Here is a 53,012-nt window from a genome sequence, read left to right as displayed (position 1 = left end):
GGCTGCGCCGTCGGCGGTGACGTAGAAGTGGTCCTCCAGGCGCACGCCGAAGGTCTCCGGCAGCACGATCATCGGCTCGTTGGAAAAGCACATGCCGGGCGCCAGCGGGGTCTTGTCGCCGCGCACCAGATAGGGCGCTTCGTGGATGGCCAGGCCAATGCCGTGGCCGGTGCGGTGCGGCAGGCCGGGGAGTTTGTAGCCGGGGCCGAAACCCGCCGCCTCCAGCACGCGCCGCGCCACCGCGTCGATCTCCTCACAGGGGACGCCGGGCTTCACGGCGGCGAAGGCGGCGGCCTGGGCCTGCTTCTCGATCTCCCAGACGCGGCGCTGTTCGGCCGACGGCTCGCCGAACACATAGGTGCGGGTGATGTCGGAGTTGTAGCCGGCGACCTTGCAGCCGGTGTCGATGAGGACGATGTCGCCCAGGCTAAGCTCCTGCTCGCCGGGCAGGCCGTGCGGATAGGCTGAGCCGACCCCGAACTGCACCGCGCAGAAGGAGCTGCCGTCGTCGGCGCCGAGCGCGCGGTGCGCCTGGTCGATGAAGCGGCGCACCGCAGTCGTGGTGATCCCCTGGCTAAGGATGCGCGCGGCGCGGCGGTGGACCTCCAGGGTCATGGCCTTGGCCTGGCTCATCAGGGCCAGCTCGGCCGGCGACTTGATCATCCGGCAGCCGTCGATGACCGGGGCGCCGTTGACGGTGGCCACGCCTGAGGCCGCCAGGCGCAGGCCGTCGAAGGCGAAGAAGGGCAGGGCAGGATCGATGGCCAGTGTCTTGACGCCGAGATCGGCCAGCGCGCCGGCGGCGAGCGCGTAGGGGCTCTCATGTTCTTCCCAGAGCCGGATGGGCGCCTCGATCCCGAGCGAGGCTTCCAGCGAGCCCAGTTCGAAGCGCGGGCAGATCATGATGGGCCCGCCGGCGCGCGGCAGGATCATCGCCACCAGCCGCTCGGTGGCGTTCCAGCCGACGCCGGTGAAGTAGCGCAGCGAGGGGCCGGCCCCGACGACGATGGCGTCCGCGCCGATCTCGCCCATCAGAGCCTGGGCGCGCGCCATCCGCTCCGAGCGCTCGGCGGCGGTGATCGCGGGCGCGGGGTTGGCCCAGGGCCTGAGGGCGGCGAGTTCCGCCTCCGCGGTGGATCCGCCGATCTGTTGGGTCATGCCCGCGCGCCCTTCAAAGTGGCGCGGAACGGAATGCGCCTTAAATCCATGGCGGCCAGTTTTGCTTGAGCGTCTGGGCAACTCAAGGACTGGCCGCAGGCCAGCCGCGCGGCGGCGCGCCTAGGGCGCGTCCTTGACTTGCCCAGACGCTCAAGCTCGCAATCAACCATGGAGTTCAGGGCTATCCAGCATCCTGAAGGATGCCGGGCTTTCGCCCTTTCACCGCGAGGGGCCCAGCGGCTAGGTTGCCCCCATGCCCGGAAGCCAGGATTTCGCCGCCGACCCGCGCAACGCGGACCTTCTCATCTACCTCAACGGCGCGCTGGTCCCGCGCGCGGAGGCGAAGGTGTCGATCTTCGACGCCGGCTTCGTGCTGGGCGACGGGGTCTGGGAGGGGCTGCGCCTGCACAAGGGCGGGCTGTTGTTCCTCAAGGCGCATCTCGACCGGCTCTACTGGGGCCTTGAGAAGATCCAGCTCGACCTGGGGCTGACGCCGGACCAGCTCACCGCCGAGATCTGGAAGCTGCTGGCGGCCAACGGGATGCGGGACGGGGCGCACCTGCGGCTGATGGTGACGCGCGGCGAGAAGAAGGCGGTCAACCAGGACCCGCGCAACTGGCTGGGCAAGCCGACGCTGGCAATCACGGCGGAGTACAAGGCGCCGTCGCCGGAGATCGTGACCCGCGGGCTCTCGCTGGCGACGTCGGCGATCCGCTGCACGCCTGCGGAGATGTTCGACATGCGGCTGAACTCGCATTCGCGCCTGGCGCTGATCACCGCGCTCCTGGACGCCATCAAGGTGGGCGCGGACGAGGCGGTGATGCTGGACCCGGGCGGCCACGTGTCGAGCTGCAACGCCACCAACCTGTTCTGGGCCAGGGACGGCCGGGTGCGAACCTCGTCGGGCCAGTTCTGCTTCAATGGGGTGACGCGGGCCAACGTCATCCAGCTCTGCCACGACAATGGCATCCCGATCGAGCTCGGCCATTTCCCGCTCAGCGACCTGCACGGCGCCGACGAGGCCTTCGTGACCGGGACCTTCGGCGGGCTGACGCCGGTGCGCGAGGTGGACGGCCACCTGTTGCCGCAGGCGCTGCCCGGGCCGGTGACCACGCGGCTGCGGGCGCTTTACGAGGCGCTCAAGGATGCCGACGCCGGGCCCCAGGCGCCGGCATGAGCCAGACCGTCCGCATCGCCATGTGGTCGGGGCCGCGCAACATCTCCACGGCGATGATGCGGTCGTTCGAGAACCGGCCCGACTGCGCGGTGGTCGATGAGCCGTTCTACGCGGCCTATCTGGCGGAAACCGGCCTGGTCCATCCGATGCTTGAGGAGGTGCTCGCCTCGCAGCCGGGCGACTGGCGGACTGTGGCGAAGGGTCTGGTCGAGGACGAGCCCGCGCCGGTCTTCTACCAGAAGCACATGACCCACCACATGCTGGCGGACTTCGGAGTGGACTGGATGGCAGCGTGCCGCAACGCCTTCCTGATCCGCGATCCGGCCGCCGTGCTCGCCTCCTATGTGCAGAAGCGCGCGGAGGTCTCGCTGGAGGACATCGGCGTGGTGCGGCAGCACGAGCTCTTCGACCGCGAAGCCGACCGGCTGGGGCGCAGCCCCCCGGTTGTGGAAGGCGCCGACGTGCTGGCCGATCCGCGCGGGGTCCTCGGCGCACTGTGCGCGGCGCTCGACGTCCCGTTCCGCGAAGAGATGCTGGCCTGGCCCGCCGGCCCGCGCGCCAGCGACGGCGTCTGGGCCCCGGCGTGGTACGAGGCGGTGGAGCGCTCGACGGGGTTCTCGGCGCCGGAACGCAAAACGGCCGCAGCCCTGACCGGCGACCTCGAGAGGATCGCCGACCAGGCGCGGCCGCATTACGAAGCCCTGGCCCGCTGGAAGCTGGCCGCGGCGTCCTAAACCAGGTTGCGCTTGTAGAGCGCCGTCAGTTCCGCCCAGGCCTTTTCGGCGCCGGCTTCGTTGTAGACGGCGCTGCCCTTGACGCACCAGCCGTGCTGGCAGCCGTCGTAGACGAGCACGGTCGCCTTCTTGCCGGCGTCGGCGAAGGCCTTCTTCAGCACGTCCTTGTCGGTGGGCGCCCGCTGGTCGTCGTTGGCGGCGACGGCGGAATAGACCTCGGCCTTCATCTTGGGGATCAGGAGGTGCGGGCTGGCCGCGGTCTGGGTGACGAGGCCGCCGCCGTGGCAGGTGACCGCGCCTTTGATCCGTTCCGGCAGCACCGCAGCGGTGCGATAGACCAGCGGGCCGCCCATGCAATAGCCCTGGGTGCCGGCGCCCTTCTTCTTGTCGGTCTGCGGCTGGGCGTCGAGGAAGGCGAAGAAGGCGGGCGCGTCGCTCTCGACTGTGTTGGGGCCGGTGATCGAGGCGGCGATGGGCATGAGCTTGGCGCGCTCCTCCGGCTTGGAGAAGTCGAACTTGTCGGCGCCGACCGCCGCGGCGCGGCCCTGGCGGTAGAAGGGATTGGGCACCAGCACGACATAGCCCTGGGCGGCCAGCCGGCGGCCCATGTCGCGGAACACCGGACGCAGGCCGAAGATGTCGGTCCAGATCAGCACCGCCGGCCACTTGCCCTTGCCCTTGGGATAGAAGAGCACCGCGTCGGCGGTTCCGTCGGGCGTCTTCACGTCGACGTCCTTCTCTTCGACGTTCTCCTGGGCGTGGGCCATGGTGGCCGAGAGCGTGGCGGCCAAGGTCGCGGCGGCCGCCGCCGACAGGCCGAAGGCTCGGCGCGAGACGCTCGGGTCTACTAGGCCTTGATGGATTTCGTCGTCGCACATGGCAGGTTCCTCCCTGGAATTCCGACCTGAAAGGTCGGCGCCAATGTTACGGCGTTATTTCCGTGGGGGAAGCAGCTCTCGGCGAGATCGAGTCCCTAGGCGGACGCCTTGCGGGCGCCGGCCTTGCCGAGCTGAGTCAGGGCCGCGAGGCGCTCCTGGCGGGAGCGGCCGTCGCGCGCGGCGGCCTCAGGCCACCTGTGCGGCGTCGGTGTCTTCGTCGCTGGCGTCATCGGTCCCTCCCTTGATCACGTCCTCCAGGCCCTGTTCGCGGACCTTGCGGTAGAGGGTCGAGCGGCCGATGCCGAGGCGGCGGGCGACTTCGCTCATGTGACCGGCGTAGATCTCGATGGCGAGCTGGATGAGGTCGCGCTCGATCTCTTCCAGGGTCCGCAGGTGGCCGCGCTCGTCGAGAATGCGGACGGGAATGGCCTGCGGCATGTCGGGCATCAGCCCGACGCTCGACGCGCCGGCGGCCGGCAGCATGGCCGCGACGATCGCGGAGGCCGGTTCGGCAGCCTGGGCCGGCGGCGCCACGCCGCTGATCGAGGGGAAGTCGTGCGGCTGCAGGTAGGGCGCGTCGGCCAGCACGATCGCGCGGTAGACCGCGTTCTCCAGCTGACGGACGTTGCCCGGCCAGTCGAAGGCCGACAGATAGGCCATGGTCTCCGGCGTCGCGCCGACCACCGCCTTGCCTTCCTCCACGTTGAAGCGCTTGACGAAGGCGTCGACCAGGGCCGGCACGTCCTCCTTGCGCTCGCGCAGCGCCGGGGCCTCGATCGGGAAGACGTTCAGGCGATAGAACAGGTCCTCGCGGAACCGGCCTTCCTTCACCGCCAGGCTGAGGTCGCGGTTGGTGGCCGAGACGATGCGCACGTCGACCTTGATCGGCCGCTTGCCGCCGACCGCGTCGATCTCGCTCTCCTGCAAGGCGCGAAGGAGCTTCACCTGAATGTCTAGGGGCAACTCACCCACTTCATCCAGGAACAACGTGCCGCCGTTAGCCTCCAGGAACTTGCCCAGGTGCTTGTCGGTGGCGCCGGTGAAGCTGCCCTTCTCGTGGCCGAACAGGATCGACTCCACGAGGTTCTCGGGGATGGCGCCGCAGTTGACGGCGACGAAGGGCTTGCCAGCGCGTTCCGACGAGCCGTGGACGGCGCGGGCGATGACTTCCTTGCCGACGCCGCTTTCGCCGGTGATCAGGATCGGGATCGAGGATTTGGCCGCCCGCTCGCCCAGCCGCTTGACCATGGTCATGGCGGGCGATGAGCCGATCAGGTCGGAAAAGCCGGTGCGGCCGGACGCGTGCTTCTTCAGCCGGTCGACCTCACCCCTCAAGGCGCCCATGGAGAGCGCATTGCGGATCGAGACCATGATCCGTTCCGGCGCGGCGGGCTTGACGAAGAAGTCGATGGCCCCGGCCTGCATGGCCTGGACGATGGTGTCGACGCCGCCGGTGGCGGTGACCACGATGACCGGCTGGTTGAAGCCGCGGGCGCGCATCTCGACCAGGGTCTCCTGGCCGGAAATGCCGGGCATGACCATGTCGAGCAGGATCACGTCGGCCACGCCGCCGGCCGCCAGATGCATCACCGCCTGGTCGCCGTTCTCGGCGTGCGAGACCACGAAGCCCTCGCGCTCGAGGACCGCCTGGATCAGCCGACGCTGCGTCGGGTCGTCATCGACGACAAGGACCGTTTTGGCCATTTGAAGACACCCACCGAAACCGGCCTGCGTCTCATGGACGAAGGCTCCTGTTGTCACGAATTGATACAGGGGAGGCGTGAAGAACCGGTTTCGGAGACCTGAGTCAGGCGTTAACGGCCGGCCGGCGGATCGGGGTCCGGCACGATGGGCCGGCCCGAGACCGCGTCGACCCATCGATAGACCACATGGCTCGAGACGGGCGGGCTCTCGGCGAGGGCCGGGGTGGGCGCGACCGCCGGGGCGGCGGGGCTCGAAACCGGGGTCAGCATCTGCCGCGCAAGCTCGTCGCCCGCGGTGGCCCCGGGCGCGGGCAAGGGCGCGGGCGCGGGTGCGGCCACGGCGATCTTGAGATCGGCGACCTTGAGATCGACCGGCTTGATCTCGGGCGCCTTGGCGCTGGCGTCGGCCACCTGGGTGTCGGCGGCCTGGATGTTGGAGGCAGGGGCGCAGCGCAGGTGGGCCTCCAGACCGCGCAGGAAGCCGCGCCGTGCAACCCCGGCGGTGGCCGCATCGCGCAGGGCCTTGTCCTTGGCGTCGGCGCGCGTGAGGAAGCGGACATAGCCATGATAGGGGATCATGCCGCGCGCGTAGTTGAGCGCCATGTGGACCTTGCTGGACTTGGCCTTTTCGCCGTCGACGTCGGGGCCCAGAACCTGGTCGAGCGCCAGGATCTCCTGCGGGATGCTCTCGCACGCGGGCTCTGCCGGATAGCGGTAGGGATCGGCCTCGACCGCCTTGAGGATCGGCGGAATGTCGGCGCCGGTGAGGCCAAGTCCCTGCTGCGACCCAGGCGTCACCTGCGCCGCGGCGCCGCCCGCCAGCGAGACCGCGACGCCGACGGTCGCCAGCATCCCGATCGTCCGAACCGTCTGCGCCCGAGTTGACGGGGCCATGGCGCCGCTCTCCTGCAGCCCCTCCGCGGGGAGCTAAATCCCCGAAGGCGCTGGAGGTTCAACGCCGGCGTCGGCTTGCGGTCAGTGCGCCTTCGCCTTGCCCTTGGACCGGGCCGGCGGGGCGGGCGGCGCGGGCGTGGGCGGCGGCGGATCGGGGTGGCACTTCATGTTGACCTCGACGCCGCGCAGGAACCCGCGCCGCGCGTAGCCCGCCAGCACAGCTTCACGCAGCTCCTTGTCCTTCTTGTTGGCGCCGGTGACGAAGCGCACGACGCCGCCGTAGGGCACCAGGCCGCGCGCCACGTCGCCGCTCTTGGCGATCAGGCTCTTCTTGTTGTCCTCGGGCTCCGGCGGCGTGTCGAGATCGGCGCCGATCAGGTCGTTGATCGCCAGGATCTCGGCCGGGACGGTGTCGCAGGCGGGCGCCGTGGGCGCCTTGTAAGGGTCGGCCTTGATCGTCGCCAGCAGTGGCGGGACATCGGCGCCGGTGAGGCCCAGACCGGTCTCCGAGCCCGCCTTGACCTGCGCGCGCGCCGCGCCGCCCACGCTTGCCGCCAGCAAGGCGGCGCAGACCGCCCAGGACATCGCCTTCCGCATGACCTCGCTCCCCGACCGAGGTCCAAATCCTAGCACAGGCTTGCACGGCGGGGAGCGTCGGCGCGCCGTGCAACCGTACTGTCACGAAGCGCCGCCATGGTGCGCCGATGCAGTCTTCAAAACTCGCCGCCGCGGGCGCGCTCCTCGCGGCGTTGCTGTTTGGCCACCCCGCCGCCGCCCAACCCCGCAATGTGATCATCTTCGTCGCCGACGGCCTGCGCTCGCACAGCGTGACGCCGGAGACCGCGCCGGCGCTGGCCGCCGTCCGCCGCGAGGGCGTCGATTTCGAAAACAGCCATTCGCTCTATCCGACGGTGACGACGCCCAATTCCTCGGCCATCGCCACCGGCCACCTGCTCGCCGACACCGGCGACTTCGGCAACACGATGTTCATCGGCCCGCCGCTGCCGGCGCCCTACGGCTCCTCGCTGGCCGCCATCGAGGACGACGACCTGCAGGCGCTGTTGAACCAGCGGTTCGGGGGCAACTATCTGGGCGAGACCACCCTGCTCGCCGCCGCGCGCGCCAAGGGCTACCTGGTGGCCGCGCTTGGCAAGCACGGGCCGACCGCCCTGCAGGACGTCACCTCCCGCGACGGCAAGGGCGTCATCGAGTTCGACGACGACACCGGCGGCCGCGACGGCGGCCACGGCATTCCGACCGACGCGCAGGTCGCCGCGGCGATCAAGGCCGCGGGCCTGGACCTCTATCCGCCGGACCGGGGCCTGAACGGCGGCAGCGGCGCCTTCAACATGGCCGGCACCCTGGTGGCCAATGTCGAGCAGCAGAACTGGTTCGCAGGCGTCGCCACCAAGGTGCTGCTGCCCAGATTCAAGGCGTCGGGAAAGCCCTTCATCCTCGTCTTCTGGTCGCGCGATCCGGACGGCACCCAGCATGGCCAGGGCGACAGCCTGAACAGCCTGGAGCCCGGGATCAACGGCCCGACCTCCAAGGCCGCCATCCGCAACGCGTCCAACGACCTGCAGGCGCTGCGCGACGAGGTGGCGGCGCTGGGTCTGGCCGACAACACCGACATCGTGGTCACCGCCGACCACGGCTTTTCGACCATGTCGCGCGAGAGCCCGAACAGCCCCTCGGCGAAGTTCGGCTACCGCGACGTGAAGCCCGGCCTCCTGCCGCAGGGCTTCCTGGACATCGACATGTCGCTCGGCCTGAAGCTGAAGCTGAGCGATTCCACCGGGTCCGAAGTGCTCCCCGCCAAGGGCTTCTATCCGAAGCGCGGGTCGCTGCTTGGCCCCGACCCGGCGCACCCGCAGGTGATCATCGCGCCCAACGGCGGCACGGACCTGATCTACCTGCCGGGGCCGGATGCGGCGGCGCTGGCGCCCAAGGTGGTGGAGTTCCTGACGCGGCAGGACTATGTGGGCGCGATCTTCGTCAACGATGCGCTCGGCCCGGTTCCCGGCGCCCTGCCGATGAGCCGGATCGGCCTGATCGGTTCGGCCCGAACGCCTCGGCCCTCGATCGTCATCTCCTTCAAGAGCTGGTCTACCGGCTGCGCCGATCCGGAGATGTGCGGCGTCGAGATCGCCGACTCCAGCCAGCAGCACGGCCAGGGGATCCACGGCTCATTCGGCCGCCAGGACACGCACAACTTCATGGCCGCGATCGGCCCGGACTTCAAATCAGGCTTCGTCGACCCGGCGCCGGTGAGCAACGCCGACTGGGCTCAGACGCTGGCGCATGTCCTGGGCCTTGACCTGCAGCCCCGCGGCCGCGCGCTGGGCCGGGTGATGAGCGAGGCCCTGACCGACGGCGGGGCGGCGCCGGAGTCCCACGCGCTCACGGTGCGGTCGGAGCCGGCGGCGAATGGTTTCATCACGGTGCTCAACGCCCAGGAGGCGGCCGGCGAGACCTATTTCGACGCTGCCGGCATGCCGGGCCGCACCCTGGGCCTGAAGCCCTAGCCTTTTCGGCGGACCGGCCGCTCGCCAGGCTTGGCCTGGTCGCCGATCCGCCAACCGGCGGGACAGGCGCCGAGACGGCGGAAGCGGCGGACCTGATGCGCCGTGCCGAGCTCCGGGAAGACCGGCGTCATCGCGACGTCGAGCCGGAAGTCGTGGGCCGCGTCGCCGGTGGCCGACGAGCTGATGGTGAACCAGCGGCCCTGCGCCTGGCAGCGCAGCGCCCAGCCGCGCGACTTCTGCGCCGGCGTGGTGATGTCGATGCAGCCGCCGCCGTTGACCTTGACCCGGGTCGCCACGAACTGCTTGCGAAGCTCGTCGTCGACGCAGGCTAAGGTGGTGGCCTCCGGCTTGCCGTTCGCGCCGATCAGGTCGACCTGCCAGAGCTGCGAGAGCCCGGGCTGCGGCTCGGGCGGCGCCGCCTGCGCCTGCGCATTCTGGGCGGCGTCGCAGGCCGTAAGGCCCAGCACCAGAAGGGCGGCGATGCCGGCGACAGGGGCGGCGCGGCCTGCGGTCATGGGAAGAGGGTAGGCGCGGATCAGCCCGGGCGCCTAGCGGTAGTAGACCGGGACGATGATCGCTTCCATGTGGTCGACGTCGACCGGCACATAGACCGGCGGCATGCCCTGGGCCATCGCGGCGGGCTGCGCCTTCCAGGCCCCGTAGGCGGCCATGACCACCGCGAACGCCATCAGGCCCAGGCCCCAGTCGCGGCGGCGAAAGTCGGGGGCCGGGCGGCGCAGCGCCTGGATACGGCGCTCCAGCGGATGCGGTTCGGCGCCCGCCAGCCAGTGACAGCCGAGCGGGGTGGCGATGGCGCCGATCTGGGTCTTCAGCAGGGTCTCGGCGTAGCGGCGCTTCTGGCCCGGGCGGTGCGCCAGCACCGCGGCGTCGCACGCCAGCTCCTGATCCATGCGGGCCTCGCGCGCGGCGATATGGACCAGCGGGTTGAACCACAGCAGGCACTGGGCAAAGGCGATCAGGCCGTTGGTGCGCGGGTCGCCGCGGTCGATGTGGGTGCGCTCGTGGGCGCGGATCAAGACGCGCTCCTCGTCGGAATAGCGGGTCGCCGCGTCGCCCGGCATGATGATGCGCGGCGCGAAAAAGCCGGTGACGGCGGGCCCGGCGCGGCCGCGGCGCGCCATCCGCAGGAAGCGCAGCTGGCAATAGGCGATGATCATGACGCCCAGGCCCGCGCCGAGCAGCCAAAGCGCGATCAGCGGCCGCGCCGGCGCCAGCGCCAGGCTCTGCGAGGCCTGGTAGACGGGGTCGAAGTGGAAGCCGAGACCCGGCGGCACGATGCGGGTCGCCGCCTGGGCCGGCAGCAGGGCGGCCAGCGCCGCGACCGGCACGCAGATCCACAGGCGGTAGGCGACTTCGGCGCCCAGCTGGCGGCGCACCATCGGGCGGACCGCCAGGACGATCAGGATCGCCGCGGCCGCCGCGAGGTTCAGATGAATGAGGGTGAAAAGGACGTCAGTCGCCATCGTCGAACTTCGCGATCAGGCGCTTCAGGCGCGCGACCTCGTCGGACGAAAGCGTGCGGTGCTTGGCGTAGTGGGCGACCAGCGGGGCCAGTTCGCCGCCGAACAGGCGGTCGAGCAGGCCCTGGCTTTCGCCCTGCACATAGTCCTCACGGGTGACGAGCGCGCGGTAGCGGGTGCGGCCCTCGCTGCGCTCGGAGATCAGCGCCTTCTTCTTGAGGAGCCGGTTGATCAGGGTCTTGACGGTGGCCTCGCCCCAGCTTTGCGGCGCGCCCACCTCGGCCACGATTTCGTCGGCGGCCAGCGGGCCCTTGCCCCAGACCGCCTCCATCACCTGGCTTTCCGCCGCCGAGATCCGCGTCATAGCTTTACGTCCGTGATTTGGGGGTCACTGTTACGCCCGTAAACTACGCGGTCAAGTCACGCCGTTGCGAGCTTGGCCTGAAGGCTCACCCGGCGACCCGCACTTCCGCCGGTCCCGCGGTCAAGCGCCCGACGATCGCCGCCGCCTGGAAGCCGCGCTCGCGGACCCGGCCGAGCACGGCCGCCGCGTCGCCTTCGGCAACGGCGATCAGGAGGCCGCCGCTGGTCTGCGGGTCGGTGAGCAGGTCGCGGCGCCAGTCCGGCAGGTCGGCGGGGAGGCGGACGCTCTCGCCATAGCTCGCCCAGTTGCGGGTCGAGGCGCCGGTGCGCACCCCTTCGCGGGCCAGCGCCTCGACGCCGGCCAGCAGCGGCGGCGCCGCGCCGATCTGCGCGGTCAGGCCGGCGCCGCGGCAGATCTCCAGCGCGTGACCCAGCAGGCCGAACCCGGTGATGTCGGTGACCGCATGCACGCCCGGGAGGCCGCCCAGCTCGGCGCCGACCGCATTGAGCTGGGTGGTGGAGGCGATGAGGGCCGCGTAGCCCGCCGCGTCGAGGCGCTCCTGCTTGAAGGCGGCGCTCAAGACGCCGACGCCCAATGCCTTGGTCAGGATCAGCACATCGCCCGCCTGGGCCGTGCGGTTGGTCAGCACCTTGTCGGGATGCACCAGGCCCAGCGCCACCAGGCCGTAGATCGGCTCGACGCTGTCGATGGAATGGCCGCCCGCGACCGGTATGCCCGCCGCGGCGCAGACGCTGGCGCCGCCCTCCAGGATCGCGCGGATGGTCTCGGGGCTGAGCTTGTCGATGGGCATGCCGACGATGGCGAGCGCCAGGATCGGGGTCCCGCCCATGGCGTAGACGTCGCTGAGCGCATTGGTTGCCGCGATCCGCCCGAAGTCGAAGGGATCGTCCACCACCGGCATGAAGAAGTCGGTGGTCGCCACCAGGGCCTGGTGGTCGTTGAGCCGCCAGACCGCGGCGTCGTCGGCGGTGTCGGTCCCGACCATCAGGTCGGCGAAGCCGGCGGTGGCCGGCATGCCCTTGAGGATCGACTGCAGCACCGCTGGCGCGAGCTTGCAGCCGCAGCCGCCGCCGTGGGCGAGGGAGGTCAGGCGAACGGGCATGGGGCTGGCGTCTGGCGAAAGGGCTGTCATAGGCTTGCTTATAGGGCCGAGCCGCCCGCAGACCGAAGGCCTTCCGACTTGCCCGGTATCGAGATCCTGGACCGCGCGGACCTCGCCAGCCTGACGGCCTACGACGCGGTGATCGATGTGCGCAGCCCCGGCGAGTTCGCCCAGGACCATGCGCCGGGCGCCATCAACCTGCCGGTGCTGTCGGACGCCGAGCGGGCGGAGGTCGGCACGATCTATGTGCAGGAGGACCGCTTCAAGGCCCGGCGCGTGGGCGCGGCCTATGTGGCGGCCAATGTGGCCAGGCACCTGCAGACCGCGCTGGCGGAGAAGCCCGGCGGCTTTCGCCCGCTGATCTATTGCTGGCGGGGCGGCATGCGCTCGAACGCCATGGCGGTGATCCTGTCGCAGGTGGGCTGGCGGACCACTGTCCTGGCCGGCGGTTACATGACCTGGCGCAGGCACGTGACGGCGAGGCTCTATGACGGCGCCCTGCCGCTCCGGCTCATCCTGCTCGACGGCGACACCGGCTGCGGCAAGACCGAGGTGCTGCTGAAGCTCGCCGCGCGCGGCGCGCAGGTGATCGACCTGGAAGGCCTGGCGGCGCATCGCGGGTCGCTGCTGGGCGGCTTCGCCGGCCGGCCGCAACCCAGCCAGAAGATGTTCGAGAGCCGGCTGCTGGGCGTCCTCGACGGTCTCGACCCGGCGCGGCCGGTGTTCGTCGAAGCCGAGTCCAGCAAGGTGGGCGAGCGGATGGTGCCGCCGGCGCTCTGGCAGGCGATGGCGCAGGCGCCGCGCGTCGAACTCGCCGCCACGCCGCAGGCCCGGGCGCGGTATCTGGTCCGCGCCTACCGCGACATCATCGAGGACCGCGCCGCGCTCGACGAGGCGCTGCGCCGCCTGCCGACGCCGCCGGGGCGCAAGCGGCTGGCGGCCTGGGCCGAGCTGGCCGACGCCGGCGACTTCGAGGCCTTGGCGCTGGCGCTGATCGAACTGCACTACGACCCGGCCTACCGCCGGTCGCGCCGCAAGGAGACGCGGGGGCTCCTGGGCGTGGTGGACGCGGGCGGACTGGAGGCGGCGGACCTGGACGCCGCGGCCGCCGAGATCCTTCGGCGGGTCGCGGACTGAAAGATCGCGCCGCGCCCGCGGGCGGCGTGCTAGAATGGCCTACCCAACGAAACGCGCGGCCGGCCACGCGTTCGTGTGCGCCGTTCCGCCTGAAGGAACCTGCGGCCATGAAAATCTACACCGGCACGATGACGCCGACCCGGCGCGATCTCTCCGATCCGCGGTCCTCCGGCAAGCCGCTCGCCGCCCCGCGCACGCCGCTGCTCAACGACCGCCGCAGCACCCGCTGATCCAAAACCCCCCGAAAGGAGCCCGCCATGGCCAAGGGTCAAAAGAAGTCCAACAAGGAAGTCCGCAAGCCTAAGCAGCCGAAGGCCAAGCCTCCGGAATCGATCTCGCTGAGCACCAACCAGAAGCGCTGACCGCCCCGGCTGACGCCGCGGACCGCTTGCCCGCGTCGCGATCCCGAGCATAGTGCCCCCAAGGCCGAGACTACGGCCGTTGAACACTAGGCCCTTCGGGTTCCCCGAAAGGCCGCGGGAGAGGGCGTCTCAGATGCGGATCATCAAGCTCGGGCTGGCGCTTGCGCTGGCGCTCACCGTGGCGGCTTGCGAGAAACTCACCGCCAACGTGGACGGCGCCCGCATCGCGGCGGCCGACACCAACGCCGAGTGGGTCTCCTACGGCAAGGGCTATTCCGAGCAGCGGTTCAGCCCGCTGGACAAGATCTCGACCGCCAACGTCGGCCAGCTGGGCCTGGCCTGGTACGCCCAGTTCGACACCGACCGCGGCCAGGAAGCGACGCCCCTGATGGTCGACGGCGTGCTCTACACCACCACCGCCTGGTCCAAGGTCTACGCCTTCGATGCGGCCACCGGGAAGCTGAAGTGGTCCTATGATCCCAAGGTCGACGGGGCCAAGGGCTTCGACGCCTGCTGCGACGTGGTCAACCGCGGCGTGGCGGTCTGGAAGGGCCGCGTCTACGTCGGCACCATGGACGCGCGGCTGATCGCGCTCGACGCCAAGACCGGCCAGGTCGCCTGGCAGGCCCAGGTGGGCGACCCCAAGACGCCCTTCACCATCACCCAGGCGCCGCGCGTGGTGAAGGACAAGGTGCTGATCGGCGAGTCCGGCGCCGAATATGGCGTGCGCGGCTTCCTGAGCGCCTATGACGCGGCCACCGGCAAGAAGCTCTGGCGCTTCTACACCCTGCCCAATTCCACGGGCGCGCCGGATGGCGAGCCCTCCGACAAGGTCTTGAAGGACAAGGCCATGGCCACCTGGCCCGACGGCCAGTGGAAGACGGTCGGCGGCGGCGGCACCGTCTGGGACGCCATCGTCTACGATCCGCAGCTCAACCTGATCTATTTCGGCGTCGACAACGGCACGCCGTGGGACCAGGAGAAGCGCTCCGGCGGCAAGGGCGACAACCTGTTCCTGTCGTCCATCGTGGCGATCAACGCCGACACCGGCGAATACGTCTGGCACTACCAGGTGAACCCCGGCGAGAGCTGGGACTATTCGGCCGTGCAGCCGATGATCCTGGCCGACCTGAAGATCGACGGTCAGGTCAGGAAGGTGCTGATGCAGGCGCCGAAGAACGGCTTCTTCTATGTGCTGGACCGCACGACGGGTAAGCTGCTGTCGGCCAAGAACTATGTGCCGGTCACCTGGGCCAAGAGCATCGACATCGCGACCGGCCGGCCTGTGGAAAATCCTGAGGCGCGCTACAAGAACGGCAGCGTCGACCTGCAGCAGCCGGGGCCGCTGGGCGGCCACAACTGGCACCCGATGTCGTTCAGTCCGAAGACCGGCCTGGTCTATATCCCGGCCCAGTCGGACCCCTTCGCCTACCAGGGCGCCAAGACCTTCGGCTACAAGGCCGGCGCCTGGAACCTGGGCATCAACACGCTGGCCAACGCCGGGCCGATGACCGCCGACCAGGCCAAGGCCGCGGCCGCCTCCTACAAGGGCTATCTGATCGCCTGGGACCCGGTGGCCCAGAAGGCGGTCTGGAGCGTCGAGCATCCCTATTTCTGGAACGCCGGCGTGCTCTCGACCGGCGGCGGCCTGGTGTTCCAGGGCGCGGCCGAGGGGCAGTTCTACGCCTATGACGCTGCGAGCGGGAAACAGCTCTGGTCCTACCAGACCGGCAACGGCGTGATCGCAGCTCCCATGACCTATGAGCTGAACGGCGAGCAGTACGTGGCCCTGATGGTGGGTTCGGGCGGCGGCGGCCAGATCTCGGCCCCGGCCTATATGCCGACGCGGCCGCGGCTGCCGGGCCGCCTCCTGGTGTTCAAGATCGGCGGGACCGAAAAGGCCAAGGACTTCGTCCTGCCGGCCCAGCCGACCATCGACCTCACCAAGGTGACCACCACCGGCGACAAGGCGCACGGCTATGCGGTGTTCAACGACAACTGCGGCGTCTGCCACGGCACCAACGCCACGGGCTCGTGGCTGCCGGACCTGAAGCGCTCGCCGATGATCACCACGCCCGACGATTTCAACTCGGTGGTGATCCAGGGGGTGCGCGCCCACAACGGCATGGTGAGCTTCGCCAGGTTCCTGTCGAAACAGGACGTGGAGGACGTGCGCGCCTTCCTGATCAGCCAGGGCAAGGGGGAGCCGCTGCCGGCGGCGCCCGCGGTGGCGGCGAAGTAGGCCGCGGCTCTAGCGCAGCACCGCTTCGAACTGCTCGGCGATCCAGTCGGCCTGATCGGGCGTGAGGATCAGCGGCGGAGCGATGCGGATCGTGTGTTCGTGGGTCTCCTTGGCCAGGAGGCCGCGGGCCTGCAGGGCCTCGCAGACGCGCCGCGCCCCGCCGGCCCCGGCATGGAGTTCGACGGCGATCATCAGGCCGCGGCCGCGCACCTCCTTCACGCTGTCGGCGCGAATGGATTTGAGGCTGGCCAGCAGGCGGTCGCCGACCCGGGCGGCGTTCTCGACCATGCCCTCTTCGGTCAACACGCGGAGCGCAGCGCGGGCCACGGCGCAGGCCAGGGGGTTGCCGCCGAAGGTTGAGCCGTGTTCGCCCGGATGCAGCACGTCCATCACCTCGGTGTTCGAGAGCACTGCGGAGACCGGATAGAAGCCGCCCGAGAGCGCCTTGCCGATCAGGGTGAGGTCCGCCTCGACGCCATCGTGCGCCTCGGCCAGCAGCTTGCCGGTGCGGCCCAGGCCCGTCTGGATTTCGTCGAGGATCAGGATGACCTTGTGCTGCGTGCAGAGCTCCCGGGCCCGCTTCAGATAGCCGGCGGGCGGGATGATCACGCCGGCCTCGCCCTGGATCGGCTCGACCAGGAAGGCGACGGTGTTGGGGCCGATGGCGGCCTCCAGCGCCTCGGCGTCGCCGTAGGGCACGACCCTGAATCCCGGCGCGAAGGGGCCAAAGCCCCCGCGCGACTGCGGATCGGTTGAGAAGCCGACGATGGCGACGGTGCGGCCGTGGAAGTTGTCGGCGGCGACGACGATCTCGGCCTGGCCGGCCGGCACGCCTTTCACCTCGTAGCCCCACTTGCGCGCGACCTTGATGGCGCTCTCCACGGCCTCGGCGCCGGAGTTCATCGGCAGGGCCTTGTGGCTGCCGGTGAGCGCGCAGAGTTCCTCGTAGAAGGGCGCGAGCTGGTCGTTGCGGAAGGCGCGGCCGGTCAGCGTCAGGCGCCCGGCCTGCTCGACCATGGCCTCCAGGATCTTCGGGTGGCAGTGGCCCTGGTTCACGGCGGAATAGGCGGAGAGGCAGTCGAGGTAGCGGTTGCCCTCGACGTCCCACACGTGGACGCCGGAGCCGCGGGTCAGGACGACGTCGAGCGGCTTGTAGTTCTTGGCGCCGTAGAGGCTCTCAAGGGCGATCAGATCGCTGGCGAGCGAGCGGGAAAGGGCGATGTCGTTCATGGTTCTAGGACCTCATTCAGCGGCCAGGATGGCGGGATGGGCGTCGCTCGTCCGGTCCAGGCGTAGGGTCATGCAGTAGGCGGCGCCTCCGGAGAGGATGAAGGGGGCAAGGTCGACTTCGATCAGGCGATAGCCATGGGCCGCGAGCCTGGCCTTTAGCGCGGCCGGGGCGCGCGCCATGATCAGGTCGGCGTCGAGGTTGACGGCGTTGACGCAGAAGGCGGCGGCGTCGTCGGCGGTGGCCTCGATCCGCTGCGGCTCGGGCAGACGCTCACGGATCGTGGCCAGGGCCTGCGCCGTGAAGGCCTCAGGGTAGTAGAGCACCTCGCCGCCGCTGAGCGGGCAGAAGCAGGTGTCCAGGTGGTAGAAGCGGTCCGACGCCAGTTCGAGGCCCACGACCTCGCGGCCGAAAGTCCGCGCGATGGCCTTCACCGAGCTTCGGGTCGAGCGCGGGCCGTGACCCACCCAGAAAAGGCCGCGCCGAGCGTCCCAGATCGCGTCGCCGGCGCCCTCCTGCAGGACGCCTTCCGGCAGGTCGATGAGCTCTCGCACCAGGCCCCGGGACCGCAGCCGGGTGAAGACCGAGCGGAAGACCGCCTCCTCACCCTGCCTTTCGGGATGGCGGAAGCGGGCGAGGAGAACCTTGCCGTCGAGCACCACCGCCGCGTTGGCCGGGAACACGAGGTCGGGGAGGCCACGCACGGCGCCGATGGTCTCGACGTGGGCCCCAGCCTCCTGAAGGGAGGCTCTAAGATCGCCCGAGGCGGTTTGCGCGGTGGCGGCGTGCTCCGGCCGCCACGCGGTCGGCTTCATCCACGGATTGATCTGGTAGCTGACGTCGAAACAGCTCGGATCGGTCATGAGGAAGAGCGGTCGCTGGTCCATCGGGCGATCCTTATGGCGGTTTGAGCCCCAGGATCGCTCAGCCGGGTGCTAGCGAATAGCGACCAGGATGCTGTATTTCGTGATATTGTCTGGCGATTTGCGCAGGACGAATGCCGAAATGCTGGACGACCTCGACCGCCAACTGCTGGCCCTGCTCAGGGCCGATTCGCGGACGCCGGCCTCGGCGCTGGCGGCAAGGCTGAAGGTCAGCCGCGGCACCGTGCAGAACCGCATCGCCCGGATGCTGGCGCCCGGCGGCGCCATCCAGGCCTTCACCGTGCGCACCCGCCCGGAGATGGAGGCCGCGCGCGTCCGCGCCATCATGTGCATCGCCATCGAGGGCGAGCGGTCGGGCGCGGTGGTCAAGGCGTTGCGCGGCTTCCCGGAGGTGGACAAGATCCACACCACCAACGGCCGCTGGGACCTGATCGCCGAACTGGACACCGAGACCCTGGCCGCCTTCAGCCAGACCCTGGATCAGATCCGCCTGATCGACGGCATCGCGTCCACCGAGACCTCGATCCTGCTGGCCACGCAGAAGATGTGAGGTCTAAGAAGCGGGCATGAACGCCCCCTTCAAGACCGACACCCTGCCGCAGTGGGATCTGAGCGACCTCTACACGGGCCGCGACGATCCCAAGATCGAGGCGGACCTGGCCAAGGCCAAGGCCGACAATGACGCCCTGGTGGCGCTGAAGGGCCGCTTCGTCGCGCGGCGCGCGGATCCGCGGGTGCTGGGCGAGCTGCTGGACGGCGGCATTAAGCTCTATGAGGCGGCGACCAATGGCCTTTGGGGCGTCGGCGCCTATGCGGGCCTGGCCTCGTCGACGGCGCGCAACGACCCGGCCTGGTCGAAGTTCGAGGGCGACCTGCGCGCCCGATCCGCCCAGATCGCCGCCGACAGCCTGTTCTTCACCCTCGAACTGAACGAGCTCGACGACAACGAGATCGAGGCGGCGTTCCGGGCGCATCCGCCGGCCGCGCGCTGGCGGCCCTGGATCCGCCGCGTGCGGCTGTCGCGGCCGCACGAGCTCTCCCCCGACCTCGAGCGGATGCTGATCGACCGGGGCCCGGCGGTCGCCAACTGGAGCCGGCTCTCGGAAGAGACCCTGGCCGGGCTCACCGTCAAGCTGGGCCGGGAGACATTGACCCTCTCGGAAGCGCTGAACCGCCTGTCGGACCCCGACGGCGCGCGGCGCAAGCAGGCGGCCGCGGGGCTTTCCAAGGCGCTGGCCGAGCAGACCCCGACGCTGGCGCTCTGCCTCAACACGCTCGCCTTCGAAAAGCAGGTGGAGGACCGCTGGCGGAAGTATCCGGACCCCGCCGCCTCGCGGCACATCGCCAACGAGGTGCACGCCGACGCCGTGGCGGCCCTGGAGGCCGCGGTGGTGGAGTCCTACGCCAGCGTCAGTCACCGCTACTACCGCCTCAAGGCCAGGGCCATGGGCCGCGACGTGCTGGACCAGTGGGACCGCAATGCGCCGCTCGATACCGCCCAGCCGAAGACCTACAGCTGGAACGAGGCCAAGGGGATGGTGCTGGAGAGCTTCGAGGCGCTGGCGCCCAAGTTCTCCGACACCGCCCAGACCTTCTTCAGCCATCCGTGGATCGACGCGAAGCCGCGGCCCGGCAAGCAGTCGGGGGCCTATTCCCATTCGGTGACGTCGGAGAAGCACCCCTACGTCCTGCTCAACTACATGGGCGAGCGTCGGGACGTGCTGACGCTGGCGCACGAGCTCGGCCATGCGGTGCACCAGACCCTCTGCGCGCCGCTCGGCACGCTCCTGGCCGACACGCCGCTGACGCTGGCCGAGACCGCCTCGATCCTGGGGGAAGGGCTGGTGTTCGAACAGCTGCTGGCCAAGGCGACGAAGGCGGAGCGCAAGGGCCTCCTGGCCGGCAAGATCGAGGACGGGATCAACACGGTGGTGCGCCAGATCGCCTTCCACCGCTTCGAGACCCGCTTCCACGCCGCCCGGCTGCAGGGCGAGGTGGCGCCCGATGAGATCGGGGCGATCTGGATGGAGGTGATGGGCGAAAGCCTCGGGCCGGCCATCAAGCTCAACAAGGGCTACGAGCACTACTGGGCCTACGTCAGCCACTTCGTGCATGCGCCGTTCTACGTCTACGCCTACGCGTTCGGGGACCTGCTGGTGCGTGGCCTGATGGAGAAGCGCCGCGAGGACCCTGTGGCGTTCGCGCCGCTGTACGAGGACCTCCTGGCGGCGGGCGGCACGCGGACCTACGTCGAGGCGCTGGCGCCGTTTGGGCTGAACCCGCGCGAGAAGTCGTTCTGGGCGGCGGGGATGAAGCAGCTGGAGCGGCTGGTGGACGAGTTCGAGGCGTTGGTTTGAGGATGGAGATGGACGGCACCTCGACCTCGGCTGAAGCCCTTGTGCGCGCGAGAGTCTGCTTGCTCCCACGTGCTGAGGGGGGCCGCTCCGCGCCGATCAGAGGGAGCTATCGTCCGAACCACAATTTCTTGGGTCCCGACAATCGCGACATGTTGGTTGGCTTCATCGAAATGCAGCCGGACGAAGTGTTGAATCCAGGTGAGTGCGCTGAGTTCGAAATCCTGTTCTTGAATTGGTCGGCGCTCCGTCCGGACCTCAGAGTAGGAAAGGAGTGGCTGATCCAAGAAGGGGCGCACGTCGTCGGAAAGGGTACTGTCTTGGAACGGCTTTCATAAGCTGGTTGGTCTCGCCAGAAGCCAGCTTAAATCTCATGCCGGCCAGTTTGCCTTCGGGCCTGGGCAACTCAAGGCGCGGCCCATGGCCGCCCGCAAAGCGGCGCGCCGAAGAGCGCGGCCTTGACTTGCCCAGGCCCGAAGGCTCGCATCATCCGTGAGATGTAAGGGGGGGACCGTCCCGACGGACATCCATTTACCCCGCTCATCCTTGAGCAGGCGGGGACCAAACTAGGGCAGGTTCGCCAGCCGTGGCCAATGGGAGCGGGCTTCGGGTCTGCCCCTACGCGCCCCAGCTCTCCGGCGGCGGCGGCAGGCCTTCGACGAGGGCGGCCAGGCCCTCGCTGTAGCCGCGGCGCAGTGCGTTCCAGTAGGGGTCGCCCTCCTCGACCGTGACCAGGTTGGCGGCCGAGAAACTGCCGGCGCGGTAGAGCAGGATGTCGATCGGCGGCGCCACCGACAGGTTGCTGCGGGTGGTGGCGTCGAAGGAGAGCAGGATCAGCCGCGCGGCCTCTGTCAGCGTGGTCTTCGGCGTCACCGAGCGGTCGAGGATCGGCTTGCCGTACTTGGTCTCGCCGATCTGCAGGAAGGGGGTGCGCGGCGTCGCCTCGACGAAGTTGCCGGCGGAATAGATCTGGAAGAGCCGCGGGGCCTCGCCCTTGATCTGGCCGCCGACCAGGAAGCTGCCGCTGGCGTCGCCATATGGGGCGACGAAGCTGGAATCCGCCGCCATGCGGGCGCGAAGCTGGGCGCCCAGGATGCCGGCGACCTCGAACATGGTGGGCGCTAGGCTGAGGTCGAGGGCCCGGTCGCCGCCGCCGTAGGCCTCGTGCAGGCTGGTCACCACCGCTTGCGTGGTGGCGAGGTTGCCGGCCGACTGGATGACGATCAGCCGGTCCTTCGAACCCGGCATCAGGTTCAGCTTGGAGACCCGCATCACCTGGTCGACGCCGGCGTTGGACCGGGAGTCAGAGGCGAGCGCCAGGCCTTCGTTCAGCAGCATGCCGAGGCAATAGGTCATTCGCGCGGCCCTCAGGTCTTGCGGCCAGACTAGCGTGAAATCCGCGGCCGTGCTGCCTTTCGCATCCGGCGGTGTCGGAACGTGGCGGGCCGGCGCGTCCTTAAGGGCGACAGCCTTGGGAGAGACCAGATGAAGACCTTCAAGATCCTCGCCGCCGGCAAGGCGCTCGCCCTGGTCCTCGTGGCCGGCCCGGCCATCGCCGCGACGGCGGCCGCGCCCACCGCCCCGGCCGGGCCGCCGCCCGGCGCCTATGTGATGGACAAGGCGCACACCTCGGTGACCTTCCGGGTCAGCCACATGGGCTTCTCCCGCTACACCGCCCGTTTCGCCAGCGTCGACGGACGGCTGAAGTTCGATCCGGCCAAGCCCTCGGCCATGGCGGTGGAGGCGACGATCGATCCGCAATCGCTGGCGCTGAACGCCCCGCCGGCCGGCTTCCACGACCAGCTGATGGGCAAGAGTTTCTTCGACGCGGGGGTGTTCAAGACCATCACCTTCAAGTCCACCAAGGTCCAGGTCACCGGCAAGACGACCGCCAAGGTCACCGGCGATTTCACCCTGCACGGGGTGACCAAGCCGGTGACGCTGGATGTCACCTACAACGGCGGCTATCCGGCCAACGCCATGGACCCGGGCGGCGCGCGGGTGGGCTTCTCGGCCCACGGTGTGCTGAAGCGCTCGGCCTTCGGCATGGGCTTCGGCGTGCCCGCGGCGGGTTCGACCATGGGCGTCGGCGACGACGTCGAGGTGATGATCGAGACGGAGTTCAGCTCCAAGGCCCCGCCGCCGCCGGCGAAGAAGTAGCCGGGCGGCGCATTACCCCGAATTCACGGGTCGGGGACCCGGCCGCGATCCATAGTCCTCGGCGGGGAGGCCGCCGGATGATCGCAGGAGCTTGGCCGCGGGGCGGTTTGACGGTGCTGGCGGCCGCCTTGGCCGCGAGCGGGCTGGGCGCGGCGGCAGGGCCCGCGGCGGCGGACTGTCCGGTTGGCGCGCCCACCGGGTTCTTCAAGGGAACGACGCTGGGCGGCCCGCACGAGGTCGTCGACGTCGCCCTGAACCTGGCCTGCGCCGACGGCCGCTATGTCGCGCAATTCTTCACCTCGCAGAGCGACTTCGAGGCGGCGGAGGCGACGGGCGCGCCCGGCCAGGTCAGCCTGAAATTCGACGCGCGCGGCCGCTTCGGCCACGCCGAGCTGAAGCTCGCCGGCGACAAGCTCGCCGGCGACTTCCAAAACGGCATGACCCACGGGGGCCTGAAAGCCGAGCGCGTCGGGCCGGCCAAGCCGCTGGACGCCCTGACCCCGACCATCGAGCTCACGCCCGCCCAGTGGCGCGAGGACCTCGACGCCTTCGCCGCCGAAATGCCCAAGCGGCACGCCAACGCCTTCTTCCACACGCCCAAGTCCGCCTTCGACGCCGAGATCGCCCGGCTGAAGGGGCGGCTCGACCGGATGAACAACGACGAGGTGTTCGTCGGCCTGGAGCGCATCGCCAACGCCATCGGCGACGGCCACACCGGGGTGAACTTCCCCGCCGACCGCCAACTGCTGCCGATCCAGCTGCAGCGCTATGGCAAGGACGTCCGCGTGGTCGCCGCCGGGCCCGGCCTGGAGGCGGCGCTGGGCGCGAAGGTGGTCCGCATCGGCGGCCTGCCGATCGGCGAGGCATGGACGCGGGCGCTGACGCTCACCCCGCAGGACGAGTTGCCGGAACTGCAGGAGGGCCGCGCGGTCACCTATCTGCGCAGCGGGCTGTTGCTGCACGGCCTGGGGATCGCGCCGGACCGCACCCACGCCGCCTTCACCGTCGTCACCGACGAGGGGCGCAAGCTGACCCTCGACGTCGCCCGCCCGCCGGCGGACAAGGCCGCGCCCTTGCAGCCGGCGACGGCCGGCGGCTCCGGCCTGGCGAAACAGAATCCCGGCAAGCCCTTCTGGTGCCAGGAGCTGGCCGAGCGGCGGACGGTCTACTGCGCCTTTCACGGCTACGACACGCTGATCCGCGACGGGCGCGAAATGGCGGCCCTGCTCGACAAGGCCCATCCGGCCAAGCTGGTCATCGACATGCGCGACAACGGCGGCGGCGACAACACGATCGGCTACGCCGCCTTGGTGAAGCCGCTGACCGCCCGCGCCGATCTGAACCAGAAGGGCCGGCTCTATGTGCTGGTGGGCGCGCTCACCTTCTCGGCGGCGATGAACAACGCCGCCCAGTTCCAGGACGAGACCCAGGCGATCCTGGTGGGCGAACAGATCGGCGAGAAGCCCAATTCCTATCAGGAGCCCAGGCAGTTTCGCCTGCCCAACTCCCACCTGATCGTCCGGGCCTCGAGCCTCTACTACAAGTTCCGCGAACACGGCCCCAACGCGGTCGCGCCGGACAAGACGATCGTGCCGACCTGGGATGACGTGAAGGCCGGGCGCGATCCGGCGCTCGACTGGGTGCTGGCGCAGCCCGCGCCCTAGAGACGGGCTACTCGCGGGCCAGCAGGTAGCGGACGCCGCGCGCGGCCAGCGCCACGGCGACCGCGGCCAGCGTCATGCCGGCGGCGATCGGCGCCGACCAGCCGTCCACCGCAAAGCCCAGCGCGGTGAACAGCACCAGGACCGCCAGCGCCACGCCAAGCCAATGAATGGTGCGCCCGATCAGGCCCGAGGCGCCGGTCTGCGGGCTCAAGGCGCGCGGCCAGATCAGGTTCGGCATGGTCACGCTCCCGCGGACGACGGCCTGGCAGGCCTGGCTGTGCTGTCGCACATCCCGGGCCGGCCTCGGGCGCGGCAAGCTTCCCACACCTAAGCTTTCGAAGCCGTTGCCGCCGAATGATGCAGATTCGGGCGCGAGTGCGCGTCAGCGCGCCGCGAGCCAGGCGCGCATCTCGGCGGCCTCCTTGGCGCCGGCGCGGAGGTAGCGGGTGTCGATGCCGGCGGTGACGAAGTCGAAGCCGCGGCCGATCATCTTCTGCGAATAGGCGACGCTGGCGGTGTGGACCCCGACACGGACGCCGACGGCCTTGCAGGCGGCGAGGATCTTATCGAAGGCGGCCATCAGGGGGGGCGCGTCGGAATCCTGGCCGGGCGGCCCGCCGATGGCCAGCGACAGGTCCGAGGGGCCGATATAGACGCCGTCGAGGCCCGGGGTGGCGACGATCGCCTCGACGTTGGCGAGGCCCGCCGCCGTCTCGATCATCGCGAAGGTCAGCACCTCCTCATTGGCGTGGGCATGGTAGTCGGCGCCGCCGTAGATCACGGCGCGCGTGGGGCCCGAACTGCGGAATCCGTCCGGCGGATAGCGGCAGGCCTGCACGAAGGCGGCGCATTCGGCCGCGTCATTGATCATCGGGCAGATCACCCCATAGGCCCCGGCGTCCAGCGCCCGCATGATCTCGCCGGGCTGGTTCCAGGAGACGCGGACCAGCGGGACGGCCGGCGTCGTGGAGATCGCCTGCAACATGGCCAGCATCTCGGAATAGCCGATCACCCCATGCTGGGTGTCGATGGTGACGGCGTCCCAGCCGTGGCTCGCCATCATTTCCGCCGAGAAGCCGCCCGGCATCGAACACCAGCCGCCGATCACCGGCTGGCCCGCGGCCCACAGTTCCCGCAAACGGTTGGCGCGCATCGTCAGCCTTTCCCCTGGATTCGGCGCGGAGACTAGGCGGCCTGCGGCATTCCGCCCAGTGATTCAGTCATCGCTAACCGCAAGGGTTATCGTGCCCTTCATTTCGTTGTGAAATCTTTGGCGCTCGTGAGGGATGACGAGTGACCGCGCTACGATCGACCGACCAGGCGACCAGGGTCCGTGCGGGGGACCTCACCCCACGGCTCATCGACTTCGCCGAGCGGGCGACGGTGGTGATCGCCTTCCTCTGCTACGCGGTCGCCAATTTCGACCCGGCCCACTGGCTGAACTTCGTGATCGCCTGCACCGACGTGGTGACGGTCTGGTACGTGCTGGTGCGGCGCCCGGCGACCAGCGTCAGCCCCGACCCCGCCGACTGGATCATGGCGCTGGGCGGCACCTTGCTGGCCATGCTGGCGCGGCCCGGCGGCGAGCCGATCGTCCCGCTCGTCGTGGCCGTGGGGCTGACCGGCGAGAGCCTGGTGATCACGCTCGCCGCCAAGCTCAGCCTCAACCGCAGCTTCGGCCTGGCGCCTGCCAACCGCGGGGTGCGGATGCGCGGCGCCTACGTCTTCGTGCGCCACCCGATGTACCTGGGCTACGCCCTGGCTCACATCACCTACCTGCTGATGAACCCGACCTGGCTCAACGCCCTGCTGATCGGGGTGACCTGCCTTTGCCAGTGCGGCCGCATCCTGCGCGAGGAGCGCTGGCTGATGCAGGACCGCGCCTATCGCCGCTATGCCCGCATCGTGCGCTACCGGATGATCCCCGGACTGTTCTGAGCACGGGCGTCTCCCGGCGCAGCCGCTCCTAGGCGCCGCCCACGCACGTGATAGCCTCCTGGGGTCGCCGACCTCGGAGGAGCCTTGCAGATGAAGCGCATTGCGATGGCCGTCCTGGCTGCGGCCCTGCTGGCCGGGCCGACGCGCGCCGCGCCCGATCCCGCGGCGCTCATCTACAAGCTGCCGGCCGACATTCCCTGGAAGGGGGAGGCGCGGATGGGCTCGCAAATCTACGTGCTCTGGGGCGATCCCGACAAGCCCGGGCCCTACGCCATCCTGGTCAAGTGGCTGCCGCATCACTTCAGCCAGCCGCACACCCACCCCAACGACCGCCATGTGGTGGTGATCAGTGGGACGTGGTGGGTCGGCACCGGCAAGGATTTTTCGACCGAGACCACCACGCCGCTGCCGGCCGGGACCTCGGTCACCCACTTCGCCCATCAGTGGCACTATGACGGCGCCAAGGACGAGCCGGTGGTCCTGGAGATCGTCGGCGAGGGGCCGCAGTAGGCGTGGGCCGCCGGAGGGCCTAGCCCGCGCGATGCCGCGCGGCGTAAAGGTGGGGCGAACGGGAGGCGGCGAAGATGAAGCTTCGACTGGCAGGCTTGGCGGTCATCGCGGCCATGGGCGTCGCGCACGGCGCCTGGGCCGATCCCGAGGTGATGCTGAAGTGCGGCGGCGCGCTCCCGGACGGCATGCGGTTCACCGCGGCGACCGGCTGGCAGCCCTTTCCCAACCCCGACCGCGGCGTGACCATCACCCGCGAGCACAACAAGTACGCCATCGCCGTCGAAGGCGATCTGGCCTTCACCTCCGGCGCGGTCTTCGCCCTGCCGCAGGTGGGCATCCGCTCGTTCAAGGTGCTGCGGTCGAGCGGCTCGGAGTATTTCCGCGTGGAGAAGGATCCGGCGAGCGGCAAGCCGATCCTGAAGCACACCATCAGCGGCGGGCGCGACGGCAGCGGCAAGTACAATATCCGCGAGATGACCCTGGGCGCCTGCCCGACCGTCTCGCCGGACGTGGTGGTGACCGAGCCGGCGGCGGCGGGTTCGACGCCGGAGAAGTAGCCGCCGCTCAGCGGGCCCAGAGCTGACGGCTGAGCACGCCGACGCGGGCTTCGATCGCCGCCGCCGCATCGAGGCAGAGGTCCTCGCGGAAGCGCCGGCCGATGATCTGCGCGGCGACCGGATGCCCGTCGACCAGGCCGACCGGCGTCGCCGCGGCCGGCAGGCCAAGCACGCTGATCGCCGAGGTGAAGCGGAAGTCGTTCCAGAAGATCTCGCGCACGGCCGCGTCGCCGCCGAGGTCGGCGTTCACCGGCCACGGCGGCTTCACCGAAACCGGCGCCAGGATCAGCGGATAGGTTTCCAGGAACATCACCCATTCGCGGATCACCCGCGAACGCTGGGCGATGGCGGCCATGTAACCCGGCCCGTCCAGCACGGTGGCCAGCCGGATGAAGCCCTCGATCACCTGCAGGAAATCGGGGCTGCCCATCGACCGCATCCCCGCGCCCTGCAGGGTCTCGATCTCGGTGACGATCAGGTCGGCCCAGAGCTTCCACGCGACCGAGATATCCGGCGTTTCGACCTCGCAGACCTCGTAGCCGGCGTCGGCCAGATGCCGTGCGGCCTGACCGATCAGGGCCATGACCCGCGGGTCGGTCTCCATGTCGGCGGGGATCGGCGCGACGGCGACCTTGATCGGCCCCTCGACCGGCGGCCCGATCAACGGCGCCGGGGCCTGGAAGGTGTCGCGCGGGTCGCGGCGGCTCATGGCCTCCAGGCCCAGCCGCACGCCGGCGACCTCACGGGCCAGCGGCCCTTGGGTCGACATCAGCTGCGCCATCAGCGGGCGCTCGGTGGGCGCGCTGGGGTTGAAGGCCGGCACGCGCCCCTGCGTCGACTTGATGGTCGAGACGCCGCAGCAGTGGGCCGGGCCGCGGAGCGAGCCGCCGATGTCGTTGCCATGCGCGATGGCGCCGATGCCCGCCGCCACCGAGGACGCCGCCCCGCCCGACGAGCCGCCGCAGGTCACCGCCCTGTCCCAGGGGTTCAGGGTGAGGCCGTGCAGCGGGTTGTCGGTGAAGGTGCGGAGCGAGAACTCCGGCGTATTGGTCAGCCCCAGGATCACCGCGCCCGCCGCGCGGAAGTTGGCGGTGACCGGCGCGTCGCCGGACGCGATGTTGTTCGCGAGCGCCACGACCCCGTTGGAATTGGCTTGGCCCTCGACGTCGATGTTGATCTTCACGGTGACTGGCACGCCGTGCAGGAGGCCAAGCGCCTCGCCGGCGGCCTGGGCGCGGTCGCAGGCCCTGGCGGCCTCCAGCGCCTGGTCGGTCAGGTCGACGACCACAGCGTTCAGCGCCGGATTCGCGGCGTGCAGGCGGGCGATGTGGGCGGTGGCGACCTCGACGGCGGAGACCCGCCTCGCCTTGACCGCCGCGGCGGTTTCCACGGCCGACCATTGCCAGATGTCTGCGTCACTCATGCCCTGCCCTCGATGCTGATCGCCGCCCAGTCGAGCCGCTCGTGTTCATAGACCGCCTGGGTCGGGCGCAGGCCGCGGTCGTCGAAGCAGCCGATGGCGACGCCGATCCAACCCGGCCGGAACGCCGGGCGCCAGAAGACCGTCGAGGCGCAGGTGGGGCAGAAATTGAACTCCACCGGCTGGCCGCTGTCGCCCAGGCGGACGTACTGGCTCGCTGTCCCGGCCGGCGTGGTTTGAGCCTCGTCGAAGAAGACCGCCACGCTGAACGCGCTGCCCGTGCGCTTCTGGCAGGAGACGCAGTGGCAGGCGGAGACCTTGATCGGCTCGCCCTCGGTCGCGATCGACAGGGCCCCGCAGCTGCAGCTCGCCGTCCTTTGGGTCATGGTCTCGCCTGCCCCGTGACCGCTCGGCGCGCCAGCGCGGAGCAATGCTTAAGTCTCACGGTAGATGCGAGCCTGCCTCTTCAGGTCAGTCAAGGCCGCGCTCTTCGGCGCGCCGCTCCGCGGCCGGGCGCAGCCCGGACCTTGAGTGACCTGGAGAGGCAGGCAAACTGGCTGCCATGAGATTTAAGGGGGGCCGTGGCCGCTGGCTGTCCGAGGTCTCGGAGGGCGAGGGCGCCCCCGGCTCATTTCAGGGGGAGGAGGGAGAGCCGGGGGCTGGGCTCGCTTGGACCAATACTCGGACCGGCGGCGTGGGAGGGTTTTGGACGCCCGCGGTAAGTCGGGGGTAAAGATTTGCGACGATTGGCGCGGCGCTATTTCTCGACGCGGATTCGCGTGGCGCCGGCGACGGTGACGGTCTGCATCACGCCTGGCCGACTCCGCGTGACATCGCAGACCTTGAAGTCGGCGAAGACGTCGTGCCCCCAGAGGTTCTCCCGGTATGGTCCGAGCGCCCTGGCCAGCTCCGGTGGCAGGCGCCCGATGTCATCGAAGTTGTCGAGGTCCTCGTTGACCACGCGCAGCATCCGGTGGGTCCCGATCGCCCAGATCCGGAACGAGAAGGTGCCGTTGTAGATCGCCATGCGGCCGTGCACGACGCGGCAATGGCCAGGCGGGACCGTGCGGCGGAAGGTTCCGGCCTGCGCGGCGGGCGCCAGGCTGAAGGCAAACCCGAAGAGGGCGATGGCGGCGACAAGGGCCCTCATCCGTTTTGCCCGTGGCCCCCTTTCCGAAACAATCCGGGCCGGACCCTAGCGCCGGGACGAAGCGCTTGCCATTTTTCAAACGGTTGTTAGTCCAGTCACCCCATATTGCCGGGCCGCGCCGATTTTTCCGGCCCCAGATTTCCCGCCCCAGATTGCTGAGGACCGCCGCATGGCTGAAGACGTGAAGCCGGAGATCCATGACGACCGGCCGGTCCACGCCGAGGTCCCGTTGCCGCCGGAGGTGCAGGCGCCGCTGGCTATCTACCGCGGCGAGCCGCCGGCCGCGCCGCAGTGGTTCAAGGACGCCGTCGCCCAGGAGCCTGAGCGGGTCTTCGTGGAAAGCCTGGGCTCCAAGCTCGAGGTGCTGACCTGGGGCGAGGTCGGCAAGCCCGGCCTCTTGTTCGTGCACGGCAACTCCGCCCATGCCGACTGGTGGAGCTTCATCGCCCCGTTCTTCGCCGAGCACTATCGGGTCGCCTCGATGTCGCTGGCCGGCATGGGCGCCTCGGACTGGCGCGAGAAGTACAGCTTCACCGACTTCGCCGAGGACGCGGAAGCCGTGTCGCGGGCCGTCGGCCTCTACGAAGGCGGCCGCAAGCCGACCTACATCGGCCACTCGTTCGGCGGCGGCCAGGTGTTCTTCGCCGCCGTCCGCAACCCCGAGCGGATGCACGCGGCGATCATGGTCGACACCGGCTTCGGCCCGCCGCCGGAGGAGCTCGCCAAGCGCCAGGCGCAGATGGAGGCGATCCGAAATATCCCCACCGTCGACCGGCCGAGCCGCGTCTATGCGACCCTTGAGGAGGCGCTCGGCCGCTTCCGCCTGATGCCGCCGCAGCCGGCCGGCAACGCCTACATCGCTGACTTCATCGCCCGCAAATCGCTGAAGCGCGTCCCCATGCCCGACGGCAAGGGCCAGGGCTGGACCTGGCGGTTCGATCCCAACATGTGGGCCAAGCTCGACCGCCAGCGGGCCATGGGCGGCGATCCCCTGGAGGTTCCCGAGGTCAAGACGCCGATGGTGCACATCTACGGCGCCAAGAGCCGCATCGTGGAGCACCGCAAGTCCGGCGCGCCCTCGCCCTTTCCGCCGGGCATGATCGAGATCGAGATCCCCGACGCCCACCACCATATCATGATCGACCAGCCGCTGGCCCTGGTGGCGGCGCTGCGGGCCCTGCTGGCCGCCTGGCCGCCGAAGTAGACCCGCAGCTTGAGCGGCGCGCCGCTCTCGTGTAGCACCGCGCTCAACGGTTACTTCGAACCAGAGAGCGTCCCATGGCCGGTCAGGCTTCCGAATATCACCGCGGCGAGATGGACATCCACGAGCAGGTGGCGACCTTCCACCTGGTCATGAACATCACCAAGTGGGGCTCGCTGATCATCGCATCCGCGGTCCTGACCAATGTCCTCTGGTTCTGCACCGGCGCGGGCTTCCTGACCGGCGCCATCGCCGGCGTCGTGGTCCTGGGTCTCGGCATCGCGCTGTTGCGCGAGCGCGGCGGCCAAGCGCACTAGGCTTCCAAACCGCAATCATCGATTGCCGGTTGCCCCCGGGGGTTCAGGGCGTCTGGACAGACGCGGGCGCGACCCCCTAAGGTCCCTGGCAGTCGCGTTTCGGGGACGTCGCGGACCATGGCTCTCATCGCCGTCACCAAGGAACGCCGCGCCAGCGAAACCCGCGTCGCCGCGGTTCCCGAGACGGTCAAGAAGCTGATCGCGTCGGGCTTCGCCGTGACCGTCGAGGCGGGCGCCGGTTTGGCCGCCTCCTACCCCGACGCCGACTACGCCGCCGCCGGCGCGACGCTTGCCAAGACCGCCAAGGACGCGCTGGCCAAGGCCGACATCCTGTTCAAGGTCCGCGCACCGGAGCCGGACGAGATCGCCGCCCTCAAGGCCGGCACGCTGGTCGTCGCCACCCTCAATCCGTACATCGACAAGGCCGCTCTGGCCGGGCTCGCCAAGGCCAAGGCCACCGCATTCGCCATGGAGTTCGTGCCGCGGATCACCCGGGCTCAGGTGATGGACGTCCTGTCGTCCCAGGCCAACCTCGCCGGCTACCGCGCCGTGATCGAGGGCGCCGAGGCCTATGGCCGGGTGCTGCCGATGATGATGACCGCGGCCGGCACGGTCGCCGCGGCCAAGGTGTTCATCATGGGGGTCGGCGTCGCCGGCCTGCAGGCGATCGCCACGGCCCGGCGGCTGGGGGCCGTGGTCACCGCCACCGACGTGCGCCCCGCCACCAAGGAGCAGGTGGAGAGCCTCGGCGCCAAGTTCCTGGCCGTCGAGGACGAAGAGTTCAAGAACGCCCAGACCGCCGGCGGCTACGCCAAGGAAATGAGCGCCGAATACCAGGCCAAGCAGGCCGAGCTGGTCTCCAGCCACATCGCCAAGCAGGACATGGTGATCACCACCGCCCTGATCCCCGGCCGCCCGGCGCCGAGGTTGGTCAGCGCCGCGCAGGTCGCCTCCATGCGGCCGGGTTCGGTGCTGGTCGACCTGGCCATCGAGCAGGGCGGCAATGTCGAGGGCGCCAAGCTCGGCGAAGTGGTCACCACCAAGAACGGCGTGAAGATCCTGGGCGTGGCCAACCTGCCGGGCCGGGTGGCGGCGGATGCGTCCGCGCTCTACGCCCGCAACCTGATGGCTTTCGCCGGCCTGTTCCTCGACGCCGAGGGCAAGTTCGCGCCCAACTACGAGGACGAAATCCTCAAGGCCGCGCTGGTCACCCAGGGCGGCGCGGTCGTCCACCCGAACCTGAAGGGCTGACCCGAAATGGAAGCCGTCGATCCCACCGTCTTTCGCCTGGCGATCTTCGTGCTGGCGATCTTCGTCGGTTACTATGTGGTCTGGAGCGTCACGCCGGCCCTGCACACGCCCTTGATGGCGGTGACCAACGCCATCTCCTCGGTGATCATCGTGGGCGCCCTGCTGGCCGTGGCGGCGCATGCGCCGGACGGTGGCGCGATGACCTCCAACATCATGGTCTCCAAGGGCGCCGGCGCGGTCGCCGCGGCCTTCGCCAGCGTCAACATCTTCGGCGGCTTCCTGGTCGTGCGACGAATGCTGGCCATGTACAAAAAGAAGGCCCCTGTTCACGCGAAAGAATTGGCTCCCAAGAAGGAGCACGCGGCGTGAACGCCAACCTCGCGGCCATCCTTTATCTCGTCTCAGGCGTCCTGTTCATCCTTGCGCTCAGGGGCCTCTCCTCGCCCACCACCAGCCAGGCCGGCAACCGCAACGGCATGATCGGCATGGCGATCGCCGTGGCCACCGCGCTCGCGACGCTCTGGACCCAGGGGTCGCTCGACGCCCTGACGCTTGGCCTGATCGTCGGCGGGGTCGCCATCGGCGGCGGGGTCGGCGCCCTGATCGCGCGCCGTGTGGCCATGACCGCCATGCCGCAGTTGGTGGCCGCCTTCCACAGCCTCGTCGGCATGGCGGCCTGCCTTGTGGCCGTCGCCGCCATCCACACGCCCGCCGCCTATGGCATCGCCGCGCCCGAAGGCGGGGTCGTCACCCATTCGCTGATCGAGCTGGCGGTCGGCTTGGCCATCGGCGCGGTGACCTTCACCGGCTCGGTGATCGCGTTCGCCAAGCTGAACGGCAACATGTCGGGCGCGCCGATCCTGCTGCCGGGCCGTCACCTGCTGAACCTGGCGCTCGGTGTCGCGGTCGTGGCGATGATCGTCGTCCTGGTGATGAGCGGCGGGACCGCGCTCTGGGCCTTCTGGGCGGTCTTCGCGCTCAGCCTGATCGTCGGCGGCACCCTGATCATCCCGATCGGCGGCGCCGACATGCCGGTCGTGGTCTCTATGCTGAACAGCTATTCCGGCTGGGCGGCGGCGGCGCTGGGCTTCACGCTCGAGAACACCACCCTGATCATCACCGGCGCGCTGGTGGGCTCATCCGGCGCGATCCTCAGCTACATCATGTGCAAGGCGATGAACCGCAGCTTCATCTCCGTGATCCTCGGCGGCTTCGGCGCCACGGACTCAGGCGCGGGCGCCGGCGGCGCGGTCGAGACCCGGCCGGTGAAGCAGGGGTCGGCCGACGACGCGGCCTTCATCATGAAGAACGCGTCGAAGGTGATCATCGTCCCCGGCTACGGCATGGCGGTCAGCCAGGCGCAGCATGCGCTGCGCGAGATGGGCGACAAGCTGAAGGAGGAGGGCGTCGAGGTGAAATACGCCATCCACCCGGTCGCGGGCCGCATGCCCGGCCACATGAACGTGCTGCTGGCCGAGGCCAACGTGCCCTACGACGAGGTCTTCGAGCTGGAAGACATCAACGCCGAGTTCCCGACCGCCGACGTCGCCTTCGTGATCGGCGCCAACGACGTGACCAACCCGGCCGCCAAGACCGATCCCACCAGCGCCATCTACGGCATGCCGATCCTCGACGTGGAAAAGGCCCGCACGGTGCTGTTCGTGAAGCGCGGCATGAGCTCCGGCTACGCCGGCGTCGAGAACGAGCTCTTCTTCCGCGACAACACCATGATGCTGTTCGGCGACGCCAAGAAGATGGTCGAGGGCATCCTCAAGGGCCTTTAGGCGCCCGGCCAACAGGCTTTTTTCGGTTTTATTGCGATCTCGCGGCGGGGGTGACCTCGACGCGTCACATTGGCCTGACCATATGGCCAAGCATCCCCGAACCTTGGAGACGCCCATGAAGTACAATCAGCTTGGCCGCACGGGCCTGTTCGTCTCCGAGATCTGCCTGGGCACCATGACCTTCGGCGGGTCCGAGAACGCCGGAATGTGGAAGGCGATCGGCGCCCTGCAGCAGGGCGAGGTGGACGGCATCGTCGGGCGCGCCCTGGAGGCCGGGGTCAATTTCTTCGACACCGCCGACGTCTATTCCTTCGGCGAGTCCGAGAAGCTGTTCGGCCAGGCGCTGCAGAACCTCAAGACCAAGCGCTCCGACGTGGTGATCGCCACCAAGGTGTTCGGCGAGATGGGCCCCAGGCCCAACGACCGGGGCGCGTCTCGCGGCCACATCATGGACTCGGTGCAGGGCAGCCTGGAGCGGCTGCAGACCGATCACATCGACCTCTACCAGATCCACGGCAACGACACGGTCACCCCCATCGACGAGACCCTGCGCGCGCTCGACGATCTCGTAAGCCAGGGCCTGGTCCGCTACATCGGCGTCTCCAACTGGTCGGCCTGGAAGATCGCCAAGGCGCTCGGCCTGTCGGAAGCCAAGGGCTACGCCCGGTTCGAGACCCTGCAGGCCTACTATTCCATCGCCGGGCGCGACCTGGAGCGCGAGCTGGTCCCCATGCTGACCTCCGAGCAGCTGGGCCTGATGGTCTGGTCGCCGCTGGCCGGCGGGCTCTTGTCCGGCAAGTTCGGGCCGGGCTCGAACAATCCGGAAGGCTCGCGCCGCACCACCTTCGATTTCCCGCCGGTGGACAAGGATCGCGCCTGGGCCTGCGTCGAGGTGATGCGCGAAGTCGGCGACGCGCACGGCGCCTCGGTCGCCCGCGTGGCGCTCGCCTACATCCTGCAAAAAGCCTTCACCATGAGCATCATCATCGGCGCCAAGACGTTGGAGCAGCTGGACGACAACTTGGCCGCCGCCGAACTGACCCTGACCGAGGTCGAGATGAAGCGCCTCGACGAGGTCTCGGAACTGCCCAGCGAATACCCCGGCTGGATGTTCGCCCGCCAGGGCGGCAATCGCCTTCCCAAGCCGTTCGTGAAGAAGAGCTGACCGCCCAATGTCCCTTGCACCGGCCGTGCCATTGCGCAAAGCCATCAAGCCCCCTCGGGGCGAGATGGTCGACGTGGGCGGCCGGCGGCTACGGGTGGTCCGCGCCGGACCCAAGAGCGACCGGCCAACCATAGTGCTGGAGCACGGCGCCTTCGGCTGCGCCTCGGACTGGGCGGTGGTGCAGGAGAAGCTCGCGGCCAAGGGGCTGGCGAGCCTCGCCTATGACCGCGCCGGCCTGGGCCATTCCGAGCCCGGCCCGAAACCGCGCGACGGCAACGCCATCGTCTGCGACCTGGCGAGCCTGTTGCGCGAACTGGACGAGACCGGGCCGTTCGTGCTCACCGGCCACTCCATGGGTGGGCTGATGGTCAGGCTCTATGCGCTGACCCACCCCAAACAGACACTGGGCGTGGTGCTGGTCGACGCGGTGACGCCGGACGTGATCAACCACCCGGTCGGCGGCAAGGGCGTCGACGTTTTCAGCCGCCTCCTGGGCTGGACCAGCGAGGGCGCGAAGTTCGGCATGATGCGCCCGCTGGCCGTCGTCGCCGGCGACCGCATCGGCTTGCCGCCGGAGGCCTCGGCCGAGAAGCGCCGGATCTGGGGCTCGCCCAGCCACGCGCACTGGGCCGCCGAGGAAGTCCGCCAGTGGCGCGCCACCTCCGACCAGGCCCGCGCCGGCGACTTTCCCGCGGCCATGCCGATCGCGGTGATCACCGCGGGCGCCGAGAACACGGTGACCGCCCTGAAGGAGGTGCAGTCGGTGCCCGCGCTCGCCTCACAGAACGGCTACATCGAGCACGTCGCCGGCGCCGGGCACGCGAACCTGCTCGGCCGCCGCTTCGCCGACCCAATCGTGCGCGGCGTAGAGCACGTGCTGGCGACGGCGCACCGCTGAGACTAGGCGGGTTCGCGCGCGATGACGCCGCAGGCCGCGAGCAGGCGCTCGCGGGCGAGCGGCGCCGCCTGCAACGCGCTCCCATCCGCGGCGACGGGCAAGGTGGTCCGCCGCAAGGCGCGCACCTCGAGGTCGCGGTCGGCGGCGATCTCGAAACGGCCGTCCCAGACCCCGATCTCGCCGGCGCTGAGCGACACGGGCGTCAGGCCGCCGCGCGCGGCCTCGCCCGGCTCGCGGCCGAAGCTCGCGGTCGCGGCATCGGTGGCGATGCGGGCGCCGGCCAGGCTGGCGGTGAAAACGTCTTCGCCGCCCAGCCGGTCGGCGAGGCGCTCGACCCTCTCCCGACTCGGCGGCCGATCGGTTCCGGCCGCGCACAGGCAGGCGGCGGACACGAACCGCGCGCGGGCCTCGGGCGCGGCGTCACGCAGGGTATCGCGGGCGATCCGCAGGACGCCCCGGGCGTCCTCGCCGCAGGCCAGGGCGAGGGACACGGCCAGGGCGAGGGACACGGCCAGGGCGCCGGGCGCTTCCTCGCCCGCCGCCGCCCCGACCGCCAACGCCTGGCGCGCACGGGGCCTGGCGTAGGCGCGGTCCTCATTGGCGGGATCATCGATCCAGCGTTCACCGCGCTCGACCAGCCAATCGCGGATTGATCTCCTCCGTACACGGAGCATCGGCCGCAGCAGGAAGACTCCGCGGCCCTGTGGCCAGGCCGGCGAGGGCGCCCATTCGCGCGGATCGGGCGTGGTCGAGCCGGCCTCGCGCATCAACCGCGCCTCCAGCACGTCGTCGGCGGTGTGGCCCATCAGGACGACGCGGGCGCCGGCGTCGCGGGCGGCGTCGGCCAGCAGGGCGTGCCGGGCGTGACGAGCGGCGGCGGGGAGACCGGTCGCGGGCTTGTCGCCGGTCCAGGCCAGGGCCTGGAACGAAGCTCCTAGCCGTGCGGCGGTGGCGGCGCAGGCGTCCGTCCAGGCGGCGCTCTCGGAGCGCAGGCGGTGGTCGACGGTCAGCACCAGCAGGCGCCGGCCGGTCCGCCGCGCCCACGCCTGGGCGATCAGGGCCAGGGCCAGGGAGTCGCCGCCGCCGGAGAGGGCGACCGCGACTGGGCGCGGGCTGTCGTCCAGCAGGCGGCGGCCGAGGATCTCGCCGACCGCGTCATCGAGGCCGGCGTTCGTGGCCCCGTGCGTCGCCGCTACCCGCACTTCGCCTGGACGCGCACCGTCGCGGCGCGCGATTTGATGGCTTCCGGCGCCTTGGGATAGCGGTGGTTGAGCTCGGTCAGGGCCTGGCAGGCGTCGGCGGGCTTCTTCAGCTGCACCAGCGCGCGGCCGAGCTCGACGACCGCGTCAGGCGCCCAGGCGGTCTGTGGCCAGCCGCGGATGGCGCCGATGAAGGCGCTGGCGGCGCGCGCGTAGTCGCCGTTCACTGCCAGCGTCTTGCCCCACCAGTAACGGGCCTCCGGCGCGCGCGGCGTGTCCGGATAGGTGGTGACGTAGTCGCTGAACGCGGTCTGGGCGGAGTCATAGTCGCCGCTCAGCATCAGTTGCCGCGCCTTGGTGAAGGCAGCGTTGGCGGCGGCCGCGGCGGCCTTGGGGTCGGCGGGCGGAGCCGGTTCGGCCGCCGGCGGCGGACCGGCCTGAGCCGCCGCCTGGGCGGCTTGCGCCGCGTCGGCCAGCTTCTGCTCGTCGGCGGTCAACCGGTCGCCGAGCGATTTCACCTGGGCGCGGAGCGCGGTGTTTTCGCGCCGCGCCTGGTCGAGCTCGTGGGTGGTGGTCTCCAGCGAGCCGTTGAGCTTGGTGATCGTCTGCTCGATGTCGCCGATCTTGGTGGCGATGTCGGCCAGCCGCGCGTCGGTGTCGGCGGGCTCGACCACAACCGGGGCGCCGGTCTTCTGGGCCTTGAAGACGATGTCGCGCAGTTCGCGCACGACCTTTTCCATGCGGTCGAGCCGCTTGGCGTCGCGCGCGTCCAGCGGGTCGTCCATGGGCGTCTGGGCGAAGGCCAAGGTTGGCGAGACGACCGGCGCGGCGATCAGGGCGATCGCCGCGCAGGCTGCCAACAGACGGAGCGGTCGTTTGGGTGTCATTGCATCCGGGCGCCGCTGACGATCGCGGTATGGCCGTTACGGTTATGGGCCTCCGCCTGCTCGCCCACGCCGGTGTCGATCGGCTTTTCCTTGCCGAACGAGACGGTGGTGATGCGGGTGGCCGCGACCCCGTGGGCGACCAGGTATTCGCGCACCGCGTTGGCGCGCCGGGCGCCAAGCGCCAGGTTGTATTCCTCGGTGCCGCGTTCGTCGGCGTTGCCCTCGATGCGCACCTGTACGGCCGGATAGCGCTTCAGCCAGTCCGACTGAGCATCGAGCAGCGGGGCCGCGTCGGCGCGGATCGTATACATGTCGTAGTCGAAGTAGACGCGGTCGCCGACGTTGACGGTGAAGTCGCGCTCCGAACCCGGCAGCGCGTTCTGGGTCACCGGTTCGGCGCGGTTCGGATTGGACTGCGGACGCGACGGCTCGGCGCCGCGCGGCGCCGGCGTCGCCTGGCTGGTGGGATAGGAGGGCTTGGGACCGTGGCCGCAGGCGGCGAGCGTCAGCGCGCCGGCGGCGATGAGCGTCAGTCGCAGGGCGCTCCTGGTGTTTGCGGGGGTGACCATGGGAGACGTCTCCTTCGAAAGGCGCGCCGGCCCTGATCAACAGGCGGCGCTTGGGTGAGAATCTAGTGGTCCGCCTCGCGGCGCAACCCTGGAGCCTCTCCGAGGAAAGGCTCCACAGCGGAGTCAGTTCAATAGCGGCGACCAGGCCGGGTCGGATCCGGCGCCGGGATAGGGCAGCGGTTGCAGGGTGCGGCCGGTGACGTCGACGCTCCACAGCTTCGATGTGCCGCCCGCGCCCTGGCGGGTGAACACCAGCACCCGGCCGTTCGGCGCCCAGGCGGGTCCCTCGTCGAGGTAGCTGGAAGTGAGAATCCGCTCGTCCGAGCCGTCGGGTTTCATCACCCCGATGTGGAACTCGCCGCCGGTCTGTTTGGTGAAGGCGATGAACTCGCCGGTGGGACTCCAGACGGGCGCGGTGTAGCGGCCCTGGCCGAAGCTGATCCGCCGCGGGTTCGAGCCGTCGGCGCCCATGATGTAGAGCTCCGGCTGGCCGGAGCGGTCGGAGTTGAAGACGATCTGCGCGCCGTTGGGCGAGAACGACGGCGAGGTGTCGATGGCCGGATCGACGGTCAGTCGCGTCGTGGCTCGGCTTCTCAGGTCCATCATGAAGATGTCGCTGTTGCCGCCGCGCTCGACGGAGAAGGCGACCTTCGATCCGTCCGGCGAGAAGCGCGGCGAGAACACCATGCCTTTGAACTCGCCCAGGCTTTCGCGCCGGGTGGTGTCGAGGTCGAGGAGGTAGATCTTCGAGCCTTCCGGCCGCAGCTCCATGTAGGTGAGTTGCTGGCTGGTGGAGGAGAAGCGCGGCGTCATGATCGTGGCGCTGCCGTCGGTCAGGTACTGCGGATTGGCGCCGTCCTGGTCCATGATCGCCAGGCGCTTGGTCTTCGACCCACGCCCGCCGGTCTCGGCGACGAAGGCGATGCGGGTGTCGAAATAGCCCTTCTCACCGGTGAGCAGCTCATAGACGAAGTCGGCGATCTTGTGCGCCGCGCGCCGCCAGTTCTCCGGGCTGGAGGTGAACCGCTCTCCCTTCAGCTCCTTCTCGGCGAAGACGTCGCAGATACGGATGTCCACCTGCAGGCCGGCGCCGGCGGCGCTGGCCTGGCCGTAGAGCAGGGCTTGGGCGTTGATCTTCTGCCAGGCGGGATAGTTGGGTTGCACCGCGACGGTCAGGTCGCGATCGGTGAAGCTCGCGGGGTCCAGCGGGCGGACGAGGCCCGAGCGTTGCAGGTCGCTGCTGACCACGCCGACGATATCGGCGCCGACCTGGCCGCCGCCGAAGGCCGGGATCGCGATCGGCAAGGGCTGAACGTCGGCGCGGTTGACGTTGACCTCGATGTCGGCGCGCGCCGCGCCGGGGCGGAGCAGGGCGGCGGCCGGCAGGGCGGCCATGGCCGTTAGCAGGGTCCGTTTGGAAAACTGGGTCATCCGGAGCAGGCCTCGCGCGCGTTGAAGTTGACCGCGATCTTCTCACCGTAGAACTCGCGCGGCAGGGACCGGAAGGGCGCCGCCGCATAGACGGCGCGCACGGCGCGGTCGGCGGCGGCGCGGGCCACCTCGCCGGAGCCGGCCTTGATCTGTGGCGTCGCATCGCCGACCACCTGGCCGCCCTGGCCGATGGTGAAGGTGACGCGCAGCTGCACGTCGCGGCCGCCCTCCACGTCGCAGTTAGGGTTCCAGCGCCGTTGCAGCTCGTCGGCGAGCCCGCTCATGGCGGCGGCGGAGACCCCCGTCCCCACGGTTTGGCGGGCGACCAGCGCGGTGTCGGGCCGGGCCGGGCCCTTGGGCGCCGACGACGGCTTAGGCGGCGCGGGCTTGGTCATCTTGGAGATGCTGGCCGAGAGCGCGTCGAGATCGAGGGTCTTCTCCGGCTTGGCCGGCGGCGTCGGCTTGGCGGGCGCCGGCGTCGGGATCGGCTTGACCTCCTTGGGGGTCGGGACCGGCTTGGGCGGCGGCGGTGTGGGTTTCGGCTCGGGCTTGGGCGGCGTCGACTGGTGGGGCGCGTCTGGGACCGGCGTGTCGGTCTGGGCGGTCTGTTCCACCGGCGCCTGCTCGACGGGCTTGAGGTCGGCGTCGGGCGCGCGGCTGACGATGGTCACCGGCACCACCGAGCCCACCTTCAGGTCGTGGGTGAAGTTCCAGGAGATGAGCAGCAACGCCGCCACGGTCGTGTGCAGCAGCACCGACCCAAGCATGGCTGGCTGAAGCTCGCGGCGGGTCACGGGGTGTCAGGTCCCCCAGGCGCTGTGGCGGGCTTGGGCGTCGCGCCCGACGACGGCCCGCCGGTGTCGGTGATCAGGTTGATCGAGGTGAAGCCGGACGTCGACAGCGAGGCCATCACCTGGGCGACGATGGCGTAGGGCGCCTTGCCGTCGGCGCGCACGTAGATCGGCTTGGTCGTCGGCCCGGCCATCTCCTTCAGGCGCGGCGCGAGGTTGCCAAACGGCACCTCGTCCTCCTTCACGAAGATCTGGCCGTCAGCGCGGATGGTGACGGTGAGCGGCTGCGTCTGATCCTGCAGGGAGCCGGCCTCGGTCTTCGGCAGCTCCACCGGCACGCCGGCGGTGAGCAGCGGCGCGGAGATCATGAAGACGATCAGCAGCACCAGCATCACGTCGACCAGCGGGGTGACGTTGATCTCGGAGAGCGCGCCGCGGCGGGCGCGCCCGCGGCGGCGGCGTCCACGGCCGCCGCCGGTGGCGGCGAAGGCGTCGTTGGCGGAGAGCGCCATGGCCTAGACCCGCTCCGCCAGCCGCCGTTGGATGGCGGTGGAGAGGTCGTCGGCGAAGCCCTCGAGCCGGCCGGAGAACTTGGCCGCATCGGTCGAGAACTTGTTGAACGCGATGTAAGCGGGAATTGCAGCAGCGAGACCGATGGCGGTGGCGAACAGGGCCTGGGCGATCGAGGGGGCGACGACGGCCAGCGAGGTGTTCTTCTGGATCGCGATCGCCTGGAACGAGTGCATGATACCCCACACCGTCCCGAACAGCCCAATGAAAGGCGACGCGGTGGCGACGATGGCGAGCGAGCCCAGGCCGTCCTCGATGCGTGAGCTCTCGCGGGCGATGGCGGCGTCGAGGACCCGGTCGATGCGCTGGATCAGGAAGGCGGCCTGACTGTCGTTGGTCAGGCCCTTGGCCCGCGCGTCGCGCCATTCGCGCAGCGCGCCCTGCAGCATGCGGGGGAGAGCGTGGCGCGGGCGCTCGCCGGCCTCGGCGGCGACGTCCTCCAGGCTCTTGCCCGAGGCCACGGCGTCCTCGAAGGCGTTGGCCTCGCGGTTCAGCCGCGAGAAGCGGAAGGTCTTGTCGATGATCACCGTCCAGGACCACAGCGAGGCCCCGGCCAGTCCCAGCATGACCAGTTTCACGATCCAGTCGGCCTGCATGAACAGGTGAATGAAGTTGAAGCTCTCTGGCGTGACGGCGGCGACGGAATCCATGCGAGGTCCAGGAGCTCCCAAGACAAGTAACGCGGCGGGGAAGAAATGGTCGTGGCGCGAGGCGATGGCGAACTTATGGCGAGTCGGCAAACAGCGGAGCCAGAGCGTCCTTTAGACCCGCCGGCGGGCGGATGGCGCGGCCGGCGAGGTCGATGCAGGCTGCTTCAACCTGCGCGGTGGCGATCAGTTCCTCGCCGCGGGTGATCCGCTGGCTGATGAACAGGCGCGGGCCCTTGACGCTGTCATAGGTGGTGCGGACCAGGAGCGCGTCGTCGATCCGCGCGGCGCGCTTGAAGTCGACGGTGATGCGGGTGATCGTAAAGGCGCTGGGGTTGGGCTGTTCCAGCAAGGCGGAATGGCTGACGCCGACCACGCGGAAGAAGTCGCTCCGCCCGCGCTCGAAATAGCGCAGGTAGTTGGCGTGATAGACGACGCCGGTGAAGTCGGTGTCCTCGTAATAGATGCGCACCGGCAGCTGATGCTCGCGGCCGACCAGCCAGCCCGATGATGGATCACTCATCGAACAGGTCCCCGGGCTGGGGCTGACCGACGCCTTTCGGAGCCATGAGGCCCAGGTGCGCATAGGCCTTGGCGCAGGCCATGCGGCCGCGGGGCGTGCGCTGGATGAAACCCTGCTGCAGCAGGAAGGGCTCGATGACGTCCTCGACGGCGTCGCGGGCCTCGGCGATGGCGTAGGCCAGCGTCTCGACGCCTGCGGGGCCTCCGCCATAGTTCTCGATCAGCGCGCGCAGATATTTGCGGTCGAGCGCGTCCAGGCCGTGCTCATCCACGTCGAGACGGGCCAAGGCGCTGGCGGCCGCCTTGCGGTCGATCAGCTCGACGCCATCGGAGGCGGCGAAGTCGCGGACCCGGCGCATCAGCCGGCCGGCGACGCGCGGCGTGCCCCGCGAGCGCGCGGCGATCTCGGCGGCGCCTTCCGGATGCAGGGCCAGGCCGAGTTTCGCGGCGGCCTGGGTCAGCACCTTCTGCAGTTCGGCCGGCGTGTAGAACTCCAGGCGGATCGGGATGCCGAACCGGTCGCGCAAGGGCGTCGCCAGCAGGCCCGCCCGCGTGGTGGCGGCGACCAGCGTGAAGGGCGCCAGGTCGATGCGGATCGAGCGCGCCGAGGGCCCCTCGCCGATCATCAGGTCCAGCACGTGGTCCTCCATGGCCGGATAGAGGATCTCCTCGACGTTGGCGGCGAGCCGATGGATCTCGTCGATGAACAGGACGTCGTTGGGCTCGAGGTTGGTGAGGATGGCGGCGAGGTCGCCGGCCTTGGCCAGCACCGGGCCGCTGGTGGCGCGGAAGTTGACGCCCAGTTCGCGGGCGACGATCTGGGCCAGCGTGGTCTTGCCCAGACCCGGCGGGCCGAACAGCAGCACGTGGTCCAGCGCCTCGCCGCGCGACTTGGCGCCCTCGATGAACACCCGCAGGTTCCCCTTGGCCTGCTCCTGCCCGACGAACTCGGCGAGGGTTTGCGGGCGCAGCGCCTTGTCGGGGGCTTCCAGCGGCGCGGGTTCTCCGGAGACGAGGCGGGTCACCGCCCGAGCTCCTGCAACGCGGCCTTGATCAAGGCCGGCGCCTCCGCCTCATCGCCCATGCGTAGCGCCGCCTGTTCGACGACGCGCCTGGCGGCGGGTTCGGCGACGCCCAGGCCCATCAGGGCGGCGACGGCTTCGCCGGCGGCCGACGGCGGCGCGGGCTTGGCGGGGCCGGCCGACGCGTGGAAGGCGGCGACCAGGCCGTCGGCGATGGGCTTGTCCTTCAGCTCGGTGACGATGCGCAGCGCCAGTTTCGGTCCGACGCCCTGGGCGCGGGAGACCGCGGCCTGGTCGCCGCGGCCGGCGGCGGCCTGCAGTTCAGCGGGCGGCAGGACGTCGAGGACCGCCAGCGCCGCCTTGGGGCCGACGCCCTGAATGGTCTTCAGCATAACGAAGGCCCGGCGCTCGTGGCGGTCGAGGAAGCCGTAGAGGGTTATGCCGGTCTGCTCGCCCCACTGGCTTTCGATGTGCAGGGTGGCGGTCTCGCCGGTCCCGGGCAGGCGGGAAAGCGTCCGCGAGCCGCAGCGCACCACATAGCCGACGCCGGCCACGTCGATCAGCGCCTCTTCCTCGCCCACCTCGGCGACCACGCCCCAGAGGCGGCCGATCATGGGGTCGCTCCCGCGCGGCGAATGTGAATGGCGTTCAGCATCTGTTCCAGGCTCCTCGTAAACCGCGTCGCCCCGCTTGAAAACCGAGAACGCCTGGGGACCGCCAGGGCGCGCCGACGGGCGCCGGTTAACCGGACTTTTCAACACTCCCCGGCCGCCGGGACCGGTCAAAAATGTGCAGTGGCGAACGCCGTTCATCCGGCTACGGTCCTGGGGTCCTTGGGGGGACGCCGCATGACCGAGCCCACGACGGACCGAGCGCTGCCTGGGGGGCCGCACAAGCCGCCGCATCCGTCCGTCTACCTGTTGCTGTTCATGCCCTACGGGGCGGCCGGCGGCTATGTGACGGTGACGCTGGCCTACATGCTGACCAAGGCCGGGGCGAGCGTGGCGCAGGTGGCGACCCTGGTGGCGCTGTCGATCCTGCCCAGCACCTACAAGGTGCTCTGGGCGCCGCTGGCCGACACCACCCTGACCCCGAAGATCTGGTACCGGATATCGGTGATCGTGACGGTGCTGGGGTTCCTGGCCTTCGCGGTCATGCCCTACACCGTGGCCCTGCTGCCGGTGTTCGGGGTGGTGATCTTCGCGATGAACACCACCTCGACCTTTTCGGCCATGAGCGTGGAACGGCTGATGGCCTATGACACGCCGCCGAGCCAGAAGGGCCGGGCCGGCGGCTGGGCGCAGGCCGGCAATCTCGGCGGGACGGGCCTGGGCGGCGGGGTTGGGTTGGTGATCGCCCAGCACTCAAGCCACGCCTGGCTGCCCGCCATCACGCTCGCCCTGCTCTCCCTGGGCTGCATGCTGGGGCTGCGGGGCCTCTCCGATCCGGCGCATGAGGTGCAGGGCGGCTATCTCACGGTCCTGAAAACAGCGGCCAAGGATGTCTGGAGCCTGATGATCACGCGGCTCGGCCTGTTGGCGGCGGTGCTGGTGCTGCTGCCGGTCGGCACGGGCGCGGCTTCAAACCTGTGGGCGGCGATCGCCGGCGACTGGGGCGCCAGCGGCGACGAAGTGGCGCTGATCGGCGGCGGTCTCAGCGGGGTGGTCTGCATTATAGGGTCCGTCGCCGGTGGCTATCTCTGCGACCGGATGGACCGCAAGCTGGCCTATCTGCTGTTCGGCCTGGGGACGGCGGCCGCCGCCGTGGCCATGGCGATGGGGCCGCGCACGGCCTTGGCCTTCATCGTCTTCGCCACGATCTACAATCTGATCCTCGGCTTCGTGTACGGCGGGTTCTCGGCCGTGGCGCTGGAGGCCATCGGCAAGGGGGCGGCGGCCACCAAGTACAACATGCTGGCCTCGCTCTCGAACATACCGATCCTGGCCATGACCGCGCTGGACGGCTGGGCCCAGGGCCGCTGGGGATCGGGCGGCATGCTGGTCTTCGAGGCGAGCCTGGGCGTGGCGGGCGCGGTCGCGTTCGCGGTCATTGTCTACAGCACGCGCGGGCTGACCTGGCGGGGCGTGTTCGGAGGCCTGCTGCCGAAGCCGGCCTAGGCCGCGTAGCTCCGCGCGCGCCTGGCGTGGGCGTGGGCGATGGCGACGGCGAGCGCGTCGGCCGCGTCGGCGGTGGTGTCGCCGGCGGTCGGCAGCAGGCGGCGGATCATGAAGCCGACCTGGGCCTTGTCGGCTGCGCCGGTGCCGACCACGGCCTTCTTGACCACGGTGGCGGCGTATTCGGCGACGGAAAGGCCCGCCCGCGCCGGGGCGATCAGGCAGCAGGCCCGCGCATGGCCGAGCTTCAGCGCCGACTGGGCGTTGGTGTTCATGAAGGTCTCTTCCACCGCGGCCTCGTGCGGCGCGTGGAGCGCGATCACCTCGGCGATCTGGTCGAAGAGGATCAACAGCCGCTCGGAGAAGGGGAGCGTGTCCTTCGGCGCGATGACTCCGTGGGCGACGTGGATCAGCCTCGCCCCCTCGATGGCGATCACGCCCCAGCCGGTGCGGCGCAGGCCCGGGTCCAGGCCGATTATGCGAATCGCGGCGTTCATCGTCTGTTCCAGTGTGGCTGACGCAGAGATGAAGGGGAAGGGTTGAGGAAGGGTGGAGGGGCCGCGGCAGCAAAGGAGGTGGGCCTAGGGCCCCCACTGCCCCGTGCTGAGGTGTTCGTGAGCGATCAGCCAGCCGGCGGTCGGGTCCTTCCGAAGGACGCGGGTGCCTCGTCCGCCGCCGCCGACCTCGGCGCCCCGGGCGCGGCCTGACCAGGCGAAGTGATAGATGACCGCCGCGGCGGCGTCGGACTGCTCGATCCAGGCCTGGTCCAGGGTCGAATAGCTGTAGTCCTCGACCGGCTTCCAGCTCGAGGTCATGACCTGCGCGAAAGCGTCCTTGCCCCGGACGGCCGTTCCGTTGCTGTAGAAAAACACGACGTCGTCGGTGAGTAGCGCCAGGGCGGCCTTGATCTCCCGGCGGATCAGCGCGGCGGTGAAATCGGCCACACACGCCTGAGGAGAGCCTGCGGACACTCGGCGCGATCCTTTCGATAGGCGCGAAACGGGGGGTTCTGCGCGGGGTGAGCCTTTCACCGAACCTGGATGGGCTGCAATGGCGGTCGCTCGACAGAATAGCCGCCATGAGATTCAAGCCGGAGGCTGTGGGTCAGCCCCGAAATGCTTGTCGACCGCTCTCGCAAGTGGCGTCACGGCCCCTTCTCCCACAAGGGGAGAAGGGCAGGAGGTTGGACGTGCGGCCAGACGTCCCACTTCACGCCGTCCCTCAAAGGTGTATTGTATGCATACTATCATACAGACCGGGGAGGACGTGAGCGATGCGCAAATATGTCTTGGCGATGGGGCTGCTGGTGCTGGCGGCGGCGACGCCCGCGGCGGCGGATACCGGGCAGGAGATCGCCGCCCATGGCGCGACCCTGAAGTTCCAGGGCGCGGACGTCGTGTTCGCCTTCACGCCGGACGGCAAGGTCAGCGGCATGAACGGCCGGATCAACGGGACGTGGCGGATCGACGGCGACAAGCTCTGCAGCGCGACCAACACCGCGCCGGAAAACTGCCTTCCCCTCCCCGCCGGCAAGAAGTCGGGGGACAGTTTCGATATCGAGCTGCCGGCGGGCACGGCGACGGTGAAGATCAACTAGCGGGCGGCGGCGGCCTTTTGCTTGCTCTCTCCACCCTCTCCCTTTCGGCTTCGCCGGGAGGGAGGGGACTTCTATTTTCGCCGGGCGCGATCAATGGTCGGAGGTATTCCCTGCACACCCTTGAGATTCGATGACGCCACGCTTTCCCGACGCGCCGGCCCGGCTGGCCCATCTGCCCCGCGACCGGCGCGGGTTCCCGGCGCCCTGGTTCGTATCCTGGGAGGCCGGCGAGCCGCGGTTTCCGGTGGTCGATGCGGCCAAGCTGAGCCTCGCCTGGAACGAGGAGCGCTGCTGGGTCTGCGGCGATCGGCTGGGGGCCTATCGCGGCTGGGTCGTGGGGCCGATGTCGGTGATCGAGGGCGCGACGCCGGAGCCGCCGTCGCACTATGAATGCGCCGCCTTTTCGGTCAGCGCCTGCCCGCACCTGTCGACGGCCCACGCGCGGTTCAGCGACCGCTACGCCGACGCAGCCGACTGCGTGGCCCAGCCGAACATCAGCAAACAGGGCTCGGCGGTGACCGCGATCTGGATCACCAAGGGGCGCGGCGCGACCCCGTTCCGCGCCGGCGCCGGCACCCTGTTCGGGCTCGCCGAGCCGACGCGGCTCGAGTGGTATGCGGCGGGGCGCCGGGCGTCGGGCGGCGAGGTGGCCGAAGCGATCGGCCAAGCGCTGCCGACGCTGCGGACCGCCGCCGAGGCCGAGGGGCGCGGGGCCGAGTTCGAGCGGCGGCTGCGGTGGCTGGAGGGGTGGGCGCCGCAACCCTGACGGGCGGTCCTGAGGCGGGGCCGTCTCGGGTGGCCGGATCGAACCGCGTCATTGCGGCGTTAGGCGCTCAGTAAGAGAGAGCGTTCCGTGCCCAGACCGTTGGACCAGCATCTTGTCGTCGAAAATCCCCGGAGCGTCGATGACCCCCGCAGCTTCGTGGACGAGGACCTGACCGGGCGCGTGCTGCTGGACGGCGGGACCTTCGAGCGGTGCCGGTTCCGGGACGCGGCGCTCATCTACATCGGCGGCGCGCCGCCGACGCTGGTGGACTGTTCCTTCCAGAGCGTCTCGTTCGAGTTCACCGGCGCGGCGGGGCGGACGGTGGCGTTCCTGCAGGCGATGGCGTCGCCGAAAAGCGGCCTCAGCAGCATCTTCAAGGCGACCTTCCCCCGGCTGTTCGGGCACTAGGAGGCGGTCGGCCCCGGCGCTACTGCAGCATTGCCGAGACCGGCCGGGCGGCTTCGGGCGAGGCGGCCGCGCTGTCGCGCCAGCCTTCGAAGAAATAGTGGACGCCGACGTCGAGGGCGCAGGCGAGCTTGTAGAGGACCACCGCGGAGGTGCGGTTCTCGCAGCATTCGTACTTATGGATCTGGCGGAACTGCAGGCCCGCGCGGGCGGCGACCTCCGCCTGGCTCAGCCCAAGCGCCTTGCGGCGTTGGCGAAGACGCTTGCCGATATAGAGGTTGAGAAGATCGTCCATCGTCTGCCTCGCCGGGTAAGGTCTCAACAGGCCGCCGCGGCGCCGGGCCACCGTTACTTATCGAGCGGCCACGAGGACTGTCCTGGCGGCGTCAGCCCAGCCCCGCTTCCTCTATAGCGCAGCTCTGACGTTGCGTATATCGGACCTAAGTCTTAGGACTTAAGTCCTAGAGCCTGGCGCGGTCCTCGGCGCTGCCAGACGGGCTCAGGCCCTCGAAGAAGAAGCCGATGTCGACCTCGAGCGCGGTGGCGAGCTTCCAGAGGATGGCGGCCGAGACCTGGGCCGAGCCCGCCTCGTACTTGGCGATCTGCTGGAAGCGCACGCCGCAGGCCGGGCTGATGTCCTTCAGCGAAAGGCCGAGCGCCTTGCGCCGCCAGCGCAAACGCCGGCCCACCGTGGCGTCGAACGTGTCGGACATCTGAAAAAGGCCCCCAACCGCTCCAAATCGCGAAAAGCGCCGCCCCCGAGGTCCCGCGACGCCGGCCGCCCATTGAACCCGGGAATTGCGACGAATACTCAATCAGGCGCGCGACGGTCGGACCATTGCCTATTTAGGCGACGAAAAATCGCCACGCGCGGGTCTTCCGGTGCGGCCCGGCTTTGCAGTAGGTGAGGGGCGCTCGCAAACCCCGCGCCCCAGCAAGGAAGACACGCATGTTCTCTCACATCATGATCGGGACCAACGACCTGCCGCGCGCCAAGTCGTTCTACGATGCGCTGCTGGGGACGCTGGGCGTCGCGCCGGCCATCGTCGACCGCCACCGGATCTTCTACCGCACGCCCACGGGCACGTTTTCGGTGTCGCTGCCGATCAACGGCGAGCCGGCGACGGCGCCGAATGGCGGCACCATCGGCTTCGCCTGCGCTTCGTCCGAACAGGCCGACGCCTGGCACGCCGCCGGCCTCGCGGCGGGCGGGACCACCTGCGAGGACCCGCCGGGCGTGCGCGAAGGCGCGGCCGGCAAGCTCTACCTCGCCTATCTGAGGGATCCGGACGGCAACAAGCTCTGCGGCCTCTACCGGATGCCGGCGACCGCCGCCGCCTAGGGCCGCGTCAGCACCGTCATCGTCAGCTCGGTCCGCAGCGCAAAGCCCAGGCTCTCGTAGAGGGCGATGGCCTGGGCGTTGTGGGCGTAGCTGTGCAGGAAGGCGGTCTCGCCGCGCGCCGCGATCCGCTCGGCGACGACCCGCATCAGGGCGCCGGCGAGGCCGCGGCCGCGCTGGCCGGGCTCGGTGCAGACGCCGCTGACCTCGGTGAAGCCCGGCGGGTTCATCCGCTCGCCGGCCATGGCCAGCAGGCGGCCCGCGGCGTCCTTGACGCCCACGAAGGCGCCGAGCCGGTGGGTCCGTGCGAAGAACGGACCGGGCTGGGTGAGCGTGGCCAGCGCCAGCATCTGGCCGGCATCGGCGTCGGTGAGGTCGACGATTTCGAAGGCGGGCGGTCCGTCCGGCGCGGGCGTCAGCCGGTCGCAGACCATCTGCCAGATGAGGCGCGGCTCGGCGGCGAGGCCGATCGGCGGGCCAGGCTCGGCGACGCCGACCGTGGCGAGCGCGCCCCCGGCCGGGACCAGGGCGGCGAGCGCCGCCAGGCTTTCGTCCGAGCCATCCGCGGCGGCGGCGAACAGGCCGTAGTCGGCCTCGAGACGCCAGGCCCGCGCATCGCCCCGGGCCAGATGCGCCTGGCGGGTGGTGAGCGTCGTCCACACCGGGCGGTCGAGAGGATGGGCGGCGCACATGCGGTCCAGATAGGGCTGCTCGGCCGATCGGCCAACCGTCCTAGCCGACGACCGGCTTTTCCTCGCCCCACCAGAGCGGGCTCTTGGGAAGATCGATGAAGCGGCGCTCGTCCTCCAGGAGCAGCAGGCCGGCTTCGCGCGCCTCCGGGCGCTCGCCGTTGGCGACCACGGCGTCCAGGCTGTCGAACCACAGCTCGGCGACGCCGTCGTACTCGGCCGGCGCGCCGCGGCCGGCCCGCAGCGCCGCGCTGGCCGCCTCCGGGTAGCTGTGCAGCTGGACGTAGCGGCGGATCTGCAGGACCTCGGCCACCGAGGCGACCAGGGGCGCGTGGGTGTTGATCCAGTAGTCCTGGAACGCCTCGCGGCTGAGCTGGGGCAGGCGGATGAGGCAGAAGGTGAGCTTGAGCATGATCCCCTCGATGGCGGCGCGGCGCAGGTTGACGTGTACGGAAAGCCGCATTGACAAGGCGGCCACTTCGCCGCCCACTGGCCCCTGCGTGTTAAACCCCCGGGGGCCCAGGGGCATTTTAGATGACCTTACCGACTGAAGCCGTCACTCTCGCAGGGAGTGGCCTGGTCTTCATCAACGATTACAGCGACTCCGTCAGCGCCGACTACCGCTCCGCGATCATCTCCGCCGAGAATTTCCTGCAGAGCCACTTCACCAACCAGCTGACGGTGAGCGTGAACTTCGACTTCGCGCCGCTGAGCGCGGGCTCGAGCGCGGAGAACAATTTCGACGAGAAGAGCGTCAGCTATGCGCAGTTCGTCGCGGCGCTCAGGACGCACGCCACCACCGCCGACGACCTGCTGTCGGTGAACGGCCTGCCGGCGAGCGACCCCTCCGGCGGCGCGGGGTTCGCGATCCCGACCGCCGAGGCGGTGATGCTGGGTCTGGCCAAACAGTCCAACAACATCGTCGACTCGGTGACGCTGAACTCGAACCTCAACTTCACCTTCGGCCAGGACGCCATCGGCGCCGTCGAGCACGAGTTGAGCGAGGGCGTGTTCGGCCGGATCGGCAGCCTGGGCTTCGACGGAAGCCAGTGGAATCCGATGGACCTGTTCCGTTTCACGGCCAGCGGCCAGCGGGATTTCACCGGCGGGTCGGACGGGGTGGAGACCTTCTTCGGCGTCGACGCCAACCACGTCACCAGCTTCGCGTTCCACAACGCCATCAACAGCTTGGGTCAGAATGACGGCGAGGACCTCGCCGACTGGGACCACACCTTCGGCGACGCCTTCGGGGCCGGCGGTCCGGGCGCGCCCGGGACGGTGTCGGCCACCGACCTGCAGGTGCTGGACATCCTGGGCTGGAATCCGACGAGCCAGTCGGGGCCCTTCGTCCCCGCGCCGGACGATTTCGCCAACAGCCTCAGCGACCTCACGCATCCACTTGGCCAGGTCGCCATCGGCGGCACGGCGACCGGCGTGCTGCAGCAGGCCGGCGACCGCGACTGGTTCGCCGTGCAGCTGCAGGCCGGCAACACCTATTCGATCACCGAGACCGGCTCGACCGGCCATGGCGGCACGCTCGCCGACCCGTTCCTGCGGCTGCACGACTCCAGCGGCGCGCTCATCGCCTCGAACGACGACATCGTCGACGGGACCAATCCGGATTCGCGATTGTCGTTCACGCCCACGGCGTCGGGGACCTACTACGTCGAGGCGGGCGCCTTCGTCGACGGCTACGCCGGCAGCTATACGGTCGGCGTCACCCAGACGGGGACGGGAGCGGTCGCCAGCGGCCCCGGCCAGGTGATCAACGGCGCGGCCGGCGGCGACACCATCCAGGCGCCGGAGACCAATGACACCATCACCGCAGGCTCAGGCGGCGCCAACTACCTGCGCGGCAACGGCGGCGACGATTCGATCCAGGGCGGCGCGGCCTTCGACGACATCAACGGCAACAAGGGCAATGACACCATCGACGGCGGGTCTGGCGGCGGCGACTTCCTGGTGGGCGGCCAGGGCAACGACCTGATCACCGCCCACGCCAGCGCCAATCAGATCCTGGGCAATCTGGGCAACGACACCCTGATGAGCGGCTCGGGCGCCGATGTGGTGCGCGGCGGCCAGGGCGACGACGTCATCGTGGCGGGGTCGGGCGACCAGTTCCTGTCGGGCGACCGCGGCAATGACACCATCACCGCCGGCAGCGGCCACGACACCATCCACTCATCGCAGGACGCCGGCATCGAC

Annotated in this window: 60 protein-coding genes (1 of these 60 running past the window's edge); 27 read left to right on the top strand and 33 right to left on the bottom strand. The window is 69.9% G+C overall.

Features of this window, described 5'->3' with window-relative positions:
- Positions 1–1,158: the 5' portion of a Xaa-Pro peptidase family protein gene (locus VKQ35_RS05825; RefSeq protein WP_324359478.1), read on the bottom strand. Its footprint begins 54 nt before the window's first position; 1,158 of the gene's 1,212 nt are visible here — the first part of the coding sequence; the start codon lies at positions 1,156–1,158; its stop codon lies off the left edge, out of view.
- Between the two features lie 253 nt (positions 1,159–1,411).
- On the opposite strand from VKQ35_RS05825, the gene VKQ35_RS05820 reads away from it, so the two are divergent.
- Both VKQ35_RS05820 and VKQ35_RS05815 read left to right on the top strand, forming a co-directional pair.
- Positions 1,412–2,335, top strand: a complete 924-nt coding sequence (locus VKQ35_RS05820; protein ID WP_324359476.1) for an aminotransferase class IV — start codon at positions 1,412–1,414, stop codon at positions 2,333–2,335.
- Positions 2,332–3,069, top strand: coding sequence for a hypothetical protein (locus VKQ35_RS05815; protein WP_324359474.1), 738 nt, complete (start codon positions 2,332–2,334; stop codon positions 3,067–3,069). The genes VKQ35_RS05820 and VKQ35_RS05815 overlap by 4 nt, the downstream gene beginning before the upstream one ends.
- On the opposite strand, the gene VKQ35_RS05810 is transcribed toward VKQ35_RS05815, so the two are convergent.
- The 4 genes from VKQ35_RS05810 to VKQ35_RS05795 all read right to left on the bottom strand — a co-directional run bounded on the left by VKQ35_RS05810 (position 3,066) and on the right by VKQ35_RS05795 (position 7,141).
- The gene (locus VKQ35_RS05810) at positions 3,066–3,947 is read right to left on the bottom strand and encodes a dienelactone hydrolase family protein (RefSeq protein WP_324359472.1); all 882 of its coding nucleotides are present in this window, start codon (positions 3,945–3,947) and stop codon (positions 3,066–3,068) included. The two genes, VKQ35_RS05815 and VKQ35_RS05810, sit on opposite strands and share 4 nt — an antisense overlap.
- 186 nt (positions 3,948–4,133) lie before the next feature.
- Positions 4,134–5,651 (bottom strand): sigma-54 dependent transcriptional regulator, encoded by a 1,518-nt coding sequence (locus VKQ35_RS05805; protein WP_324359470.1) that lies wholly within the window; start codon positions 5,649–5,651, stop codon positions 4,134–4,136.
- Between the two features lie 110 nt (positions 5,652–5,761).
- Positions 5,762–6,544, bottom strand: a complete 783-nt coding sequence (locus tag VKQ35_RS05800) for a hypothetical protein (protein ID WP_324359468.1) — start codon at positions 6,542–6,544, stop codon at positions 5,762–5,764.
- Between the two features lie 81 nt (positions 6,545–6,625).
- The gene (locus tag VKQ35_RS05795) at positions 6,626–7,141 is read right to left on the bottom strand and encodes a hypothetical protein (protein WP_324359466.1); all 516 of its coding nucleotides are present in this window, start codon (positions 7,139–7,141) and stop codon (positions 6,626–6,628) included.
- Positions 7,142–7,248: 107 nt separating this feature from the next.
- Between VKQ35_RS05795 and VKQ35_RS05790 the strand changes: the two genes are divergently transcribed.
- The gene (locus VKQ35_RS05790) at positions 7,249–9,069 is read left to right on the top strand and encodes an alkaline phosphatase family protein (RefSeq protein ID WP_324359464.1); all 1,821 of its coding nucleotides are present in this window, start codon (positions 7,249–7,251) and stop codon (positions 9,067–9,069) included.
- Here the strand turns inward: VKQ35_RS05790 and VKQ35_RS05785 are convergent.
- The 4 genes from VKQ35_RS05785 to selD form a co-directional block, all read right to left on the bottom strand.
- Positions 9,066–9,584: a hypothetical protein gene (locus VKQ35_RS05785; protein ID WP_324359462.1), complete on the bottom strand. Its 519-nt coding sequence runs from the start codon at positions 9,582–9,584 to the stop codon at positions 9,066–9,068. The two genes, VKQ35_RS05790 and VKQ35_RS05785, sit on opposite strands and share 4 nt — an antisense overlap.
- A gap of 33 nt (positions 9,585–9,617) precedes the next feature.
- Positions 9,618–10,553: a M56 family metallopeptidase gene (locus tag VKQ35_RS05780; RefSeq protein ID WP_324359460.1), complete on the bottom strand. Its 936-nt coding sequence runs from the start codon at positions 10,551–10,553 to the stop codon at positions 9,618–9,620.
- Positions 10,543–10,914 (bottom strand): BlaI/MecI/CopY family transcriptional regulator, encoded by a 372-nt coding sequence (locus VKQ35_RS05775; protein ID WP_324359458.1) that lies wholly within the window; start codon positions 10,912–10,914, stop codon positions 10,543–10,545. The genes VKQ35_RS05780 and VKQ35_RS05775 overlap by 11 nt, the downstream gene beginning before the upstream one ends.
- Before the next feature lie 85 nt (positions 10,915–10,999).
- Complete coding sequence (gene selD, locus VKQ35_RS05770) at positions 11,000–12,037, bottom strand: selenide, water dikinase SelD (protein WP_324359456.1); 1,038 nt, start codon at positions 12,035–12,037, stop codon at positions 11,000–11,002.
- A gap of 78 nt (positions 12,038–12,115) precedes the next feature.
- On the opposite strand from selD, the gene mnmH reads away from it, so the two are divergent.
- The 4 genes from mnmH (at position 12,116) to VKQ35_RS05750 (ending at position 15,778) form a co-directional block, all read left to right on the top strand.
- Complete coding sequence (gene mnmH, locus VKQ35_RS05765) at positions 12,116–13,174, top strand: tRNA 2-selenouridine(34) synthase MnmH (protein WP_324359454.1); 1,059 nt, start codon at positions 12,116–12,118, stop codon at positions 13,172–13,174.
- Positions 13,175–13,281: 107 nt separating this feature from the next.
- Positions 13,282–13,404 carry a hypothetical protein gene (locus VKQ35_RS05760; protein WP_324359452.1) on the top strand — a complete coding sequence of 41 codons (123 nt, stop codon included), beginning with the start codon at positions 13,282–13,284 and terminating at the stop codon, positions 13,402–13,404.
- 27 nt (positions 13,405–13,431) lie between these two features.
- Positions 13,432–13,536: a hypothetical protein gene (locus VKQ35_RS05755; protein ID WP_324359450.1), complete on the top strand. Its 105-nt coding sequence runs from the start codon at positions 13,432–13,434 to the stop codon at positions 13,534–13,536.
- A gap of 133 nt (positions 13,537–13,669) precedes the next feature.
- On the top strand, positions 13,670–15,778 hold the full coding sequence (locus tag VKQ35_RS05750) for a PQQ-dependent dehydrogenase, methanol/ethanol family (protein ID WP_324359448.1): 2,109 nt from the start codon (positions 13,670–13,672) through the stop codon (positions 15,776–15,778).
- A 9-nt stretch (positions 15,779–15,787) separates the two neighbouring features.
- On the opposite strand, the gene rocD is transcribed toward VKQ35_RS05750, so the two are convergent.
- Both rocD and VKQ35_RS05740 read right to left on the bottom strand, forming a co-directional pair.
- Positions 15,788–17,008 (bottom strand): ornithine--oxo-acid transaminase, encoded by a 1,221-nt coding sequence (gene rocD, locus VKQ35_RS05745; protein WP_324359446.1) that lies wholly within the window; start codon positions 17,006–17,008, stop codon positions 15,788–15,790.
- A gap of 12 nt (positions 17,009–17,020) precedes the next feature.
- Positions 17,021–17,893 (bottom strand): dimethylarginine dimethylaminohydrolase family protein, encoded by an 873-nt coding sequence (locus VKQ35_RS05740; protein ID WP_324359444.1) that lies wholly within the window; start codon positions 17,891–17,893, stop codon positions 17,021–17,023.
- Positions 17,894–18,011: 118 nt separating this feature from the next.
- Between VKQ35_RS05740 and VKQ35_RS05735 the strand changes: the two genes are divergently transcribed.
- On the top strand, positions 18,012–18,440 hold the full coding sequence (locus VKQ35_RS05735) for an Lrp/AsnC family transcriptional regulator (protein WP_324359442.1): 429 nt from the start codon (positions 18,012–18,014) through the stop codon (positions 18,438–18,440).
- A gap of 16 nt (positions 18,441–18,456) precedes the next feature.
- Positions 18,457–20,247: a M3 family oligoendopeptidase gene (locus VKQ35_RS05730; RefSeq protein WP_324359440.1), complete on the top strand. Its 1,791-nt coding sequence runs from the start codon at positions 18,457–18,459 to the stop codon at positions 20,245–20,247.
- A gap of 615 nt (positions 20,248–20,862) precedes the next feature.
- Here the strand turns inward: VKQ35_RS05730 and VKQ35_RS05725 are convergent.
- Positions 20,863–21,600: a peptidase gene (locus tag VKQ35_RS05725; protein ID WP_324359438.1), complete on the bottom strand. Its 738-nt coding sequence runs from the start codon at positions 21,598–21,600 to the stop codon at positions 20,863–20,865.
- A gap of 129 nt (positions 21,601–21,729) precedes the next feature.
- Here VKQ35_RS05725 and VKQ35_RS05720 point away from each other — a divergent pair, with 129 nt between their 5' ends.
- Complete coding sequence (locus VKQ35_RS05720) at positions 21,730–22,404, top strand: YceI family protein (protein WP_324359436.1); 675 nt, start codon at positions 21,730–21,732, stop codon at positions 22,402–22,404.
- A 77-nt stretch (positions 22,405–22,481) separates the two neighbouring features.
- Positions 22,482–24,068 (top strand): hypothetical protein, encoded by a 1,587-nt coding sequence (locus tag VKQ35_RS05715; protein WP_324359434.1) that lies wholly within the window; start codon positions 22,482–22,484, stop codon positions 24,066–24,068.
- 7 nt (positions 24,069–24,075) lie between these two features.
- Here the strand turns inward: VKQ35_RS05715 and VKQ35_RS05710 are convergent, their stop codons facing one another.
- Together VKQ35_RS05710 and VKQ35_RS05705 are read right to left on the bottom strand one after the other, a co-directional pair.
- Positions 24,076–24,306: a hypothetical protein gene (locus VKQ35_RS05710; protein ID WP_324359432.1), complete on the bottom strand. Its 231-nt coding sequence runs from the start codon at positions 24,304–24,306 to the stop codon at positions 24,076–24,078.
- Positions 24,307–24,450: 144 nt separating this feature from the next.
- Positions 24,451–25,221 carry an HpcH/HpaI aldolase family protein gene (locus VKQ35_RS05705; protein WP_324359430.1) on the bottom strand — a complete coding sequence of 257 codons (771 nt, stop codon included), beginning with the start codon at positions 25,219–25,221 and terminating at the stop codon, positions 24,451–24,453.
- 140 nt (positions 25,222–25,361) lie between these two features.
- Here VKQ35_RS05705 and VKQ35_RS05700 point away from each other — a divergent pair, with 140 nt between their 5' ends.
- The 3 genes from VKQ35_RS05700 to VKQ35_RS05690 all read left to right on the top strand — a co-directional run bounded on the left by VKQ35_RS05700 (position 25,362) and on the right by VKQ35_RS05690 (position 27,073).
- A complete protein-coding gene (locus VKQ35_RS05700; RefSeq protein WP_324359428.1) occupies positions 25,362–26,006 on the top strand; it encodes a methyltransferase family protein in 645 nt (214 codons plus the stop codon).
- 90 nt (positions 26,007–26,096) lie between these two features.
- Positions 26,097–26,516, top strand: a complete 420-nt coding sequence (locus tag VKQ35_RS05695; RefSeq protein ID WP_324359426.1) for a cupin domain-containing protein — start codon at positions 26,097–26,099, stop codon at positions 26,514–26,516.
- A gap of 74 nt (positions 26,517–26,590) precedes the next feature.
- A complete protein-coding gene (locus VKQ35_RS05690) occupies positions 26,591–27,073 on the top strand; it encodes a hypothetical protein (RefSeq protein WP_324359424.1) in 483 nt (160 codons plus the stop codon).
- 7 nt (positions 27,074–27,080) lie between these two features.
- Here VKQ35_RS05690 and VKQ35_RS05685 read toward each other — a convergent pair whose 3' ends face one another.
- The 3 genes from VKQ35_RS05685 to VKQ35_RS05675 form a co-directional block, all read right to left on the bottom strand.
- Entirely contained in the window at positions 27,081–28,496 is a 1,416-nt protein-coding gene (locus VKQ35_RS05685) for an amidase family protein (protein ID WP_324359422.1), read from the bottom strand.
- Entirely contained in the window at positions 28,493–28,879 is a 387-nt protein-coding gene (locus VKQ35_RS05680; protein ID WP_324359420.1) for a GFA family protein, read from the bottom strand. Before VKQ35_RS05680 ends, VKQ35_RS05685 begins: the two co-directional genes overlap by 4 nt.
- 371 nt (positions 28,880–29,250) lie before the next feature.
- Positions 29,251–29,643, bottom strand: a complete 393-nt coding sequence (locus tag VKQ35_RS05675; RefSeq protein ID WP_324359418.1) for a hypothetical protein — start codon at positions 29,641–29,643, stop codon at positions 29,251–29,253.
- 169 nt (positions 29,644–29,812) lie between these two features.
- Here VKQ35_RS05675 and VKQ35_RS05670 point away from each other — a divergent pair, with 169 nt between their 5' ends.
- The 7 genes from VKQ35_RS05670 (at position 29,813) to VKQ35_RS05640 (ending at position 36,259) form a co-directional block, all read left to right on the top strand.
- Positions 29,813–30,847: an alpha/beta hydrolase gene (locus VKQ35_RS05670; RefSeq protein WP_324359416.1), complete on the top strand. Its 1,035-nt coding sequence runs from the start codon at positions 29,813–29,815 to the stop codon at positions 30,845–30,847.
- Positions 30,848–30,921: 74 nt separating this feature from the next.
- Positions 30,922–31,161: an aa3-type cytochrome c oxidase subunit IV gene (locus tag VKQ35_RS05665; protein WP_324359414.1), complete on the top strand. Its 240-nt coding sequence runs from the start codon at positions 30,922–30,924 to the stop codon at positions 31,159–31,161.
- A 117-nt stretch (positions 31,162–31,278) separates the two neighbouring features.
- Positions 31,279–32,412, top strand: coding sequence for a Re/Si-specific NAD(P)(+) transhydrogenase subunit alpha (locus VKQ35_RS05660; RefSeq protein ID WP_324359412.1), 1,134 nt, complete (start codon positions 31,279–31,281; stop codon positions 32,410–32,412).
- 6 nt (positions 32,413–32,418) lie between these two features.
- Positions 32,419–32,781: an NAD(P) transhydrogenase subunit alpha gene (locus VKQ35_RS05655; protein ID WP_324359410.1), complete on the top strand. Its 363-nt coding sequence runs from the start codon at positions 32,419–32,421 to the stop codon at positions 32,779–32,781.
- A complete protein-coding gene (locus VKQ35_RS05650) occupies positions 32,778–34,196 on the top strand; it encodes an NAD(P)(+) transhydrogenase (Re/Si-specific) subunit beta (RefSeq protein WP_324359408.1) in 1,419 nt (472 codons plus the stop codon). Before VKQ35_RS05655 ends, VKQ35_RS05650 begins: the two co-directional genes overlap by 4 nt.
- A gap of 115 nt (positions 34,197–34,311) precedes the next feature.
- Complete coding sequence (locus VKQ35_RS05645; protein WP_324359406.1) at positions 34,312–35,361, top strand: aldo/keto reductase; 1,050 nt, start codon at positions 34,312–34,314, stop codon at positions 35,359–35,361.
- A gap of 7 nt (positions 35,362–35,368) precedes the next feature.
- Positions 35,369–36,259 (top strand): alpha/beta hydrolase, encoded by an 891-nt coding sequence (locus tag VKQ35_RS05640; RefSeq protein ID WP_324359404.1) that lies wholly within the window; start codon positions 35,369–35,371, stop codon positions 36,257–36,259.
- Positions 36,260–36,261: 2 nt separating this feature from the next.
- Here the strand turns inward: VKQ35_RS05640 and tilS are convergent, their stop codons facing one another.
- The 10 genes from tilS to ruvA form a co-directional block, all read right to left on the bottom strand.
- Positions 36,262–37,461 (bottom strand): tRNA lysidine(34) synthetase TilS, encoded by a 1,200-nt coding sequence (gene tilS / locus VKQ35_RS05635; RefSeq protein WP_324359402.1) that lies wholly within the window; start codon positions 37,459–37,461, stop codon positions 36,262–36,264.
- A complete protein-coding gene (gene ybgF / locus VKQ35_RS05630; protein ID WP_324359400.1) occupies positions 37,452–38,345 on the bottom strand; it encodes a tol-pal system protein YbgF in 894 nt (297 codons plus the stop codon). Before ybgF ends, tilS begins: the two co-directional genes overlap by 10 nt.
- Entirely contained in the window at positions 38,342–38,914 is a 573-nt protein-coding gene (gene pal, locus VKQ35_RS05625; protein ID WP_324359398.1) for a peptidoglycan-associated lipoprotein Pal, read from the bottom strand. The genes ybgF and pal overlap by 4 nt, the downstream gene beginning before the upstream one ends.
- Positions 38,915–39,037: 123 nt before the next feature.
- On the bottom strand, positions 39,038–40,345 hold the full coding sequence (gene tolB, locus VKQ35_RS05620; RefSeq protein WP_324359396.1) for a Tol-Pal system beta propeller repeat protein TolB: 1,308 nt from the start codon (positions 40,343–40,345) through the stop codon (positions 39,038–39,040).
- A complete protein-coding gene (locus VKQ35_RS05615; protein ID WP_324359394.1) occupies positions 40,342–41,139 on the bottom strand; it encodes an energy transducer TonB in 798 nt (265 codons plus the stop codon). The genes tolB and VKQ35_RS05615 overlap by 4 nt, the downstream gene beginning before the upstream one ends.
- Positions 41,136–41,648, bottom strand: coding sequence for an ExbD/TolR family protein (locus VKQ35_RS05610; RefSeq protein WP_324359392.1), 513 nt, complete (start codon positions 41,646–41,648; stop codon positions 41,136–41,138). Before VKQ35_RS05610 ends, VKQ35_RS05615 begins: the two co-directional genes overlap by 4 nt.
- Before the next feature lie 3 nt (positions 41,649–41,651).
- The gene (gene tolQ / locus VKQ35_RS05605) at positions 41,652–42,356 is read right to left on the bottom strand and encodes a protein TolQ (RefSeq protein WP_324359390.1); all 705 of its coding nucleotides are present in this window, start codon (positions 42,354–42,356) and stop codon (positions 41,652–41,654) included.
- A gap of 73 nt (positions 42,357–42,429) precedes the next feature.
- A complete protein-coding gene (locus VKQ35_RS05600; protein ID WP_324359388.1) occupies positions 42,430–42,876 on the bottom strand; it encodes a YbgC/FadM family acyl-CoA thioesterase in 447 nt (148 codons plus the stop codon).
- Positions 42,869–43,900, bottom strand: coding sequence for a Holliday junction branch migration DNA helicase RuvB (gene ruvB, locus VKQ35_RS05595; RefSeq protein ID WP_324359386.1), 1,032 nt, complete (start codon positions 43,898–43,900; stop codon positions 42,869–42,871). The genes VKQ35_RS05600 and ruvB overlap by 8 nt, the downstream gene beginning before the upstream one ends.
- Positions 43,897–44,511 carry a Holliday junction branch migration protein RuvA gene (gene ruvA, locus VKQ35_RS05590; RefSeq protein ID WP_324359384.1) on the bottom strand — a complete coding sequence of 205 codons (615 nt, stop codon included), beginning with the start codon at positions 44,509–44,511 and terminating at the stop codon, positions 43,897–43,899. Before ruvA ends, ruvB begins: the two co-directional genes overlap by 4 nt.
- Positions 44,512–44,745: 234 nt before the next feature.
- On the opposite strand from ruvA, the gene VKQ35_RS05585 reads away from it, so the two are divergent.
- Positions 44,746–46,014: an MFS transporter gene (locus tag VKQ35_RS05585; protein ID WP_324359382.1), complete on the top strand. Its 1,269-nt coding sequence runs from the start codon at positions 44,746–44,748 to the stop codon at positions 46,012–46,014.
- Here the strand turns inward: VKQ35_RS05585 and ruvC are convergent.
- Positions 46,011–46,508 (bottom strand): crossover junction endodeoxyribonuclease RuvC, encoded by a 498-nt coding sequence (gene ruvC / locus VKQ35_RS05580; RefSeq protein ID WP_324359380.1) that lies wholly within the window; start codon positions 46,506–46,508, stop codon positions 46,011–46,013. The two genes, VKQ35_RS05585 and ruvC, sit on opposite strands and share 4 nt — an antisense overlap.
- Positions 46,509–46,592: 84 nt before the next feature.
- On the bottom strand, positions 46,593–46,982 hold the full coding sequence (locus tag VKQ35_RS05575; protein WP_324359378.1) for a nuclear transport factor 2 family protein: 390 nt from the start codon (positions 46,980–46,982) through the stop codon (positions 46,593–46,595).
- Positions 46,983–47,284: 302 nt separating this feature from the next.
- Between VKQ35_RS05575 and VKQ35_RS05570 the strand changes: the two genes are divergently transcribed.
- From VKQ35_RS05570 to VKQ35_RS05560, 3 genes are all read left to right on the top strand, one after another.
- Positions 47,285–47,608, top strand: a complete 324-nt coding sequence (locus tag VKQ35_RS05570; RefSeq protein WP_324359376.1) for a hypothetical protein — start codon at positions 47,285–47,287, stop codon at positions 47,606–47,608.
- A 130-nt stretch (positions 47,609–47,738) separates the two neighbouring features.
- Entirely contained in the window at positions 47,739–48,374 is a 636-nt protein-coding gene (locus tag VKQ35_RS05565; protein WP_324359374.1) for a hypothetical protein, read from the top strand.
- Between the two features lie 87 nt (positions 48,375–48,461).
- The gene (locus VKQ35_RS05560; protein ID WP_324359372.1) at positions 48,462–48,782 is read left to right on the top strand and encodes a hypothetical protein; all 321 of its coding nucleotides are present in this window, start codon (positions 48,462–48,464) and stop codon (positions 48,780–48,782) included.
- A 19-nt stretch (positions 48,783–48,801) separates the two neighbouring features.
- Here the strand turns inward: VKQ35_RS05560 and VKQ35_RS05555 are convergent, their stop codons facing one another.
- Both VKQ35_RS05555 and VKQ35_RS05550 read right to left on the bottom strand, forming a co-directional pair.
- Positions 48,802–49,074, bottom strand: a complete 273-nt coding sequence (locus tag VKQ35_RS05555) for a helix-turn-helix transcriptional regulator (protein ID WP_324359370.1) — start codon at positions 49,072–49,074, stop codon at positions 48,802–48,804.
- Between the two features lie 166 nt (positions 49,075–49,240).
- Positions 49,241–49,492 carry a helix-turn-helix transcriptional regulator gene (locus VKQ35_RS05550; protein ID WP_324359369.1) on the bottom strand — a complete coding sequence of 84 codons (252 nt, stop codon included), beginning with the start codon at positions 49,490–49,492 and terminating at the stop codon, positions 49,241–49,243.
- 236 nt (positions 49,493–49,728) lie between these two features.
- Between VKQ35_RS05550 and VKQ35_RS05545 the strand changes: the two genes are divergently transcribed.
- Positions 49,729–50,121, top strand: coding sequence for a VOC family protein (locus VKQ35_RS05545; protein ID WP_324359367.1), 393 nt, complete (start codon positions 49,729–49,731; stop codon positions 50,119–50,121).
- Here VKQ35_RS05545 and VKQ35_RS05540 read toward each other — a convergent pair.
- Together VKQ35_RS05540 and VKQ35_RS05535 are read right to left on the bottom strand one after the other, a co-directional pair.
- Complete coding sequence (locus tag VKQ35_RS05540; protein ID WP_324359365.1) at positions 50,118–50,810, bottom strand: GNAT family N-acetyltransferase; 693 nt, start codon at positions 50,808–50,810, stop codon at positions 50,118–50,120. The genes VKQ35_RS05545 and VKQ35_RS05540 overlap by 4 nt on opposite strands.
- Before the next feature lie 40 nt (positions 50,811–50,850).
- Positions 50,851–51,270, bottom strand: a complete 420-nt coding sequence (locus VKQ35_RS05535) for an EthD domain-containing protein (protein WP_324359362.1) — start codon at positions 51,268–51,270, stop codon at positions 50,851–50,853.
- A 71-nt stretch (positions 51,271–51,341) separates the two neighbouring features.
- On the opposite strand from VKQ35_RS05535, the gene VKQ35_RS05530 reads away from it, so the two are divergent.
- A partial coding sequence (locus VKQ35_RS05530; protein WP_324359360.1) for an NF038122 family metalloprotease occupies positions 51,342–53,012 on the top strand: 1,671 nt, incomplete at its 3' end.

Source organism: Phenylobacterium sp. (genome assembly GCF_035309685.1).
GTDB lineage: Bacteria > Pseudomonadota > Alphaproteobacteria > Caulobacterales > Caulobacteraceae > Phenylobacterium.
Note: the sequence above shows the minus strand (reverse complement) of the source record. Positions and strands in the feature narration are given on the sequence as shown.

Excerpts from the sequence above, each read along its gene's own strand:
- VKQ35_RS05725 (WP_324359438.1), bottom strand. The coding sequence starts at position 21,600 with ATGACCTATTGCCTCGGCATGCTGCTGAACGAAGGCCTGGCGCTCGCC.
- tolB (WP_324359396.1), bottom strand. The coding sequence starts at position 40,345 with ATGACCCAGTTTTCCAAACGGACCCTGCTAACGGCCATGGCCGCCCTG.
- VKQ35_RS05675 (WP_324359418.1), bottom strand. The coding sequence starts at position 29,643 with ATGAGGGCCCTTGTCGCCGCCATCGCCCTCTTCGGGTTTGCCTTCAGC.
- VKQ35_RS05540 (WP_324359365.1), bottom strand. The coding sequence starts at position 50,810 with ATGTGCGCCGCCCATCCTCTCGACCGCCCGGTGTGGACGACGCTCACC.
- VKQ35_RS05655 (WP_324359410.1), top strand. The coding sequence starts at position 32,419 with ATGGAAGCCGTCGATCCCACCGTCTTTCGCCTGGCGATCTTCGTGCTG.
- VKQ35_RS05600 (WP_324359388.1), bottom strand. The coding sequence starts at position 42,876 with ATGAGTGATCCATCATCGGGCTGGCTGGTCGGCCGCGAGCATCAGCTG.
- VKQ35_RS05800 (WP_324359468.1), bottom strand. The coding sequence starts at position 6,544 with ATGGCCCCGTCAACTCGGGCGCAGACGGTTCGGACGATCGGGATGCTG.
- VKQ35_RS05660 (WP_324359412.1), top strand. The coding sequence starts at position 31,279 with ATGGCTCTCATCGCCGTCACCAAGGAACGCCGCGCCAGCGAAACCCGC.
- VKQ35_RS05720 (WP_324359436.1), top strand. The coding sequence starts at position 21,730 with ATGAAGACCTTCAAGATCCTCGCCGCCGGCAAGGCGCTCGCCCTGGTC.
- VKQ35_RS05695 (WP_324359426.1), top strand. The coding sequence starts at position 26,097 with ATGAAGCGCATTGCGATGGCCGTCCTGGCTGCGGCCCTGCTGGCCGGG.
- VKQ35_RS05780 (WP_324359460.1), bottom strand. The coding sequence starts at position 10,553 with ATGGCGACTGACGTCCTTTTCACCCTCATTCATCTGAACCTCGCGGCG.
- VKQ35_RS05545 (WP_324359367.1), top strand. The coding sequence starts at position 49,729 with ATGTTCTCTCACATCATGATCGGGACCAACGACCTGCCGCGCGCCAAG.
- rocD (WP_324359446.1), bottom strand. The coding sequence starts at position 17,008 with ATGAACGACATCGCCCTTTCCCGCTCGCTCGCCAGCGATCTGATCGCC.
- VKQ35_RS05750 (WP_324359448.1), top strand. The coding sequence starts at position 13,670 with ATGCGGATCATCAAGCTCGGGCTGGCGCTTGCGCTGGCGCTCACCGTG.
- VKQ35_RS05735 (WP_324359442.1), top strand. The coding sequence starts at position 18,012 with ATGCTGGACGACCTCGACCGCCAACTGCTGGCCCTGCTCAGGGCCGAT.
- VKQ35_RS05690 (WP_324359424.1), top strand. The coding sequence starts at position 26,591 with ATGAAGCTTCGACTGGCAGGCTTGGCGGTCATCGCGGCCATGGGCGTC.
- VKQ35_RS05645 (WP_324359406.1), top strand. The coding sequence starts at position 34,312 with ATGAAGTACAATCAGCTTGGCCGCACGGGCCTGTTCGTCTCCGAGATC.
- VKQ35_RS05760 (WP_324359452.1), top strand. The coding sequence starts at position 13,282 with ATGAAAATCTACACCGGCACGATGACGCCGACCCGGCGCGATCTCTCC.
- VKQ35_RS05555 (WP_324359370.1), bottom strand. The coding sequence starts at position 49,074 with ATGGACGATCTTCTCAACCTCTATATCGGCAAGCGTCTTCGCCAACGC.
- VKQ35_RS05710 (WP_324359432.1), bottom strand. The coding sequence starts at position 24,306 with ATGCCGAACCTGATCTGGCCGCGCGCCTTGAGCCCGCAGACCGGCGCC.
- VKQ35_RS05705 (WP_324359430.1), bottom strand. The coding sequence starts at position 25,221 with ATGCGCGCCAACCGTTTGCGGGAACTGTGGGCCGCGGGCCAGCCGGTG.
- selD (WP_324359456.1), bottom strand. The coding sequence starts at position 12,037 with ATGCCCGTTCGCCTGACCTCCCTCGCCCACGGCGGCGGCTGCGGCTGC.
- VKQ35_RS05785 (WP_324359462.1), bottom strand. The coding sequence starts at position 9,584 with ATGACCGCAGGCCGCGCCGCCCCTGTCGCCGGCATCGCCGCCCTTCTG.
- VKQ35_RS05815 (WP_324359474.1), top strand. The coding sequence starts at position 2,332 with ATGAGCCAGACCGTCCGCATCGCCATGTGGTCGGGGCCGCGCAACATC.
- ruvC (WP_324359380.1), bottom strand. The coding sequence starts at position 46,508 with ATGAACGCCGCGATTCGCATAATCGGCCTGGACCCGGGCCTGCGCCGC.
- ybgF (WP_324359400.1), bottom strand. The coding sequence starts at position 38,345 with ATGACACCCAAACGACCGCTCCGTCTGTTGGCAGCCTGCGCGGCGATC.
- VKQ35_RS05805 (WP_324359470.1), bottom strand. The coding sequence starts at position 5,651 with ATGGCCAAAACGGTCCTTGTCGTCGATGACGACCCGACGCAGCGTCGG.
- VKQ35_RS05550 (WP_324359369.1), bottom strand. The coding sequence starts at position 49,492 with ATGTCCGACACGTTCGACGCCACGGTGGGCCGGCGTTTGCGCTGGCGG.
- tolQ (WP_324359390.1), bottom strand. The coding sequence starts at position 42,356 with ATGGATTCCGTCGCCGCCGTCACGCCAGAGAGCTTCAACTTCATTCAC.
- VKQ35_RS05585 (WP_324359382.1), top strand. The coding sequence starts at position 44,746 with ATGACCGAGCCCACGACGGACCGAGCGCTGCCTGGGGGGCCGCACAAG.
- VKQ35_RS05795 (WP_324359466.1), bottom strand. The coding sequence starts at position 7,141 with ATGCGGAAGGCGATGTCCTGGGCGGTCTGCGCCGCCTTGCTGGCGGCA.
- VKQ35_RS05680 (WP_324359420.1), bottom strand. The coding sequence starts at position 28,879 with ATGACCCAAAGGACGGCGAGCTGCAGCTGCGGGGCCCTGTCGATCGCG.
- VKQ35_RS05610 (WP_324359392.1), bottom strand. The coding sequence starts at position 41,648 with ATGGCGCTCTCCGCCAACGACGCCTTCGCCGCCACCGGCGGCGGCCGT.
- VKQ35_RS05535 (WP_324359362.1), bottom strand. The coding sequence starts at position 51,270 with ATGCGGCTTTCCGTACACGTCAACCTGCGCCGCGCCGCCATCGAGGGG.
- pal (WP_324359398.1), bottom strand. The coding sequence starts at position 38,914 with ATGGTCACCCCCGCAAACACCAGGAGCGCCCTGCGACTGACGCTCATC.
- VKQ35_RS05775 (WP_324359458.1), bottom strand. The coding sequence starts at position 10,914 with ATGACGCGGATCTCGGCGGCGGAAAGCCAGGTGATGGAGGCGGTCTGG.
- VKQ35_RS05715 (WP_324359434.1), top strand. The coding sequence starts at position 22,482 with ATGATCGCAGGAGCTTGGCCGCGGGGCGGTTTGACGGTGCTGGCGGCC.
- VKQ35_RS05670 (WP_324359416.1), top strand. The coding sequence starts at position 29,813 with ATGGCTGAAGACGTGAAGCCGGAGATCCATGACGACCGGCCGGTCCAC.
- ruvA (WP_324359384.1), bottom strand. The coding sequence starts at position 44,511 with ATGATCGGCCGCCTCTGGGGCGTGGTCGCCGAGGTGGGCGAGGAAGAG.
- VKQ35_RS05565 (WP_324359374.1), top strand. The coding sequence starts at position 47,739 with ATGACGCCACGCTTTCCCGACGCGCCGGCCCGGCTGGCCCATCTGCCC.
- VKQ35_RS05685 (WP_324359422.1), bottom strand. The coding sequence starts at position 28,496 with ATGAGTGACGCAGACATCTGGCAATGGTCGGCCGTGGAAACCGCCGCG.
- VKQ35_RS05665 (WP_324359414.1), top strand. The coding sequence starts at position 30,922 with ATGGCCGGTCAGGCTTCCGAATATCACCGCGGCGAGATGGACATCCAC.
- VKQ35_RS05570 (WP_324359376.1), top strand. The coding sequence starts at position 47,285 with ATGCGCAAATATGTCTTGGCGATGGGGCTGCTGGTGCTGGCGGCGGCG.
- VKQ35_RS05810 (WP_324359472.1), bottom strand. The coding sequence starts at position 3,947 with ATGTGCGACGACGAAATCCATCAAGGCCTAGTAGACCCGAGCGTCTCG.
- VKQ35_RS05640 (WP_324359404.1), top strand. The coding sequence starts at position 35,369 with ATGTCCCTTGCACCGGCCGTGCCATTGCGCAAAGCCATCAAGCCCCCT.
- VKQ35_RS05790 (WP_324359464.1), top strand. The coding sequence starts at position 7,249 with ATGCAGTCTTCAAAACTCGCCGCCGCGGGCGCGCTCCTCGCGGCGTTG.
- VKQ35_RS05755 (WP_324359450.1), top strand. The coding sequence starts at position 13,432 with ATGGCCAAGGGTCAAAAGAAGTCCAACAAGGAAGTCCGCAAGCCTAAG.
- VKQ35_RS05820 (WP_324359476.1), top strand. The coding sequence starts at position 1,412 with ATGCCCGGAAGCCAGGATTTCGCCGCCGACCCGCGCAACGCGGACCTT.
- VKQ35_RS05740 (WP_324359444.1), bottom strand. The coding sequence starts at position 17,893 with ATGGACCAGCGACCGCTCTTCCTCATGACCGATCCGAGCTGTTTCGAC.
- VKQ35_RS05730 (WP_324359440.1), top strand. The coding sequence starts at position 18,457 with ATGAACGCCCCCTTCAAGACCGACACCCTGCCGCAGTGGGATCTGAGC.